Annotated in this window: 55 protein-coding genes and 1 pseudogene (1 of these 56 cut by a window edge); 25 read left to right on the top strand and 31 right to left on the bottom strand. The window is 60.3% G+C overall.

The window, feature by feature from the left end:
• Nucleotides 1-1341, top strand: the 3' portion of a protein-coding gene (locus FHL16_RS28555) for an ATP-binding protein (RefSeq protein WP_033037430.1). The gene continues 789 nt to the left of window position 1, outside the view; only the last 1341 of its 2130 coding nucleotides appear in the window; its start codon lies off the left edge, out of view; the stop codon is at nt 1339-1341.
• 204 nt (nt 1342-1545) lie between these two features.
• Here the strand turns inward: FHL16_RS28555 and FHL16_RS28550 are convergent.
• Nucleotides 1546-1926, bottom strand: a pseudogene (locus FHL16_RS28550) (DEAD/DEAH box helicase); the annotation flags it as partial.
• 109 nt (nt 1927-2035) lie between these two features.
• Here FHL16_RS28550 and FHL16_RS28545 point away from each other — a divergent pair.
• Nucleotides 2036-2455, top strand: a complete 420-nt coding sequence (locus FHL16_RS28545) for a hypothetical protein (protein ID WP_010467395.1) — start codon at nt 2036-2038, stop codon at nt 2453-2455.
• 29 nt (nt 2456-2484) lie between these two features.
• Nucleotides 2485-3390, top strand: coding sequence for a cation diffusion facilitator family transporter (locus tag FHL16_RS28540; protein WP_010467394.1), 906 nt, complete (start codon nt 2485-2487; stop codon nt 3388-3390).
• Here the strand turns inward: FHL16_RS28540 and FHL16_RS28535 are convergent.
• A complete protein-coding gene (locus tag FHL16_RS28535; RefSeq protein ID WP_077749955.1) occupies nt 3375-4391 on the bottom strand; it encodes a DUF6515 family protein in 1017 nt (338 codons plus the stop codon). The genes FHL16_RS28540 and FHL16_RS28535 overlap by 16 nt on opposite strands.
• Nucleotides 4392-4826: 435 nt before the next feature.
• Between FHL16_RS28535 and FHL16_RS28530 the strand changes: the two genes are divergently transcribed.
• Complete coding sequence (locus FHL16_RS28530; RefSeq protein ID WP_007894448.1) at nt 4827-5306, top strand: Lrp/AsnC family transcriptional regulator; 480 nt, start codon at nt 4827-4829, stop codon at nt 5304-5306.
• Nucleotides 5307-5500: 194 nt separating this feature from the next.
• A complete protein-coding gene (locus FHL16_RS28525; RefSeq protein ID WP_010467392.1) occupies nt 5501-5710 on the top strand; it encodes a DUF2788 domain-containing protein in 210 nt (69 codons plus the stop codon).
• On the opposite strand, the gene FHL16_RS28520 is transcribed toward FHL16_RS28525, so the two are convergent.
• The 4 genes from FHL16_RS28520 to FHL16_RS28505 form a co-directional block, all read right to left on the bottom strand.
• On the bottom strand, nt 5705-6346 hold the full coding sequence (locus FHL16_RS28520; RefSeq protein WP_010467391.1) for a pseudouridine synthase: 642 nt from the start codon (nt 6344-6346) through the stop codon (nt 5705-5707). The genes FHL16_RS28525 and FHL16_RS28520 overlap by 6 nt on opposite strands.
• Nucleotides 6347-6416: 70 nt before the next feature.
• On the bottom strand, nt 6417-7916 hold the full coding sequence (gene amn / locus FHL16_RS28515; protein ID WP_169858286.1) for an AMP nucleosidase: 1500 nt from the start codon (nt 7914-7916) through the stop codon (nt 6417-6419).
• A gap of 180 nt (nt 7917-8096) precedes the next feature.
• The gene (locus FHL16_RS28510) at nt 8097-9746 is read right to left on the bottom strand and encodes an acyl-CoA dehydrogenase family protein (protein ID WP_077749954.1); all 1650 of its coding nucleotides are present in this window, start codon (nt 9744-9746) and stop codon (nt 8097-8099) included.
• A gap of 73 nt (nt 9747-9819) precedes the next feature.
• Nucleotides 9820-12204: a hybrid sensor histidine kinase/response regulator gene (locus FHL16_RS28505; protein WP_077749953.1), complete on the bottom strand. Its 2385-nt coding sequence runs from the start codon at nt 12202-12204 to the stop codon at nt 9820-9822.
• Nucleotides 12205-12621: 417 nt separating this feature from the next.
• On the opposite strand from FHL16_RS28505, the gene FHL16_RS28500 reads away from it, so the two are divergent.
• The 4 genes from FHL16_RS28500 (at nt 12622) to FHL16_RS28480 (ending at nt 16155) form a co-directional block, all read left to right on the top strand.
• On the top strand, nt 12622-13419 hold the full coding sequence (locus FHL16_RS28500) for a hydroxymethylpyrimidine/phosphomethylpyrimidine kinase (RefSeq protein WP_010467387.1): 798 nt from the start codon (nt 12622-12624) through the stop codon (nt 13417-13419).
• 32 nt (nt 13420-13451) lie between these two features.
• Nucleotides 13452-14075 (top strand): thiamine phosphate synthase, encoded by a 624-nt coding sequence (thiE, locus tag FHL16_RS28495; protein ID WP_010467386.1) that lies wholly within the window; start codon nt 13452-13454, stop codon nt 14073-14075.
• A gap of 15 nt (nt 14076-14090) precedes the next feature.
• On the top strand, nt 14091-15374 hold the full coding sequence (hemL, locus tag FHL16_RS28490) for a glutamate-1-semialdehyde 2,1-aminomutase (protein ID WP_010467385.1): 1284 nt from the start codon (nt 14091-14093) through the stop codon (nt 15372-15374).
• 226 nt (nt 15375-15600) lie between these two features.
• Complete coding sequence (locus FHL16_RS28480; RefSeq protein WP_010467384.1) at nt 15601-16155, top strand: tetratricopeptide repeat protein; 555 nt, start codon at nt 15601-15603, stop codon at nt 16153-16155.
• Between the two features lie 179 nt (nt 16156-16334).
• Here FHL16_RS28480 and FHL16_RS28475 read toward each other — a convergent pair whose 3' ends face one another.
• Nucleotides 16335-16664, bottom strand: coding sequence for a DUF1820 family protein (locus FHL16_RS28475; RefSeq protein WP_007894425.1), 330 nt, complete (start codon nt 16662-16664; stop codon nt 16335-16337).
• A 134-nt stretch (nt 16665-16798) separates the two neighbouring features.
• Here FHL16_RS28475 and miaB point away from each other — a divergent pair, with 134 nt between their 5' ends.
• The 5 genes from miaB (at nt 16799) to lnt (ending at nt 22208) form a co-directional block, all read left to right on the top strand.
• Nucleotides 16799-18127 (top strand): tRNA (N6-isopentenyl adenosine(37)-C2)-methylthiotransferase MiaB, encoded by a 1329-nt coding sequence (gene miaB / locus FHL16_RS28470; protein WP_010467383.1) that lies wholly within the window; start codon nt 16799-16801, stop codon nt 18125-18127.
• A 206-nt stretch (nt 18128-18333) separates the two neighbouring features.
• Nucleotides 18334-19338: a PhoH family protein gene (locus FHL16_RS28465; protein ID WP_077749951.1), complete on the top strand. Its 1005-nt coding sequence runs from the start codon at nt 18334-18336 to the stop codon at nt 19336-19338.
• Nucleotides 19331-19825 carry an rRNA maturation RNase YbeY gene (gene ybeY / locus FHL16_RS28460; RefSeq protein ID WP_010467381.1) on the top strand — a complete coding sequence of 165 codons (495 nt, stop codon included), beginning with the start codon at nt 19331-19333 and terminating at the stop codon, nt 19823-19825. Before FHL16_RS28465 ends, ybeY begins: the two co-directional genes overlap by 8 nt.
• A gap of 5 nt (nt 19826-19830) precedes the next feature.
• Nucleotides 19831-20670, top strand: a complete 840-nt coding sequence (locus FHL16_RS28455; RefSeq protein WP_010467380.1) for an HlyC/CorC family transporter — start codon at nt 19831-19833, stop codon at nt 20668-20670.
• Nucleotides 20671-20684: 14 nt separating this feature from the next.
• A complete protein-coding gene (gene lnt / locus FHL16_RS28450; RefSeq protein WP_077749950.1) occupies nt 20685-22208 on the top strand; it encodes an apolipoprotein N-acyltransferase in 1524 nt (507 codons plus the stop codon).
• 140 nt (nt 22209-22348) lie between these two features.
• Here the strand turns inward: lnt and FHL16_RS28445 are convergent, their stop codons facing one another.
• Complete coding sequence (locus FHL16_RS28445; protein ID WP_077749949.1) at nt 22349-23107, bottom strand: YdcF family protein; 759 nt, start codon at nt 23105-23107, stop codon at nt 22349-22351.
• 104 nt (nt 23108-23211) lie between these two features.
• Nucleotides 23212-23532 (bottom strand): hypothetical protein, encoded by a 321-nt coding sequence (locus FHL16_RS28440; protein ID WP_010467377.1) that lies wholly within the window; start codon nt 23530-23532, stop codon nt 23212-23214.
• A gap of 279 nt (nt 23533-23811) precedes the next feature.
• Here FHL16_RS28440 and leuS point away from each other — a divergent pair, with 279 nt between their 5' ends.
• The 5 genes from leuS (at nt 23812) to FHL16_RS28415 (ending at nt 29945) form a co-directional block, all read left to right on the top strand.
• Nucleotides 23812-26418: a leucine--tRNA ligase gene (gene leuS / locus FHL16_RS28435; RefSeq protein WP_077749948.1), complete on the top strand. Its 2607-nt coding sequence runs from the start codon at nt 23812-23814 to the stop codon at nt 26416-26418.
• A gap of 89 nt (nt 26419-26507) precedes the next feature.
• Nucleotides 26508-27113, top strand: coding sequence for an LPS-assembly lipoprotein LptE (locus FHL16_RS28430; RefSeq protein ID WP_077749947.1), 606 nt, complete (start codon nt 26508-26510; stop codon nt 27111-27113).
• Nucleotides 27114-27152: 39 nt separating this feature from the next.
• Nucleotides 27153-28190 (top strand): DNA polymerase III subunit delta, encoded by a 1038-nt coding sequence (gene holA, locus FHL16_RS28425; protein WP_077749946.1) that lies wholly within the window; start codon nt 27153-27155, stop codon nt 28188-28190.
• Nucleotides 28191-28395: 205 nt separating this feature from the next.
• Entirely contained in the window at nt 28396-28560 is a 165-nt protein-coding gene (gene arfA / locus FHL16_RS28420; protein ID WP_003176285.1) for an alternative ribosome rescue factor ArfA, read from the top strand.
• A gap of 62 nt (nt 28561-28622) precedes the next feature.
• Nucleotides 28623-29945 carry a lytic murein transglycosylase gene (locus tag FHL16_RS28415; RefSeq protein WP_010467373.1) on the top strand — a complete coding sequence of 441 codons (1323 nt, stop codon included), beginning with the start codon at nt 28623-28625 and terminating at the stop codon, nt 29943-29945.
• A 93-nt stretch (nt 29946-30038) separates the two neighbouring features.
• Here the strand turns inward: FHL16_RS28415 and FHL16_RS28410 are convergent, their stop codons facing one another.
• The 13 genes from FHL16_RS28410 to FHL16_RS28350 form a co-directional block, all read right to left on the bottom strand.
• Entirely contained in the window at nt 30039-30989 is a 951-nt protein-coding gene (locus FHL16_RS28410; protein ID WP_077749945.1) for a S66 peptidase family protein, read from the bottom strand.
• Nucleotides 30990-31151: 162 nt separating this feature from the next.
• The gene (gene lipA / locus FHL16_RS28405; protein WP_010467371.1) at nt 31152-32177 is read right to left on the bottom strand and encodes a lipoyl synthase; all 1026 of its coding nucleotides are present in this window, start codon (nt 32175-32177) and stop codon (nt 31152-31154) included.
• Between the two features lies 1 nt (nt 32178).
• Nucleotides 32179-32826 carry a lipoyl(octanoyl) transferase LipB gene (lipB, locus tag FHL16_RS28400; RefSeq protein WP_077749944.1) on the bottom strand — a complete coding sequence of 216 codons (648 nt, stop codon included), beginning with the start codon at nt 32824-32826 and terminating at the stop codon, nt 32179-32181.
• A complete protein-coding gene (locus FHL16_RS28395; RefSeq protein ID WP_010467369.1) occupies nt 32826-33101 on the bottom strand; it encodes a DUF493 domain-containing protein in 276 nt (91 codons plus the stop codon). The genes lipB and FHL16_RS28395 overlap by 1 nt, the downstream gene beginning before the upstream one ends.
• Before the next feature lie 80 nt (nt 33102-33181).
• Nucleotides 33182-34339: a D-alanyl-D-alanine carboxypeptidase family protein gene (locus tag FHL16_RS28390; RefSeq protein ID WP_010467368.1), complete on the bottom strand. Its 1158-nt coding sequence runs from the start codon at nt 34337-34339 to the stop codon at nt 33182-33184.
• 181 nt (nt 34340-34520) lie between these two features.
• The gene (locus FHL16_RS28385) at nt 34521-35531 is read right to left on the bottom strand and encodes a septal ring lytic transglycosylase RlpA family protein (protein ID WP_077749943.1); all 1011 of its coding nucleotides are present in this window, start codon (nt 35529-35531) and stop codon (nt 34521-34523) included.
• Nucleotides 35531-36541, bottom strand: coding sequence for a lytic murein transglycosylase B (gene mltB / locus FHL16_RS28380; protein WP_010467366.1), 1011 nt, complete (start codon nt 36539-36541; stop codon nt 35531-35533). Before mltB ends, FHL16_RS28385 begins: the two co-directional genes overlap by 1 nt.
• Nucleotides 36542-36558: 17 nt before the next feature.
• A complete protein-coding gene (gene rodA / locus FHL16_RS28375; protein ID WP_049870746.1) occupies nt 36559-37662 on the bottom strand; it encodes a rod shape-determining protein RodA in 1104 nt (367 codons plus the stop codon).
• A 31-nt stretch (nt 37663-37693) separates the two neighbouring features.
• A complete protein-coding gene (mrdA, locus tag FHL16_RS28370; RefSeq protein ID WP_010467364.1) occupies nt 37694-39589 on the bottom strand; it encodes a penicillin-binding protein 2 in 1896 nt (631 codons plus the stop codon).
• Nucleotides 39590-39599: 10 nt separating this feature from the next.
• Nucleotides 39600-40067, bottom strand: a complete 468-nt coding sequence (gene rlmH / locus FHL16_RS28365; protein ID WP_007937439.1) for a 23S rRNA (pseudouridine(1915)-N(3))-methyltransferase RlmH — start codon at nt 40065-40067, stop codon at nt 39600-39602.
• 9 nt (nt 40068-40076) lie between these two features.
• Complete coding sequence (gene rsfS, locus FHL16_RS28360) at nt 40077-40571, bottom strand: ribosome silencing factor (protein WP_010467363.1); 495 nt, start codon at nt 40569-40571, stop codon at nt 40077-40079.
• A gap of 73 nt (nt 40572-40644) precedes the next feature.
• Nucleotides 40645-41334 carry a nicotinate-nucleotide adenylyltransferase gene (gene nadD / locus FHL16_RS28355; RefSeq protein WP_177346260.1) on the bottom strand — a complete coding sequence of 230 codons (690 nt, stop codon included), beginning with the start codon at nt 41332-41334 and terminating at the stop codon, nt 40645-40647.
• Nucleotide 41335: 1 nt separating this feature from the next.
• Nucleotides 41336-42607: a glutamate-5-semialdehyde dehydrogenase gene (locus FHL16_RS28350; protein ID WP_077749941.1), complete on the bottom strand. Its 1272-nt coding sequence runs from the start codon at nt 42605-42607 to the stop codon at nt 41336-41338.
• 189 nt (nt 42608-42796) lie between these two features.
• Here FHL16_RS28350 and FHL16_RS28345 point away from each other — a divergent pair, with 189 nt between their 5' ends.
• Nucleotides 42797-43495 carry a DNA-3-methyladenine glycosylase gene (locus tag FHL16_RS28345; RefSeq protein WP_077749940.1) on the top strand — a complete coding sequence of 233 codons (699 nt, stop codon included), beginning with the start codon at nt 42797-42799 and terminating at the stop codon, nt 43493-43495.
• A 176-nt stretch (nt 43496-43671) separates the two neighbouring features.
• Nucleotides 43672-44988: a bifunctional DedA family/phosphatase PAP2 family protein gene (locus FHL16_RS28340; protein ID WP_010467359.1), complete on the top strand. Its 1317-nt coding sequence runs from the start codon at nt 43672-43674 to the stop codon at nt 44986-44988.
• 53 nt (nt 44989-45041) lie between these two features.
• Here the strand turns inward: FHL16_RS28340 and FHL16_RS28335 are convergent, their stop codons facing one another.
• The 5 genes from FHL16_RS28335 to FHL16_RS28315 form a co-directional block, all read right to left on the bottom strand.
• Nucleotides 45042-45620 carry a hypothetical protein gene (locus FHL16_RS28335; RefSeq protein WP_010467358.1) on the bottom strand — a complete coding sequence of 193 codons (579 nt, stop codon included), beginning with the start codon at nt 45618-45620 and terminating at the stop codon, nt 45042-45044.
• An 87-nt stretch (nt 45621-45707) separates the two neighbouring features.
• Nucleotides 45708-45923 carry a hypothetical protein gene (locus FHL16_RS28330; RefSeq protein WP_238706204.1) on the bottom strand — a complete coding sequence of 72 codons (216 nt, stop codon included), beginning with the start codon at nt 45921-45923 and terminating at the stop codon, nt 45708-45710.
• Nucleotides 45924-46035: 112 nt separating this feature from the next.
• The gene (locus tag FHL16_RS28325) at nt 46036-46626 is read right to left on the bottom strand and encodes an LON peptidase substrate-binding domain-containing protein (RefSeq protein ID WP_010467356.1); all 591 of its coding nucleotides are present in this window, start codon (nt 46624-46626) and stop codon (nt 46036-46038) included.
• Between the two features lie 10 nt (nt 46627-46636).
• A complete protein-coding gene (locus FHL16_RS28320; protein WP_077749938.1) occupies nt 46637-47353 on the bottom strand; it encodes an LrgB family protein in 717 nt (238 codons plus the stop codon).
• Nucleotides 47350-47712, bottom strand: coding sequence for a CidA/LrgA family protein (locus FHL16_RS28315; RefSeq protein WP_010467354.1), 363 nt, complete (start codon nt 47710-47712; stop codon nt 47350-47352). Before FHL16_RS28315 ends, FHL16_RS28320 begins: the two co-directional genes overlap by 4 nt.
• 197 nt (nt 47713-47909) lie before the next feature.
• On the opposite strand from FHL16_RS28315, the gene FHL16_RS28310 reads away from it, so the two are divergent.
• From FHL16_RS28310 to FHL16_RS28300, 3 genes are all read left to right on the top strand, one after another.
• Nucleotides 47910-48365, top strand: a complete 456-nt coding sequence (locus tag FHL16_RS28310) for a MaoC family dehydratase (protein WP_010467353.1) — start codon at nt 47910-47912, stop codon at nt 48363-48365.
• 115 nt (nt 48366-48480) lie between these two features.
• Complete coding sequence (locus FHL16_RS28305) at nt 48481-50199, top strand: C13 family peptidase (RefSeq protein ID WP_077749937.1); 1719 nt, start codon at nt 48481-48483, stop codon at nt 50197-50199.
• A gap of 27 nt (nt 50200-50226) precedes the next feature.
• Nucleotides 50227-50868, top strand: a complete 642-nt coding sequence (locus FHL16_RS28300) for an oxidoreductase (protein WP_010467351.1) — start codon at nt 50227-50229, stop codon at nt 50866-50868.
• Between the two features lie 117 nt (nt 50869-50985).
• Here FHL16_RS28300 and FHL16_RS28295 read toward each other — a convergent pair whose 3' ends face one another.
• The 4 genes from FHL16_RS28295 to FHL16_RS28275 form a co-directional block, all read right to left on the bottom strand.
• Nucleotides 50986-51270 carry a YceK/YidQ family lipoprotein gene (locus tag FHL16_RS28295; protein ID WP_010467350.1) on the bottom strand — a complete coding sequence of 95 codons (285 nt, stop codon included), beginning with the start codon at nt 51268-51270 and terminating at the stop codon, nt 50986-50988.
• Complete coding sequence (gene ubiX, locus FHL16_RS28290) at nt 51263-51895, bottom strand: flavin prenyltransferase UbiX (protein ID WP_010467349.1); 633 nt, start codon at nt 51893-51895, stop codon at nt 51263-51265. The genes FHL16_RS28295 and ubiX overlap by 8 nt, the downstream gene beginning before the upstream one ends.
• The gene (gene mpl / locus FHL16_RS28285) at nt 51892-53241 is read right to left on the bottom strand and encodes a UDP-N-acetylmuramate:L-alanyl-gamma-D-glutamyl-meso-diaminopimelate ligase (protein WP_077749936.1); all 1350 of its coding nucleotides are present in this window, start codon (nt 53239-53241) and stop codon (nt 51892-51894) included. Before mpl ends, ubiX begins: the two co-directional genes overlap by 4 nt.
• 183 nt (nt 53242-53424) lie before the next feature.
• Nucleotides 53425-55338, bottom strand: coding sequence for a sigma-54-dependent Fis family transcriptional regulator (locus FHL16_RS28275; protein WP_010467347.1), 1914 nt, complete (start codon nt 55336-55338; stop codon nt 53425-53427).
• Nucleotides 55339-55654: 316 nt separating this feature from the next.
• Here FHL16_RS28275 and FHL16_RS28270 point away from each other — a divergent pair.
• Nucleotides 55655-55945 (top strand): aldehyde dehydrogenase family protein (locus FHL16_RS28270; RefSeq protein ID WP_138739088.1); only part of this gene is annotated, 291 nt, incomplete at its 3' end.

Raw genomic sequence — 55945 nt, 5'->3', positions numbered from 1 at the left:
GACTTTAAGGCCGAACTTGTTGACTTCCACAAAACGACTGAAGGCATAACTGAAAGCATATCGGAGTATCGAGCACGCAAGGTCAGCGAGCATGAAATCATCGGAATGAAATTGACCCAACAGGGTGAAGCGCCAACCCAAGAATTAACACAATCCATAGACAAACACACCAGCGAACTCGAACGCTTCACGGTCGCTTACGAGACCTGTTTAGGCAACCTTGCATTGCTGCGTGTAAACACTACCAGCAATAGGTTAAACACAAAGCAAGCCCGAGACGAGTTGACTAAAAACCAGGCCGCACAGAAGCTCATCAAGTTCGGCGCTTCGCTCAGTTTGTCCACCGCAGAAAACTCTTGCCCTGCATGCCATCAAGCAATAGGACACTCTCTTGTCGATCTGCATGAGAGCACACCTCACATGGACATCGGCACCAACATTGACTATCTGAGCGCTCAACTCAGAATGCTCGAACGCGAGCGAGGCGGTATCGATCAGTCGATCAAGGAAGCTGAGGCACTTAAAGATCAGTTGGCTAAAAACATTGCAGCCACCAAGTCTGCACTGAGAGCTTTGCGCTCAGATCTGACCTCCAACTCCTCCGTATCAAAATCAGGCATCAGACTGCAACTGCAGATCGAGATGGAGCTCGAAGAGCTGTTCAAATTCGAAGCGTACTCGGATCAGGTACTGGACGCCTTCGAACAGCTAGCAAACCGATTCCACGAGAACCAGAAAAGCCGCGCGCAGATGCCTCGCACCCATTACTCAGACTCCGACTTCGCCAAATATCGGCTGTTCGAAAAAATGTTTCGCGCCAATATTAGTGCCTTCGATTACCACAGCGCGGCGATCGAGGACATCGAGTTCAATAAGGAAAACCTGCTGCCGTACTTGGCCAAGATCGAGCTCAGAGAGATCAACGAGCGGAGTGTAACGTCGTCTGCATCTGTAGCCTCAACTACTCCAGCGGTTGCCAGAAGTGATGACGCGCCCAAAGGGAAAGGCAATATCGCTCGGGAGTCCAGTGCTAGTGACTTTGTGCGGCTCATATGGAGCTATTTGCTCTCCATCTATCAGACATCTGCTCACACAACAGTCAACGGTAATCACCTAGGAATACTGCTGCTGGACGAGCCTGGACAGCATTCGATGGCCACCAAAAGCCAACAGGCGCTGTTCCAATTGCTTTCATCGGAGACGGGGCTACAGAGCATCGTGGCAGCCTCTTTTGATGACAGCGAAGCGACTTACAAAGAGGCAACTTCCAACGTCCAGTTCAAGCTTATACAGCTCGGAGACAAGTCTATTTCTCCCGTTACTGATGGTCTGGGTATCTGAGGTTTTGGGAGGATGGGTTTGGTGGGGCGAGGTATCAACCACGCCTCCTCACTCCCCATGGGAAGGCGCAACTGTAACTGCATAGGGTGTCACAAGAAAAGGGAAGAGGGTGCCAGGAGCATTGGGCTACGGATCTGGATGATAGGGGGGGGCAGACCTCAGATTTGACAAAATTCCAGGTTATTTTGATGTAAATGGCAAAACGTGGAATTCGTCGAAAATCAGCAGGCCAACGCCGTCGAGTGCCGGGTCATCCTGCAAACGTCGGGTGAGAATGCCTTCAGTGACCACTTCAATACGGGTCTTGGGGCCGACTTTGCTGTCCAGCCGGATCCGGTAGCCAACGGTTTCACCGACCTTCTCGCCCAGCTCACTGGCCAAGCGCTCCGCCGCCGCCCGCGCCGCCAAACGGCGCGGCTCAAGCATCAGAATGGTCTGCCCGGCCAGCCACGGCTCGTTGAGCAAGGCCAGCGGAACACGGGTGGTTTTACCGGCGCCGGGCGGTGCTTCGAGCACGGCTTCGTGACGTGTAGCCAAGGCTTCACGCAGGGCGGGTAAAACTTCATCAATCGGCAAAGAAATCATGCTGGCTCCAAAACAGAGCGGCGAGTATAACGGCGAACTGCTCGGCGTTAATGACGGTCCTAATTCATACAGGCGTCCTTTCGTTTTGAAATTATCCAGGAGATTTCATATGCGTGTTCCCTTTCGCTTGATTGGCGGTGTATTGGTCGCGACGTTGCTGACCCAGGTGACCGCTTGCGGATCGATTTTCTACCCTGACCGTCGTGGTCAGATTGACGGCAAGATCGACCCGGCCATCGCCGCGCTCGATGCCGTGGGCCTGCTGTTCTACATCATCCCCGGCCTGATCGCGTTCGCCGTGGACTTCGCCACTGGCGCGATTTACTACGCGCCCGGTGAGACCGCACAGGTGGCCCCGGAAAAACTCAAGGAAGCGATCGGCGCCGACGGCAAAGTTGATAACCATAAGTTGCAGACTATTCTCGAAACCGAGTTGGGCCGCAGCTTCCCGCTGGATGACCCACGCCTGATTCAACACAAAGGCAGCACCCAGCAACTGGCCCTGTTAGGCCTGCAACCCGCCGCGTAATCCGTGCACGTAAAGGAATAGCCGCCCCTATGATTTCCAGCTCCGAACACGCCCGCCTGCTGCGGCTGGCGACTCGTGCCTCGGTGGCGGTGGCGTGTACGCTGATCGTCGCCAAAGCCATCGCCTGGTGGTTGAGCGGTTCGGTGAGCATGCTCGCCGGGTTGACCGACTCGGCGCTCGACGGCGTCACCTCCCTGCTCAATCTGCTGGCGGTGCATTACGCGTTGCGCCCGGCCGATGACGATCACCGTTACGGGCACGGCAAGGCCGAGTCGCTGGCGGGCATGGCTCAAGCGTTGTTCATTGGCGGCAGTGCGGTGCTGATTTCTTTGCAGGCGATCGAGCGGCTGAAACATCCGGAACCGGTGGGCGCGCCGTGGATCAGCATCGGCGTGATTGTGTTCTCCCTGGCGCTGACCGTGGCGTTGCTGATGTTGCAACATCGGGTGGTCAAGGCCACCGGCTCCAACGCGGTGCGCGCCGACTCCCTGCACTACCGCTCGGACTTACTGCTCAATGGCAGCATTCTGCTGGCGCTGGTGTTGGCCGGGTTTGGCTGGCATCAGGTCGACCCCTGGTTCGGCCTGGCAATCGCTGCGTACATCTTCTGGAGCGCGATTCAGATCGCCAAGGAAAGTTTTACGGTGCTGATGGATGAGGAACTGCCGCCGGAGGTGAGCCAGCACATGCTTGAGCTGGCCTGCGGCGTTCCGGGGGTGCTGGGCGCGCATGACCTGCGCACGCGGATTTCCGGCAACCAGTGGTTCGTGCAGTTGCATCTGGAATTACCGGGGGACCTGACCCTGTCAGTCGCCCATGGCATCAGCGATCAGGCCGCCGATGCGATTCACGCCGCTTACCCGCGAGCCGAAGTGCTGGTGCACGCCGACCCGCAGGAAGTGGTACTGGCGGCAAAGACTCAGAAAGAAACCTGATAGCCGCGACTGCTCAGGCAGTTACCTTGAGCCTGGCGGTAGGCTTGCACCACCGACGGGTCTGGCTGGTAGGTGGCCGTCCGCGGATTGAAGCCACTTTGCTGCACCGCGTATTGATAACACTCGTAACCGTCCTGGTTGACCTGCTCCGGCGACTGGCCGTTGGCCGGATAGGCCTCCACGTCGTAGCTGTTGCTGACCGGCTGCGGCTGCATTTGCACCGGCGGCTCGACCACCACGTAGTCCTGAGTGTTTTCCTGATAGGCGTAATACGAACCGGCCGCCAGGAACAGCAGCGCCCCACCGATCCACACCTCACGCGCGTAATCGGGCAAGTAGCTGACTCGAATCCCGCGAGGCGGTTGAACCACCACATAACGCGGGCCTTGTGGGCGATACCAATAGCCGCCGGAATAGAAATAATCCCGACCACCGTAAGGCACGCGGTAGTCACGGTCCGGGAAGCGGTCGATCACATGACCCGGGCGATATTGCGGGCCGGGGCCCCAGCCATTACCGTGCCCATCCGGACGACCCGCCCAACGACGATCATCGGGACGCGGACCGTTGTTCTGCCATTGCTGGTTGTAATTGTTGCGCTGTGGATTGTCCTGATAGTAACCACGCTGTGGCTGCTGGGTCTGGCGCACCGCGTCGGGGCGACCCTGGATCGGCAGGTCATTGGCCGGGAGCTGCGGGGGTGGTGGCGGTGAGCGAACAGGATTGTTGTAGTCGGGCTGCGGACGGTTCTGCCATTGGCCATTGTTCTGAGTCTGGCCGTTGTGCTCGAACTGGCGGCTGTTGTCGCCACGAATGATGTCGTTGTCCTGCGGGCGCGGCTGATTATTGCCGCCATGCCCCTGATTGATGCCCTGATGGCCGTCCGATCCACGTTGCCCGCCATCGGGACCACGGTTTTGCTGATCATCGGCCAGCGATTGCGCAGTGACACTCACACACAGCAAACCAACACCGGCCAAACGCCAGATGCGCGACTTCATGCTTTTCCTCACTGCGGGTTAGGGCCTGTACGTAAGACTGGGAAAGTACAGGGCGGTTCTGCAACAGGTTATCAGTCGCGCAACTTATTTATTGAGGGCCGCTCTCAAATTCCAGGCAAAAGAAAAGGGAGACCCGTCGGCCTCCCTTAGAGAACTTCGTCCGTGCTCGACGCTTATGACGTCGGCTCACCTCACGCCGTCTTCTGGACAGTGTGTAGCTCGGAGGCCGGCACATCCCCTGTGGGGGTGGCGGCCGCCGCCGGCCTGATTCGGCGAGCGGCTGTGGACTGTTTGTCCGAGCAGTGATTCTGGTGATAAGAATAGGCCGCGAGTGCCGGCAGAGGATTGCGAAGATTGCTCAATTAAACATCACTTGCGCAATTTTTAACCCTGGATAGATAATCTGCCGCAATAGTTATGACAAAGGCCTGATTGATGAGCAAACTCGACCGATACGACTTGAGCATTTTGGCGGAATTGCAGCGTGACGCGCGCATCTCCAACCAGGAGCTGGCCGAACGCATCGGCCTGTCGCCTTCGCCTTGCTCGCGCCGGGTCAAGCAACTGGAAGACGACGGCTACATCACCCGCCAGGTGGCGCTGCTGGACCGCAAGATGCTCGGCTTGAGCCTCACGGCTTACGTGCTGATCGGCATGGACCGCCATACGCCGGAGCGTTTCGAGAACTTTGAAGCCGCGATTCGAACGTTGCCCCAGGTGCTGGAATGCAGCTTGGTGACGGGGATGGATGCAGATTATCAACTCAAGGTTGTGGTGCCGGACATGGATCACTACCAGAAACTGCTGCTGGGGCATTTGACCCGGATTGAAGGGGTGACCAGCGTTCGTTCGAGTTTTGTGTTGAATCAGGTGCTCAATAGTACCGAGCTGCCGTTAACTCATCTGCGCAGCTGATGTCCCCATCGCGAGCAGGCTCACTCCTACAGTGGATCTCCCGAACACCGAAGACCCCTTGTAGGAGACTGCTCGCGATAAGGCCGGCACAGGCGACGAATGACTGCGACACACTGCCGCAGGTCAATCCTCCAGCCCGTCCCCATGCCGTATACTCCAGCGCCTTTTAGCCCCGCCCGCGCTGGAGATATTCAATGGATCCTGCCGTACTCGAAGAGTGGATGATGACCGGACTGGTCAGCGTCCTGATCATTTTCATGGGTTTCATCGTCTGGGATCTGGCGAAAAAATCCAAGGCCGGACGTTTTGGCTCGTTCATTCTGTTCTTCGTACTGGGTCTGGGCGTGGCTGCGTTCGTGATCAAAAGCGTGGTCATCGGCCTGATCGAAACCGGCACGTTATAAGCGCGCCGGCACTTCCTTCCACTGGCCCTGATCGAGTCCTTCGATTGTCCAGTCGCCGATTCTGACCCGTACCAGGCGCAACGTCGGCAAGCCGACGGCCGCTGTCATGCGCCGCACCTGACGGTTGCGCCCCTCGCGAATCACCAACTCCAGCCAACTGGTCGGCACGCTTTTGCGAAAGCGCACCGGCGGGTTGCGTGGCCACAGCTCGGGCTCCTCCAATTGCCGCGCCTCGGCCGGCAAGGTCATGCCGTCATTCAGTTCGACGCCGTCACGCAAACGCTGCAACTGCTCAGCGCTCGGCTCACCCTCCACCTGCACCCAATAGGTCTTGGCCAATTTGTGTTTCGGGTCAGCGATTCGCGCTTGCAGCTGGCCATCGTTGGTCAGCAGCAGTAATCCTTCGCTGTCGCGGTCCAGCCGTCCTGCCGGATAGATCCCCGGAATCTCGATGTAATCCTTGAGCGTCGCCCGCCCTCCTTCGTCACTGAACTGGGTCAGCACATCGAAGGGTTTGTTGAACAGGATCAGCTTCGGCTCGGCCGGCGGCGCTTTGGCGACACGGCGCGGGGCTGGGGAGGATGGCGCAGGCTTCGCGCCAGGGCGGCGAGAAACGGGACGTTGTGGACGGGACATGGGAAAGAGGAGCATCTAACGGTCAGGGCTGCCAATGCTAGTGCCCTGACCGTCAAATGACCATCACGAATCAGCGGAACGGCGGCTCGTCGAAGCTGCGCAGTTTGCGCGAGTGCAACGAGTTGAGTTCGGTGCGCAACAGATCCACCGCCTCGATGCCGATCTTCAAGTGCTGGCTGACCGCGCGCTCATAGAAGGCGTTGGCCGAACCCGGCAGCTTGATTTCGCTGTGCAGCGGTTTGTCCGACACACAGAGCAACGTGCCATAGGGCACCCGCAGGCGATAGCCTTGGGCGGCGATGGTGCCGCTTTCCATGTCCACCGCCACGGCGCGGGACAAGTTGATCAGCGGACGCTCCTGGGCCCAGCGCAATTCCCAGTTACGGTCGTCGTAGGTCAACACGGTGCCGGTGCGCAGGCGCTTTTTCAGCTCGTCGCCCTTTTCGCCGGTAATGTTGGCGGCCGCTTGCTGCAAGGCCATCTGCACTTCGGCCAGGGCCGGGATCGGAATGTTCGGCGGCACCACCCGGTCGAGAATCCCGTCACGACGCATGTAAGCGTGCGCCAGCACGTAGTCGCCAATGGTCTGCGACTGACGCAAGCCGCCGCAGTGACCGATCATCAACCAGCAATGTGGACGCAGCACCGCCAAATGGTCGGTGATGTTCTTGGCGTTGGACGGGCCGACGCCGATGTTCACCAGGGTCACGCCATGGCCATCGCTGGCAATCAGGTGATAGGCCGGCATCTGATAGCGGTGCCACACCACGCCCGCAGCAATCGCCGAGGCTTCGCCGTGGTCCATGCTCTTTTCGATGATCACGTTGCCGGGCAATACCATGCGCACGAAACGCGGGTCACTGCGCAACTGCTCCAAACCATGGACGATGAATTGGTCAACGTACCGGTGGTAGTTGGTCAGCAGAATCCACGGCTGCACATGACGCCAGTCGCTGCCGGTGTAATGCACCAGTCGACGCAGGGAAAAATCCACCCGCGCGGCATCGAACAGGGCCAGTGGCAGCGGATCGGTGTTCTCCCAGTCGTACAAGCCATCGGCAATGCCGTCGGTCGCGGCGGACAAGTCGGTGCTCGGGAACACCCGCGCCAGCACGGCAGCGGTGACGCCGGAGCCGGCCAGTTCATCGCCCTGCTCGACCACGTAAGGATAAGGAATGTTTTGCTGGCTGATGCCGACTTCGACGGTCACGGTGAAGTCGTGCATCAACGGCACGAGTTGTTCCAGCAGGTATTTACGGAACGCCGCCGGATGGGTGACGGTGACACTGTAGGTTCCAGGCAGCTGAACCTTGGCGTAAGCGCGGGTGGTCTGTGGGACTTCGCCCTGGCAGTGGTAGGTCAGACGCAGTTCGGGATAACGAAACATCGCACGCTGCTCAGCGTCCGGTTCGACTCGGTCCTTGAGATAACGCTTGAGCGCCTGGTTCAGCGCGGTGGTTGCACGATTGTGCAAGAGCGCAAGCCGGTCCACGGCTTGCTCGGCGGTTTGAACGACAATAAAAGCTTCGGTCACGATCAGCATCCTGTGTTCTGACTTGCAGAGCTTCATCTTGCCTGCATCGTCGCTTCACGGGAACAGTGGCGTGTTGGCTATATGTCACTGATAGCCCCTGTAGGAGTGAGCCTGCTCGCGATAACGGCTTGTCAGTCACATAGATGTTGGATGTGCCAACGCTATCGCGAGCAGGCTCACTCCTACAGGGGTTCTGTGTGGTTCATGCCATCGTGGTCAAAAACCCTGCGGAGTCGAGCGGGCGACGATCGCCTCAACATCCAGCCCACGCGGCAACGCGCCATACACCCGACCGGCCGAGCCGAGGCGACTGGCGATGAACGCATCGCTGACTGCCGAGTTGCCGGCTTCCAGCAACAGTTTGGCCTGAAGCCCCAGCGCAATGTCTTCAGTGAGCTGCCGCGCACGGTATTGAATGTCGCTGGTGTCCTTGAACGCCGTCTGCAACTGGCTGATGTGCGCAGCCAGGCGCTTATCACCGTGACCATCACCCAACTCGCTGAACAACACATCAAGCACACCTGGCTCCTTCGATAGCGCCCGCAGCACGTCCAGGCACTGCACGTTGCCGGAACCTTCCCACGTCGAATTGACCGGTGCCTCACGGTAGAGGCGCGGGAGGATGCTTTCCTCGACATAGCCCGCACCGCCCATGCATTCGGCGGCTTCGTTGATCATTGCCGGGGCGCGCTTGCAGATCCAGTACTTGCCCACCGCCGTTACCAACCGGGCGAATTTGGCTTCGTGGCTGTCATCCAGATGATCCAGCGCCTTGCCCATGCGCAGGCTCAAGGCCAGGGCCGCTTCGCTTTCCAGCGCCAGATCAGCGAGTACGTTTTGCATCAACGGCTGTTCGCTGAGCAACTTGCCGCCGACCATGCGATGTGCGCAGTGATGGCTGGCCTGGGTCAGCGCCTGACGCATCAGCGAGCTGGAACCGACCATGCAATCGAAGCGAGTCATCGCCACCATCTCAATGATGGTCGGAACACCGCGCCCTTCTTCACCGACCATCCACGCCAGCGCGCCACGAAACTCCACTTCGCTGGAGGCATTGGAGCAATTGCCGAGTTTGTTCTTCAGGCGCTGGATGTAGAACTGATTGCGCGTGTCGTCCGGGCGATGGCGTGGCAGCAGGAAACAGGTCAAGCCCTTGTCCGTCTGCGCCAACGTCAGGAAGGCATCGCACATCGGCGCGGAACAGAACCACTTGTGCCCCACCAACTCATAAGCCTGGCCCGGGCCACTAGCGCCGACCGGGTACGCCTTGGTGGTGTTGGCCCGCACGTCGGTGCCGCCCTGTTTCTCGGTCATCGCCATGCCGATGGTGACACCGGCCTTGTGGGCCATGCCGACATTGCGCGGGTCGTATTCGGTCGAGAGGATTTTCGGCAGCCATTGCTTGGCCAGGTCCGGTTGCAGGCGCATCGCCGGGACGCTGGCGAAGGTCATGGTCAACGGGCAACCGCTGCCGGCTTCGGCCTGGCTGTGCAGGTACGTCATCGATGCGCGAGCCACATGGGCGCCAGGTTGCGGATGTGCCCAAGGTAATGAGGTCAAGCCGTGCTCGACCGCCGTGCGCATCAACTGGTGATACGCCGGGTGAAATTCCACCAGGTCGATGCGATGCCCGTATCGGTCATGACTGACGAACACCGGTTTGTTCTGATTGGCCAGGAATCCTGCTTCCATCAGCGGCCCGCCGGCCAATGCACCATAAGCGTCGATCCGCGACTCGGCCCAACCCGCCCCGAAACGCCGAGACCATTCTTGCAAAGGCAGGTCGATGCGATAGAGGTTGGCGCCGTCCAGCGACGGGGGCTGATTGGTGACTTCGTGGGTTTCGGCGAACTGATGCAGGTTCATGACGGGGCTCCTTTGGTCAGCCAAGGGATTCAGTTAAGCACCGCCTCTTGGCCGAACAAAGTGTCATACCCGCCTAAATGTCGGCGCTTTCGCCTTGCCCCGAACAGAGTACCCGGCGATAGAGCGCCGCTTGCAGATCCTCGAATTTCACCGGTTTGCTCAGGTGATCGATCAAGGCTCCCGTCGGGCAGCGCTCCCGGTCGGCGCTCACGGCAATCACGAACACCGGCAAGTCGGCACAGCCCGGCAAGCCGCGGATCTGGCAGCAAAAGGCGGTGCCATCCAGCGTCGGCAACTGACCATCGAGCAGGACAGCATCGAAGCTTTCACGCTGCAAGAGGTCGAGCGCGGCAGCGCCGCTGTCGGTGGCGCGCACCCGGAAACCGAGCTTGAGCAACATGCCACGCATCACCAATTGATTGATGCTGTTGTCATCCACCAGCAGCACCGTGCAGTCCTGTGGCAATCGAAGACGCGGAAACTCGCGGGTCATCAAGGGCACTGCCGGCCGCTCGACCACAGGCAGTTCGAACTCGACGTCCAACTGGAAACGGCTGCCGCTGCCGGGCTCGGATCGATGGGTCAGGCGTCCGCCGAGCAATTCGACCAGTTGCCGACAGATCGCCAGGCCTACGCCCAGGCCGCCGTATTCACGGGTCATCGAGCCGTCGAGCTGGAAGAAGCGCTGATACAGCTTCGCCTCTCCCAGATCGGTAAAACCGATACCGGTGTCGATCACCGCAAACGACAGCGACACCCGGCCGTTTTCCACCGGTTTGCCCGTCACGCGCAGGGCCAGCCCGCCGACCCGGGTGAATTTGATGGCGTTATCCAGCAGGCATTCCAGGCATTGCGCCAACTTGGCGCTGTCACCGTTCAAGCGATCCGGCAGGCCCGGCATCACTTCGACTTTGAAGTCCAGAGACTTGCCTGAAGCATTGCCCTCGAATTGGGTGCGCAAGGTGTCGACCACGCCACGCAGACTGAACGTTGCCGGGATGACTTTAAGCTTGCCGGCCTGCAACTCGGTGAGGGTCAGGATGCCGTTGACCATGCGCATCATGTCCCGTGCGGAGCCGGCGGCGGTTTGCTGGTATTGCTCCAGTTCCGGGTCCATATCGACGGTTTGCATCAACTCCAGCGAACCGATCACACCGTTCATGGGCGTGCGCAATTCGTGGGTCAGGGTGGCGAGGAATTCATCCTTGAGCTTGTTACTGTGGGCCAGTTGCTGGTTCAGCACCTCGAGTTTCTGACCGGCATCGAACAGCGTCTGCGCTTGCTGCTCGCGCATGGCGTTGATGCGGTCGGCCAAGGCGAGGGACAGCAGCGCCACTTCGATGGCCGAACCGATCTGGCTGGAATACATGGTCAGGAACACGTTCGGCAGGTATCCCAACACCATGAGGGTGTTGACGATGCCGCCGAGCAGGAAGGCCGACCAGGCAATGATGAAATATCGGGCCACCCGCAAGCCACCCAGCCAGGCGCATAGCCCGGCGATGAAAATCGCCACGGTGAAAACCAACGCCAAGGCTGTTGCCAGGCGCAAGGCCAGGGCGTAGCTGGTCATCAACGACAACCCGACCACGAGCGCACTGAACGCCACCAGCGCCAACAGTAAACGGTCGAGCCAGCGACTGTGGTTGGCCGTCTGCAAGAAGCTGCGGGCGAACTGGCTGCCGAACAGTCCAGCACAACCGATGAAGAATGGCGTCGCGGCGTTGGCCCACCACGGATTGTCCGGCCAGAAATACTCCACGGCTGCGCCGTTCACTGACAGTTGATACAGGCCGAAGGAAGCGATGTAGAAGATGTAATAGAGATAGCTGGTGTCGCGCACGCTGAGGTAGATGAACAGGTTGTAGACCAGCATCCCCAACAACACGCCATAAATCAGCCCCAGCACATAAAGGCGGACCGGCTGTTCTTCGAGGTAAGCGGTGCTCGACCACAAGGTGACGGGTGCCTGGATCGACCCTTCGCTTTGCAGGCGCAAGTACACCGTTTGCGCCTGGTCAGGCAGGAAATCGAGATCGAACAGGTAGTTGTTCTGGCGGAACTCGCGACTGGCAAACGGCAACGCATCGCCTGTTTGCCGGGCCAATCGAAAGTCACCGCCAGCATCGGGCAAGTAGAGATCGAGGTGATCGAGGGGCGGATAGGCCAGTTCCAGCAGCCAGGTCCGTTGCGCCGCCGGGTTCGACGGACGGTAATGCAGATCGATTTTCAGCCAGAACACCGAACGCGAGTAACCGGCGTTGAGGGTGGCTTTATCGTGGGGCTTGAAGTTACCGGCCGCGGCTTGCGCACGGACATCGGCGATAGTCGCCTGACCGCCCGCGTCTTCGTAGACCTGCAGGGTTCGGCCCAGGGGAAGGCTCTGGGTGAATTCATCGAATTCGACGGCGCTCGCCATGAGGGGCAAGCACAACAGCAACATCAGCAAATAGCGCATTTAAGCCCCAGCGTGGCCTGTCCGGTTATCTCAGGAAGCCCCTCATTCCCTTTGAGTAGACGTAAAACCGGTATTACCTGTTATTGGTTTGGATCCACTCTAGCATAGCCGCTGATGGCCATTGAGCACCATTGAAATTTTTCCTGCAATGGCTCTAGTACGGGCGTTCCAGCGGCACACTTCAGGAAAATCTGTTTATACGGTCAGCTTATGGCTATATGCAACACCTGAGGCGAGGGAGCTTGCTCTCATGGAGGTGCGCAGCGCCCCACCCTTTGCATTCGGTCGGTAACATTGCGTCGCCAGATTCACCACGGCTTCGCAGCGGAACGGGGCCAGCCCTCTCACCACAATGTATCGGCAGACCTGGCGACCACTGCACCCGAAAATCGATGTTTGGTGGTAAGCTCGCGCACCATGAATATCTACAGCTCTCGCCCCGTTGTCCTCTGTCTCTCCGGCCACGACCCCAGTGGTGGCGCCGGCTTGCAGGCAGATATCGAAGCCCTGCTCGCCCAGGGTTGTCATGCGGCCCCGGCCGTCACCGCCCTGACCGTGCAAGACACGGTCAACGTCACTGACTTTCGCGTGCTCGACCGCGAGTGGGTGCTGGCCCAGGCCAACGCCGTGCTCAACGACTCCGAAGTCGCTGCCGTGAAACTGGGCATGCTCGGTTCCCTGGAGATGGTCGACACTGTCGTCGAACTGCTCTCGGCACACCCGCACTTGCCGGTGGTCTGCGACCCGGTGCTGCGCGCCGGTGGCGGCGGACGCCTGGGCAAGGATGAAGTCGGCTACGCCATGCGCGAACGCCTGCTGCCCCTGTCCATCATCGCCACCCCTAACCTGCCCGAAGCCCGCATCCTCGCCGAACTGCCCGAAGGCACCGCGGACGAGTGCGCTGAAAAACTCCTGCCGTTCGTCAAGCACCTGCTGATCACGGGCGGCCATGGCGACGAACACGAAATCCACAATCGCCTGTACAGCCGCGATGGTCACCGCGAAACCTTTACTTGCCAGCGCTTGCCCGGCAGTTATCACGGCTCCGGTTGCACCTTGGCCAGCGCCCTGGCCGGTCGTCTGGCCCAGGGTGAAAATCTCGTCAGTGCCGTGCAGACCGCGCTTAACTACACGTGGCGTACCCTGCGGGATGCCGAGCAGTTGGGCAAAGGCCAGTTCGTGCCGCGTCGCCTGCCGCTGGATTTCTGTTCGTAACTTTCTATTCGCACTGCGGTGAGGCTTGTCCGATGAAACTACGTGGCCTGTACGCCATTACCGACAGCCAGTTGCTGGCCGGTAAATTTCTTTCGTACGTGGAGGCGGCGCTGGAAGGCGGCGTCACCCTGCTGCAATACCGCGACAAAAGCAGCGACGAGGCCCGACGTTTGCGTGAGGCCGAAGCCCTGCGCAATCTGTGCGACCGCTACAAGACTCAGCTGATTATCAATGACGACGCCGAACTGGCCGCTCGCTTGAACGTCGGCGTACACCTGGGCCAGACCGATGGCCCGCTGTCGCCGACCCGTGCGCTGCTCGGTCGCCAGGCAATCATCGGTTCGACCTGTCACGCGCAACTCGAACTCGCCGAGCAAGCAGCCAAGGAAGGCGCCAGTTACGTCGCCTTCGGCCGCTTCTTCAATTCCAATACCAAACCCGGCGCACCAACCTGCAGCCTCGAACTGCTGGACCAGGCCCGCAGCAAACTGCACCTGCCGATCTGCGCGATCGGCGGCATCACCCTCGACAACGCCGCCCCGCTGGTGGCCCACGGGGTCGACTTGCTGGCGGTGGTGCATGGCCTGTTTGGCGCCGAGAGCACGGCTGAAGTGACACGCCGTGCCCGCGCCTTTAACGAATTACTGAAAATCTGATTTGAGAGCCCGATCATGTCTCGTTCCGAAACCCTGTTTGCCAACGCCCAGAAACACATCCCCGGTGGCGTGAACTCGCCTGTTCGCGCGTTCAAAAGTGTGGGCGGCACGCCGCTGTTCTTCAAACACGCCGAAGGCGCCTACGTCACCGACGAAGACGACAAGCGTTACGTTGACTACGTCGGTTCCTGGGGCCCGATGATTCTCGGTCACAGCCACCCGGACGTGCTGGATGCTGTGCGTAAACAACTGGAGCACGGCTTGTCCTACGGCGCCCCGACCGCGATGGAAACCGAGATGGCCGACCTGGTCTGCTCGATCGTGCCGTCGATGGAAATGGTGCGCATGGTCAGCTCCGGCACCGAAGCGACCATGAGTGCCATCCGTCTGGCCCGTGGTTTCACCGGTCGCGACAACATCATCAAGTTCGAAGGCTGCTATCACGGTCACTCCGATAGCCTGCTGGTCAAGGCCGGCTCCGGCGCGCTGACCCAAGGCGTGCCGAGCTCGGCCGGTGTGCCGGCGGATTTCGCCAAGCACACCCTGACTCTGCCGTTCAATGACATCGACGCGGTCGAAGCCATGCTCGCTGACGTCGGCCAGGACGTGGCCTGCATCATCGTTGAGCCGGTGGCCGGCAACATGAACTGCGTTCCGCCGGCGCCAGGTTTCCTCGAAGGCCTGCGGACCCTGTGCGACAAACACGGCGTAGTGCTGATTTTCGACGAAGTGATGACCGGTTTCCGAGTTGCCCTCGGCGGTGCACAAGCGCACTTCGGCGTGACGCCGGACCTGAGCACCTTTGGCAAGATCATCGGTGGCGGCATGCCGGTCGGCTGCTTCGGCGGCAAGCGCGAAATCATGTCGCACATCGCGCCACTGGGTCCGGTGTATCAGGCAGGCACCTTGTCGGGTAACCCATTGGCAATGGCTGCGGGCCTGACGACGTTGCGCCTGATCAGCCGTCCCGGTTTCCACGACGAGCTGACCGACTACACCAGCCGCTTGCTCGATGGCCTGCAACAGCGCGCCGATGCTGCTGGCATTCCGTTCGTGACCACGCAGGCTGGCGGCATGTTTGGCCTGTACTTCAGCGGTGCCGACGACATCGTGACTTTCGATGACGTGATGGCCAGCGACGCCAAGCTGTTCGGTCGTTTCTTCCACTTGATGCTCGAAGGCGGCGTGTACCTGGCCCCAAGCGCTTTCGAAGCCGGCTTCACCTCGATCGCTCATGGCGAAGCCGAGTTGAAACTGACGCTGGATGCCGCCGAGCGTGCCTTCGCCGCATTGAAATAACGCTGTGCCCGCTGACGTTGGCGATTGCCAGCGTCAGCTTTCACCTGGATTTACACCTTTATTCCTACGCTTCTGCTAATAATCCCCCGTCAATCGGGCGATATATTCCCCGTGCAGCAGAAAAACGAGTAAAGACTTTGTAAGGTTGGCCCTGCTTATTTCATAATGCGCGCTTATTGGATCCCCTCGATGGGTCCGCGCGCCCTTCAGAGGTAAGTCGATTCCCATGAACCGCACCGGCCGCGCCCTTGCACTGGGCTGCCTGTTGCTCCTTCAGCCCCTGCTCGCGCTCGCACAAGCAGGCGGCAACTCGTTGTTAATCCCAGCGATGGGTCGCTGCACCCTCAATACTCAGCCGCAAGACCTGACGCAAGCGCTCGCTGCCTGCCAGAAAGCGTCGGATGAAGGGGATGCACAAGCGCAATACGAGTTAGGTGAGTTCTACTACGACGGCAAAAACACCCCGCGCGACCTCAATAAGGCCCTGGGCTATTTTGAAAAAGCTTCGTTGCAAGGTCACGCCCAGGCGCAATTCAAACTTGGCACCATGTTCTTTCACGGCGAAGGCGTACCGGCCAATAACGTTCAGGCGTATATCGTGCTGAAAATGGCCGCGGTCAACGGTGCTGAAGAGGCACTGGATACGGCCGACGAAGTGGCCGAGAAGATGCCCCGCGAAGACCTTGAGATGGCGACTCAGGTGCTTGGGCAAATCTTCCGTAAATACCTGATGGAATTGCAGAGCGCCGATGGGCGTACGCCGTTTTCGCCGCTGCCCTGATTGACGCAGGCCCCTGTGGCGAGGGAGCTTGCTCCCGCTCGGCTGCGCAGCAGTCGTAACGTCAAACAATGCGGTGAATCAGAAAAACGGTGTTTGCAGAGTTTAGGGCCGCTTCGCGCCCCAGCGGGAGCAAGCTCCCTCGCCACAAACAACCCAGTTCATTTCAAAAGCTTTCCTGCTTACTTCTCAGGCATCGGCATCGGAAACGGCATGACATTGCCGACCGCGCCGCGGGCTTCGCTGATTTTCGGTGTACCGAGGCGTTCCACTTCGTCGATGCGCACAATCGAATGCATCGGCACAAAACTGCGCACCACGCCTTCGAACTGAGCTTTCAACTTCTCTTCGCTCGGGTCGACGACCACTTGCGTGCGCTCGCCAAAGACGAACTCTTCCACTTCCAGGAAGCCCCACAGATCACTTTGATAGATCTGCTTGGCATACATTTCGTACACCTGGCCCTGGTTGAGGAAAATCACCTTGTAGATTGGGGCTTCACGTTTGGTCATGGTGGGCGGGCAACACATAGGGGATAAAAAAGAGGGCGCGAACTATAGCATAGCCGCCGGACGCACAGCGGTAGGAACCTTGGGACATGTTCCCTATAATGCGCGGTTCTTTGAATCACGTGATGACACTGTCCATGGCCAAGAAGCTTTACATCGAAACCCACGGTTGCCAGATGAACGAGTACGACAGCTCGCGCATGGTCGATCTGCTGGGTGAACATCAGGCTCTGGAAGTGACCGCTCGCGCTGAAGACGCCGACGTGATCCTGCTCAACACCTGTTCCATTCGTGAACGCGCCCAGGACCGGGTGTACTCTCAGCTCGGCCGCTGGCGCGAACTGAAACTGGCCAACCCGGACATGGTGATCGCCGTCGGCGGCTGCGTGGCCAGCCAGGAAGGCGCGGCCATTCGCGATCGCGCGCCGTATGTGGACGTGGTGTTCGGCCCGCAAACCCTGCACCGCCTGCCGGAAATGATCGACGCCGCGCGCGCCACCAAGCTGCCGCAAGTTGACGTCTCGTTCCCGGAAATTGAAAAATTCGACCATCTGCCCGAGCCGCGCATCGATGGCCCGAGCGCTTATGTGTCGGTCATGGAAGGCTGCAGCAAATACTGCACCTTCTGCGTGGTGCCTTATACCCGCGGTGAAGAAGTCAGCCGGCCGTTTGATGACGTCATTGCCGAGATCATGCACCTGGCCGAAAACGGCGTGCGCGAAGTGACGCTGCTGGGCCAGAACGTCAACGGCTATCGCGGGACCACGCACGACGGACGTTTGGCCGATCTGGCCGAGCTGATTCGTGTGGTGGCCGCCGTCGATGGCATCGACCGGATTCGCTACACCACCTCGCACCCGCTGGAGTTCTCCGACAGCCTGATCCAGGCCCACGCCGACGTGCCGGAACTGGTAAAACACCTGCACTTGCCGGTGCAATCGGGCTCGGACCGCATTCTCTCGGCGATGAAACGCAATCACACCGCGCTGGAATACAAATCCAAACTGCGCAAGCTGCGGGCAGCTGTCCCAGGGATCTGCATCAGTTCGGACTTCATCGTCGGCTTCCCGGGCGAGACCGAGAAAGACTTCGAACAGACCATGAAGCTGATCGAAGACGTCGGTTTCGACTTCTCCTACTCGTTCGTCTACAGCCAGCGCCCTGGCACCCCGGCTGCGGATCTGGCCGACGAGACGCCGGAAGAACTGAAGAAAGAACGGTTGAACGCGCTGCAACACCGCTTGAACCAGCAAGGTTTCGAGATCAGCCGACAAATGGTCGGCTCGATCCAGCGGATTCTGGTCACGGACTATTCGAAAAAAGACCCCGGCGAACTGCAAGGCCGGACCGAGAATAACCGGATCGTCAACTTCCGCTGCGACAATCCGACCTTGATCGGCCAGTTCGCCGACGTGCACATCGACGCCGCACAGCCGCACTCGCTGCGGGGCTCGCTGATTTCGTAACACCGTAAAACCTGTAGGAACGAGGCTTGCCCGCGAAGGCGGACTGACACTCACCACATGAGTCGTCTGAAATACCGCCTTCGCGGGCAAGCTTCGCTCCTACAGGGCCGGTGTTTGGCGCTGGATTATTTAAGAGCTTTCGCACCCAGCCCACTGGCGTTATCCTTGATTTCATCTTAATTGCCCCAGGGCGGCTAAATACGACCTTGAACGCACCCATAGAACCACATCGTTTTATCCTCGAGCCCTTTGAGGCCCGTCGCTTCGCCAATCTGTGCGGGCAATTCGACGAGCATCTGCGCTTGATCGAACAGCGCCTGACCATCGAGATCCGCAACCGCGGAAACCAGTTCGAGCTGATCGGCGAGCCCAAACACACCACCTCCGCGGAAAATCTGATTCGTCGTCTGTATCGGGAAACCAAAGGTACAGAGCTGTCGCCGGACACGGTTCACCTGTTCCTGCAGGAATCGGCCGTCGAAGAGCTGGACAACGTCTCCCCGTCCGACCCCTCCGTCGCTCTGCGCACCAAAAAAGGCATGATTCGCCCTCGCGGCTTGAATCAGCTGCGCTACGTGAAGGAAATCCTCGGTAACGACATCAATTTCGGCATCGGCCCGGCCGGTACCGGCAAGACTTATCTGGCCGTTGCCTGCGCGGTAGACGCGCTGGAACGCGAGCAGATTCGCCGCATCCTGCTGGTGCGTCCGGCGGTTGAAGCGGGCGAGAAGCTTGGCTTCCTGCCCGGCGACCTGTCGCAAAAGATCGACCCATACCTGCGCCCGCTCTACGACGCACTCTACGAGATGCTCGGCTTCGAACACGTCGCCAAGCTCATCGAGCGCCAGGTGATCGAAGTTGCGCCACTGGCCTACATGCGCGGTCGCACGCTGAACAACAGTTTCATCATCCTCGACGAAAGCCAGAACACCACCGTCGAGCAGATGAAAATGTTCCTGACCCGGATCGGCTTCGGCTCCACGGCCGTCATCACCGGTGACATCACCCAGGTCGACCTGCCGAAAGGCACCAAGTCCGGGCTGCACCATGTGATTGAAGTACTCAAAGACGTGCCGGGTATCAGCTTCACCCATTTCATGCCCAAGGACGTTGTGCGCCATCCATTGGTGCAACGCATCGTCGAAGCTTACGAGCGCTTCGAGAATCGCGCGGCAGACGAAACTCCAAAGGACAGTCGCCGCGATGCTTGAGCTTGATCTGCAACTGGCTACCGAGGCGCCTGCACCCAGCGAAGCCGAGTTCCGCCAATGGTGCGAACTGGCCCTGCGCCAGCGCACTGCCGACTCTGAAATGACCATTCGCCTGGTCGATGACGAAGAGGCCCGCGAGCTGAACCACACCTGGCGGCAAAAGAATTACGCCACCAACGTCCTGTCGTTTCCGGCCGATGTGCCTGACGAGTTTCTCGACATCCCGCTGCTGGGCGATCTGGTGATCTGCGTGGCCGTGGTCGAGCGCGAAGCCGCCGAACAGGGCAAGGAACTAAAGGCCCATTGGGCGCATCTGGTGATTCATGGCTGCTTGCATCTGCTGGGTTACGACCATATAGATGATGACGAAGCCGAAGAAATGGAAGCACTGGAACGAACGTTGCTTGCCGAGTTGGGCTTTCCCGACCCCTATGCGGACGACGAAACAGACACAACCCCTATCGTTACAACAAAGGATTCAGAGTAATCGCTATGAGCGAAGATCGATCGAGCAACGGGCAAAAGTCTTGGCTGGGTAAGCTCACCCAGGCTTTTGCCCACGAGCCGAAGAACCGCCAGGAGCTGCTGGAGCTGCTGCGCGACGCACACCAGAACAAACTGTTGGACAGCGAAGCGCTGGCCATCGTCGAAGGCGCCATCCAGGTCGCTGACCTGCAAGTACGGGACATCATGGTCCCGCGCTCGCAGATGATCAGCATCAAGGCGACCCAGACACCTCGCGAGTTCCTGCCTGCCGTGGTCGACTCGGCCCACTCCCGCTACCCGGTCATCGGCGAAAGCCACGATGATGTGATGGGCGTGTTGCTGGCCAAGGACTTGCTGCCGCTGATCCTCAAGGAGAACGGTGACAGCTTCAACATCAGGGACCTGCTGCGTCCGGCGACCTTCGTGCCCGAGTCCAAGCGCCTGAATGTGCTGCTGCGCGAGTTCCGCGCCAACCACAATCACATGGCCATCGTCATTGACGAATACGGCGGTGTGGCAGGCCTGGTGACCATTGAAGATGTGCTGGAACAGATCGTCGGCGACATCGAAGACGAGCACGACGTCGAAGAAGACAGCTACATCAAGCCGCTGCCCAGCGGTGACTTCCTGATCAAGGCCCTGACGCCGATCGAGAACTTCAACGAGTTCTTCGACAGCGAATTCTCCGACGACGAATTCGACACCGTTGGCGGCCTGGTGATGAGCGCGTTCGGGCACTTGCCAAAACGCAACGAAATCACTGAAATCGGCCCTTATCGCTTCCGCATCCTGAACGCCGACAGCCGTCGGATTCACTTGCTGCGCCTGACCCCTATCGCCCGATAAATCCAAGGATTGAAATGCATCGTATGACCCGCCCCGGCTGGCCCGGTAACCTGCTGGCCGTGGCGGCCGGTGCACTCACCACCCTGGCCCTGGCGCCGTTCGATATCTGGCCGTTGGCGTTGCTGGCGGTCGGGTTCTTCTATGCCGGTTTGCGCGAACTGAGTCCCCGCCAGGCCCTGGGCCGTGGCTGGTGTTTCGGTTTTGGCTTGTTTGGCGCGGGTACCAGCTGGATCTATTACAGCATTCACCACTTCGGCGGCGCGTCAGTGCTGCTGGCCGGTTTCCTGATGCTGATCTTCACGGCCGCGATTGCCTGGTTCTTCGCCCTGCCCGCCTGGATCTGGGCGCGCTGGCTGCGTCGCAACGAAGCGCCGCTGGCCGATGCCTTGGCGTTTGCCGCGCTGTGGGTTGGCCAGGAAGCTTTTCGTGGCTGGTTTCTCACCGGTTTCCCATGGCTCTATTCCGGTTACAGCCAGCTCGACGGCCCATTGGCCGGGCTCGCACCCGTCGGCGGAATGTGGCTGATTTCCTTCACCCTGGCCCTGACGGCGGCGCTGATCTATAACGCCATGCGCCTGGTGCGCACGGGCCGTAAAGGTTTCATCGCCGCTGGCGTATTGCTGCTGGTCGGCCCCTGGGTGGCCGGCATGGCGCTGAAGGAACACGCCTGGACCAGCCCGGCGGGCCCGGCGCTGAGCGTTGCCGCCCTTCAGGGCAATATCGAACAAAGCATGAAGTGGGACCCGGCGCAGCTCAACGCGCAGCTGGCGCTGTACCGCGACATGAGTTTCAGCTCCAAACGGGTCGACCTGCTGATCTGGCCGGAAACAGCCGTCCCGGTGCTCAAGGAGTCCGCCGAGGGCTACCTGAACATGATGGGGAATTTCGCCGCCGAGCGTAAATCTGCGCTGATTACCGGCGTACCGATCCGTCAGGAAGTCCGACACGAGAAGCGCTTCTTCAACGGCATCACCGTCCTCGGTGAAGGCGACGGCACTTATCTCAAGCAGAAGCTGGTGCCGTTTGGCGAATATGTTCCGTTGCAGGAAGTACTGCGTGGGCTGATCGCGTTCTTCGACCTGCCGATGTCCGACTTTGCCCGTGGCCCGGCTGACCAGCCGATGCTGCAAGCCAAGGGTTATCAGATCGCGCCGTTCATCTGCTACGAAGTGGTCTACCCGGAATTCGCCGCCAGCCTGGCGGCCCGCAGTGAATTGCTGCTGACCATCAGCAACGACACCTGGTTCGGCACCTCCATCGGCCCGCTGCAACATTTGCAGATGGCGCAGATGCGCGCACTGGAGGCGGGCCGCTGGATGATCCGCGCCACCAACAACGGCGTCACCGGCCTGATCAACCCGTTCGGGCAGATCACGGTGCAGATCCCGCAGTTCGAACGCGGCATCCTGTACGGCGAAGTCGTGCCGATGCACAACCTGACGCCTTACCTGCAATGGCGCTCGTGGCCGCTGATCATCGTTTGTGTGTTGTTGTTTGGCTGGGCACTGGTGGCGAACCGGATGGCCAAGACCGTCTGACTGTGGCGAGGGAGCTTGCTCCCGCTCGGCTGCATAGCAGCCGCAATACCGGTTAATGCGCTTTTTCAGCCAGAAATGGATTAGCCGGACTCAGGGCTGCTTCGCAGCCCGGCGGGAGCAAGCTCCCTCGCCACAGGTCATCAGTAAAACATTGAATACCCGATCTGCCCCACCGCCTCATTCAGCAACTGCCCGCTCTGCCAGATCGACTTGAATTCCGGCATCCAGCCGCCCAGTGGCCGGGCGTTGTCCACGCCTAAAAAGCCCACCGGTGCTGGCACCACTTCAAATCCCGCCTGCTGAAAGCTCCAGACTGATCGCGGCGTGTGCCAGGCCTGCGTCACCACCACCACCCGTTTGATTCCCTGCGGCAGCAACACCTCGGCGCTGAACTGCGCGTTCTCCCACGTCGTGCGGCTGCGCCCTTCCTGCCAGCGCACGGTGACGCCAAAATCATCAAGCAATGAATCCGCCATCAACTTCGCTTCGGTCGGCGGCGTACCGTAATGCAGGCCGCCGCTGGTAAGAATGGGCAACCCGGAGGCCTTGGCCAGGCGTGCCGCATACCGTTCGCGCTCAAGACCTACGCCCGTCGGCTGATCAGCCCCCCAGGCAATATCGCCCCGCTCACGCCCCGAACCCAACACCACAATCGCATCCGCACGCTGACTCAGGGTGGCCCATTCCTCGCGTGCCAGTGGCGGCTCACTTTCCAGGGCCTTGGCGCCCCACTGCACCACCACCGGCAAACTCATTAACAGGAAGCCGCCGAACCCCAAGGCAAAGCACACACCCGCAAGCCGCGGCCTTGAGCGGCGCAACCACCACGCGAGCATCAACAGCAGCAAAAGAATGCCGGGAGGCAACAGAAGTTGTTTCACGAAATAACGAAAAGGCATCGAGCATCTCCATAAGATGCCCGAAGCCTAAGTGGGTTGACGCAATGCGACAACAAATGCGGAAGGACTATGCTTTAAAAAACATGGGTAATGGCTTGCAGCCGTTATTTGAATTGCAGAGACCGGACCTTTTCCGCGTCCCTGCCAGGTGCCTTGTCCTTGAGCCAGATGATCTTGGCCGAACGTGGTGCGTCGAGTTGCTTCACTGCTGCAGACAAGCATCCGTGCGTCTCACGTTCACTGCGATCCAGATAGGCTTTGACCAGTGCAAACTCTGCGGGGCTCAAACCACGCAGTTCCAGCTCCAGGGGACGCTCATCGCGTAGCCGGTCAGCGGTTTTTGCAGCGTCCAGGGCCATCCCCAGACGATCGATCAGTCTTTCGTACAGCTGCGGTTTCGTGACTTTTTGCTGTGACTCAACCATCCCTCACCTCATTGAAGATAAGACTCGCTCCCCATTTAGAGCTTAGCTTCCATGAACAAACCGGCTGGATGCCGCGACCAACGGCCCTCGCGGCAGTTTTCGCAAGACGCGCGGCAGTAATCAGGGTTTCCCTCGGTAGAGTGCGGTCATGTATGCTACGGCGCTTCCTGTAACTCCACTTCCAGCTCGTTCGGGCACTGAAACGTCGATTTGGCGTCGTCACCGTCCAGCGTTGTATTGAAGAGGATTAGGCCACCCCTATTCAGTTCAAAAGTAGCCATGCACGAACAATATCAGCCCCGTGAAATCGAAGCCGCCGCCCAATCGTTCTGGGACGAGCAAAAGTCCTTTGAAGTCAGTGAACAGCCAGGCAAGGAGACGTTCTACTGCCTGTCGATGTTCCCTTACCCCAGCGGCAAGCTACACATGGGGCACGTGCGCAACTACACCATCGGCGACGTGATCTCCCGCTACCAGCGCATGCAAGGCAAGAATGTCCTGCAACCCATGGGTTGGGACGCCTTCGGCATGCCGGCGGAAAACGCCGCGATGAAGAACAACGTAGCGCCCGCCAAGTGGACCTACGAAAACATCGCCTACATGAAAACCCAGCTGCGCAGCCTGGGTCTCGCGGTGGACTGGTCCCGCGAAGTGACCACCTGCAAGCCTGATTACTACCGCTGGGAACAATGGCTGTTCACTCGCCTGTTCGAAAAAGGCGTGATCTACAAGAAAAGCGGCACCGTGAACTGGGACCCGGTCGACCAGACCGTCCTGGCCAACGAACAGGTGATCGACGGTCGCGGCTGGCGTTCCGGCGCGCTGATCGAAAAGCGCGAAATCCCGATGTACTACTTCAAGATCACCGCCTACGCGGATGAGCTGCTGGAGAGCCTCGACGAACTGACGGGCTGGCCTGAACAGGTCAAGACCATGCAGCGCAACTGGATCGGCAAATCCCGCGGCATGGAAGTGCAGTTCCCGTACCAAGTCGATTCCATCGGTGAAACCGGCGCGCTGAAAGTCTTCACCACCCGTCCAGACACCCTGATGGGCGCGACTTACGTCGCCGTGGCCGCCGAACACCCGCTGGCCACCCTGGCCGCGCAGAACAACCCTGAGCTGCAAGCGTTCATCGCTGAATGCAAAGGCGGCAGCGTTGCCGAAGCCGACGTCGCCACCCAAGAGAAAAAAGGCCTGCCGACCTCGCTGTTCGTCGAGCACCCGCTGACCGGTGAGAAGCTCCCGGTGTGGGTCGCCAACTATGTGCTGATGCACTACGGCGATGGCGCGGTGATGGCGGTTCCGGCTCACGACGAACGTGATTTCGAGTTCGCCACCAAGTACAACCTGCCGATCAAGTCCGTGGTGCGCACAAGTGCAGGTGATACCAACCCGGCTCCATGGCAGGACGCCTACGGCGAGCACGGCACGCTGATCAACTCCGGCGAGTTCGACGGCCTCGACTTCGCTGGCGCGTTCGACGCCATTGAAGTGGCGCTGATCAAGAAAAACCTCGGTGCCTCGCGCACCCAGTTCCGCCTGCGCGACTGGGGCATCAGCCGTCAGCGCTACTGGGGCTGCCCGATCCCGATCATCCACTGCACCACCTGCGGTGATGTGCCGGTCCCGGAAGATCAATTGCCTGTGGTACTGCCGGAAGACGTGGTGCCGGACGGCGCGGGCTCGCCATTGGCGCGCATGCCTGAGTTCTACGAGTGCGCTTGCCCGAAATGTGGCGCACCGGCCAAGCGTGAAACCGACACCATGGACACCTTCGTCGAGTCCTCGTGGTACTACGCCCGTTACGCCTCGCCACACTATGAAGGCGGTCTGGTTGAAAAATCGGCGGCTGACCACTGGTTGCCGGTGGATCAGTACATCGGCGGTATCGAACATGCCATTCTTCACCTGCTGTACGCGCGTTTCTTCCACAAGTTGATGCGCGACGAAGGCCTGGTGAGCTCCAACGAGCCGTTCAAGAACCTGCTGACCCAGGGCATGGTGATCGCCGAGACTTACTACCGTCGTGAAGCCAACGGTGCTTACACCTGGTTCAACCCGGCGGACGTCGAACTCGAACGCGACAGCAAGGCCAAGGTCATCAGCGCCAAGCTGATTGCAGACGGTCTGCCGGTGGAAATCGGCGGCACCGAGAAGATGGCCAAGTCGAAGAACAACGGCGTCGACCCACAGTCGATGATCGACCAGTTCGGCGCCGACACCTGCCGTCTGTTCATGATGTTCGCCTCGCCCCCTGACATGAGCGCGGAATGGTCCGACTCTGGCGTCGAGGGTTCGCACCGTTTCCTCAAGCGCGTCTGGCGCTTGGCTCAAGCCCACGTCACTCAGGGTTTGCCGGGCAAACTGGACGTCGCCAGCCTGAACGACGAGCAGAAAGCCATTCGTCGTTCGATCCACCTGGCCATCAAGCAGGCCAGCCACGACGTCGGCCAGAACCACAAATTCAACACCGCCATCGCCCAGGTGATGACGCTGATGAACGTGCTGGAAAAAGCCGCGCAAGGCACCGAACAGGATCGCGCACTGGTTCACGAAGGTCTGGAAGCCGTGACGTTGCTGCTGGCTCCGATCACCCCGCACATCAGCCACGAGCTGTGGCATCAACTGGGTCACGCTGGCCCGGTGATCGACGCCGGTTGGCCGGTGGTGGACGAAACCGCGCTGGTGCAGGACAGCCTGACGTTGGTCATCCAGGTCAACGGCAAGCTGCGCGGCCAGATCGAAATGCCGGCGACCGCGACTCGCGAAGAAGTCGAAGCCGCTGCCCGGGTCAACGAGAACGTGCTGCGCTTCGTCGACGGCCTGACTATTCGTAAAGTGATTGTAGTGCCCGGGAAACTGGTCAATATCGTCGCCAGCTAAAATTGGATCAGGCGCCAGGTGAGCCTGGCGCCGAGTAAAACCTTTCGGGCCGCACGATCGGCCCACATGGTTTCAAGGGGAGCAACAAGATGATCAAACGCAATTTGCTGGTGATGGGCCTCGCGGTCCTGTTGAGCGCCTGCGGGTTCCAGCTGCGCGGCACCGGCACCAATGAAATGGCGATCAGGGAGCTCGATCTGAGCGCCCGCAACGCCTACGGCGAAACCGTGACGCAATTGCGTCAGGTATTGCAAAGCAGCGGCGTCAAGGTTTACGCCGGAGCGCCGTACAAGCTTGTGTTGACGGATGAGCAGGAAAGCCAGCGCATCCTCAGCTACGCCGGTGCCGGCCGTACTGGCGAGTATCAGGTGAGCACCGTGCTGAGCTACGACATCCGGGGTGCGCAAGGCCTGCCGCTGCTGAGCGACAAGCTCGAAGTGCAGAAGATCTTCATCCACGACGGCAACAACCTGGTGGGTTCCGACCAGGAAGCCAATACGGCTCGCACAGAAACCCGTCGCGAGTTGGTTCAACGCATGATGCTGCGCCTGTCACAACTCACGCCGACTCAGTTGGATCAGTTGCAACAGACCGCCGACGCCAAGGCAAAAGCCGAAGCCCAGGCACTGGAAGCGGCGCAGAAAGCTGAAGCGGAAACCCCGCGTCAGTCGCCTATCGAAATCCCGCAGCAATAAGACTTACGGGGCGCCCAGGCGCCCCGTTCGCCCTTTCTTATGAAACTCGCCCCCGCCCAACTCGCCAAACACCTGCAAGGTGCCCTCGCGCCGGTCTACGTCATCAGCGGCGATGACCCGCTGCTGTGCCAGGAAGCCGCCGACGCCATTCGTGCCGCTGCTCGCCAACAGGGTTTTGACGAACGCCAGGTCTTCGCCGCCGACGCCAGTTTCGACTGGGGGACGTTGCTGCAAGCCGGTGCAAGCATGTCGCTGTTCGCTGAAAAGCGCCTGCTGGAGCTGCGCTTACCCTCCGGCAAACCCGGTGACAAAGGCGCCGCGGCCTTCATCGAGTACTGCTCGCGCCCGGCCGAAGACACGGTGCTGCTGATCAGCCTGCCCAAGCTCGATGGCAGTGCGCAGAAAACCAAGTGGGGCAAGGCACTGGTCGAAGGGCAGCAGACGCAGTTCGTGCAGATCTGGCCGGTGGATGCCAACCAGTTGCCCAGCTGGATTCGTCAACGGTTGTCCCAGGCCGGGCTTTCTGCCAGCCAGGACGCCGTGGAACTGATTGCCGCGAGGGTCGAGGGCAACCTGTTGGCCGCCGCCCAGGAAATCGAAAAACTCAAGCTGATGGCCGAAGGTGGCCAGATCACCGTCGAAACCGTGCAAGCAGCAGTGGCCGACAGTGCGCGCTTCGATGTGTTTGGCCTGACCGACGCGATTCTCAACGGCGAAGCCGCCCATGCCCTGCGCATCCTTGAAGGGTTGCGGGGTGAAGGCGTCGAGCCACCGGTGATTCTCTGGGCGCTGGCCCGGGAGCTGCGTCTGCTGGCCAACCTTTCCCTGCAATACAGCCAGGGTGTGCCGCTGGACAAAGCCTTCAGCCAGGCTCGACCGCCGGTCTGGGACAAGCGCAAACCGCTGATGAGCAAAGCCCTGCAACGCTATCCGGCGCAACGCTGGGCGCAGTTGTTGCTGGAAGCGCAGCGGATTGATGCGCAGATCAAGGGTCAGGCTGCCGGGTCGCCTTGGATGAGTTTGAGTCGGTTGTCGTTGCTGATGGCGGGCCAACGGCTGACGTTGCCTGCGGAGTAAGGTTTTTTGTGGCGAGGGAGCTTGCTCCCGCTGGGTTGCGAAGCGACCCCGCTTATCCCTGAAAGCAGGGGACCGCTGCGCAGTCCAACGGGAGCAAGCTCCCTCGCCACAGATATCATTGCCTACGCAATACGGGGACTAGACAGAACCCCAACTTCAGCAGATTATTTCCCCCGCAAAACCCACTCAATCGAGAGATCTGATCATGAGCAAAAAGCCATCCAAGCATGGCCCCAACAAGGCCAAATCCATCATCGCCCAGCCACTGTTCCGCAGCCGTCAGGAACGAGCCGGCAAGGGCAAAGGCAGCTACCGCCGCGAAGCCTTCCAGTCTAATAGCTGGGAGGCTTCTTACTTTCTGGCGGCCTGAAAGGCAAGCCATCGCTCAACATGTTAAGGTCTGCACCTGATTCGTATTCCCTGGACCTGTGCATGCCCCTTTGTATTTCCCGTCGTTGGCCCCTGCGCCAACTGATCGCTGCCTCCAGCCTCATTTTGCTTGTCGCCTGCGCGGAAAAACCGACCGCCGCCGACGCCCAGCCGCTTCAGACCCTTCCCGTATCGACAGCCCCTGCGGTCATTCCGCCCGTGGTGCCGACCGGTGAAAACCTCGACCTCCAGCCCACCCAGACCTTCGCCGAATGGCAGGCGGGTTTCCGCAAAGACGCGCTAACCGCCGGCATCCGCGCCGATCTGTTCGACCGCGCCTTCGCCAATGTCAGCCTCGACACCAGCGTGATCCGTGCCGATCGCAGCCAACCCGAGTTCTCCCGCCCGGTGTGGGAATACCTCGATGGCGCCCTGTCGCCGCTGCGGGTACGCAAAGGTCAGGCGCTGGTCGGCCAATACGCTGACATTCTGCAAAGCATCGAGCAGCGCTACGGCGTCGATCGCCAGGCCTTGGTGTCGGTGTGGGGCATGGAGAGTAATTTCGGGCAGTTCCAGGGCAACAAGTCAGTGATCAACTCCCTGGCGACCCTGGCCTACGAAGGCCGGCGTCCGGGCTTTGCTCATGCGCAACTGATCGCCGCCCTGCAAATCCTGCAACAAGGCGATATCGAACCGGAGAAAATGCTCGGTTCCTGGGCCGGCGCCATGGGTCAGACCCAGTTCATCCCGACCACCTACAACACCCACGCCGTGGATTTCGACGGTGACGGCCGCCGCGACATCTGGGGCAGCCCGGCCGATGCGCTGGCCTCGACGGCGCACTATCTGCAAAGCTCCGGCTGGCAGAAAGGCCAACCGTGGGGCTTTGAAGTGCAGCTACCAGGCAGTTTCAACTACGTCCTGGCCGACGGCACGATTCGCAAGAGCGTCGCCGAATGGCAACAGTTGGGGGTCTCGCTGCCTAATGGCGCCCAGGTTCCGGCAGGTTCCGAACACCTGTCCGCCGCCCTGCTGCTGCCGGCCGGTTATCGTGGCCCGGCGTTCCTGGTGCTCGACAACTTCCGCGCAATCCTCAAGTACAACAACTCGTCGTCTTATGCATTGGCGGTGAGCCTGTTGTCCGAGCGTTTCAGTGGCGGCGGCCTGATCAATGGCACGTGGCCAAAAGATGACTTGCCGTTAAGCCGCACCGAGCGAATCGAACTGCAAAGCCTGCTGAGTGCGCAGAATTACGATGCGGGCACGGCTGACGGGATCATCGGCGCGAACACTCGCAAAGCGATCCGCAGTGCCCAGCAGTCGTTTGGTTGGCCGGCGGATGGGTATCCGACGCACAAGTTGCTTGAAGGCCTGCGTAACCGCTAAAAAGCTTCGCGGGCAAGCCTCGCTCCTACGGGATCACACCATCCTGCAGGAGAGAGGTTTGCCCGCGAAGACTTACTGACAGGCGCTATCGCACTACCGCTTGACGACCACATCCTGTTCCAACACCAATTCCTTCTTCCCCGCATCCAGCCGAACCAGCGCGCCCATCGGCAACGTCAGGTTCGGATCGCAGTGCCCGCTGCGCCACCCGGCCAACACCGGTATCCGCAACGGCTCGAACGTCTGCTTGAGCAACCGCTCCAGCGCAACCGTATCAACCCCCGCCACATCGCCCACCAGCACCCCACGCAACTTGCCCAGCGTGCCGGCCAGGCGCAGATGAGTCAGCAAGCGGTCGATGCGATACAGCGGTTCGTTGATGTCCTCAATGAAAAGAATGACGCCTTCAGCCTCCATCTCAAATGGCGTGCCCATGGTTGCGGCAATCATCGACAGATTGCCCCCCAGCAACCGGCCGTGAGCGATGCCGGGCTCGATCGTGGTCAGCGGCCAGGCCACCGGGTGCGAAAGCACACTGCCCGCCTTCACCTGCCCTCTGAGCATGTTGAAAAACGAAGACTCGGTCGGTTTTTGCTTCTCGCCCAGCAAATCGGCATTAAGCAGAGGACCATGAAAGGTCACAAAACCGGCGTAACGGCTGATCGCCACGTGCAGCGCAGTGATGTCGCTGTAGCCGATAAACGGCTTGGCGTTGTTTTGCAGCAATTCGAAATCGATACGATCGAGCAAACGCGGCGTACCATAACCGCCCCGCAGGCAAATGATCGCGTCGACTTCCGTGTCGGCGAACGCGGCGTGCAAGTCATTGAGCCGCACGTCGTCGCTGCCGGCCAGGTAGCCATCCTGTTCGTACACCCCGGGAAATATCCGCAGCGCATAACCGCGAGCGCGCATCCAGGCAACGGCTTTATCGGTGTCCAGCCCGGCAGGCCCGGCGGGCGCAATCACGCCGATCAGCCCTTCCGAGGGCAAGGCCGGAACGGCTGAGTGAGGAAACAGCGTGTGGGTCGGTCGAACAGTCATCCATGAATCTCCCTGCGTGAAAAGCTTCAGCACACAGTAGTCAGGAACGGGGACAAACAGAAGAGGATCAATCGCCCCGCAGGTTGCAGGAAAAGACGGTTGCGGCCGTAGGCACGGCCAACAAAAACGCCCGCAAGGCTGAAAAGCCTTACGGGCGCTTTATTACAGAGACGACATCAATTCAGCTTTGACCAGCTTCGCCTGTTCGTCGGCGTGGTACGAGGAACGCACCAACGGGCCGGAAGCGACGTTTTTGAAGCCCATTTTGTAGCCTTCCTCGGCGAACCAGGCGAAGGTATCCGGATGCACAAAACGCTCCACCGGCAAGTGACTGCGCGACGGTTGCAGGTACTGGCCGAGGGTCAGCATGTCGATGTCATGTTCGCGCATACGCTTCATGACTTCGATGACTTCTTCGTCGGTTTCGCCCAGGCCCAGCATCAGGCCGGACTTGGTCGGAATGTGCGGCATCATCTGCTTGAAGCGTTGCAGCAGGGTCAGCGACCACTGGTAATCCGAACCCGGACGCGCAGCCTTGTACAGGCGCGGCACGGTTTCCAGGTTGTGGTTGAACACATCCGGTGGCTCGGCGGCGGTGATTTCCAGCGCAACGTCCATGCGGCCACGGTAGTCCGGGACCAGAGTTTCGAGCTGCACGTTCGGCGACAGTTTACGGATCTCGCGGATGCAGTCGGCAAAATGCTGGGCACCGCCGTCACGCAGGTCGTCGCGGTCGACCGAGGTGATCACCACGTACTTGAGTTTCAGGTCGGCGATGGCGATGGCCAGGCTTTCCGGCTCATTGACGTCCAGAGGCTTCGGACGGCCGTGGCCAACGTCGCAGAACGGGCAGCGACGGGTGCAGATGTCGCCCATGATCATGAAGGTCGCGGTGCCGCCGGAGAAGCACTCGCCGAGGTTCGGGCAGGACGCCTCTTCGCACACGCTGTGCAGCTTGTGTTTGCGCAGCAGGGCCTTGATGCGGTCGACTTCCGGCGAAACCGGGATGCGCACGCGGATCCAGTCAGGTTTTTTCGGCAGTTCGGTGGTCGGAATGATCTTTACCGGGATACGTGCAACCTTCTCGGCGCCGCGCAGCTTGACGCCGGCTTCAACCTTGGCACGCGGGGCCGGACGCTCGGTAACATCCAGCGTCGGGATCATGGTTTGCACTGCATCAGTAGTCATATCAGTCGATTCCGCCCGTTAGGGTCGTCTGCTCAGCATAGTCGAGGTGTTTGACGAGCTGCGCGCGCAGCCGGGCACTTACCTCGGCAAATTCAATCGATCCTGCGTGATCGCTCAGCTGGGTCATCGCCAGCCCGGCGTAGCCGCAGGGATTAATCCGTCGAAACGGTTCCAGGTTCATGTCCACGTTCAGGGCCAGGCCATGAAAGGAACAACCGTGGCGGATCCGCAGACCCAGGGAGGCGATTTTCGCCCCATTGACATAGACACCCGGCGCATCAGGCTTGGCCGCTGCGGTCACGCCATAGCTGTCCAGCAGCTCGATCAGGCAGTGTTCCATGCGGGTGACCAGGTCACGCACGCCGAAACCCAGTTTGCGCACGTCGAGCAACAGGTAGGCCACCAACTGGCCGGGACCGTGGTAAGTCACCTGACCACCGCGATCGACCTGCACCACCGGGATATCCCCCGGCAGCAGCAAGTGCTCGGCCTTGCCGGCCTGGCCCTGGGTGAACACCGGCGGGTGTTCGACCAGCCAGATCTCGTCCGCGGCATTGCTGCCGCGTTCGTTGGTGAAGCGTTGCATGGCATGCCAGACCGGCTCGTAAGCCATCTGGCCGAGCTCGCGAAAGCCCAGCGTGCCAGACATCACAGCACCATGTGCACGAAACCGGTAGCCCGCAGTTCGCTGTTGATGTCGTACAGCTGGTCTTGACCGGTGGCGATGATGTGCAACTGGATGGTGGTGTACTTGCCGTTGCTGCTCTGGCGCTCGTCCACCCTTTCATCGTTGATCGTTGCGTGCTTCTTAACGATATCGATGATCTTTTGCTTGATGTCCACAATGGTGTCGCCGATCACTTTGATCGGGTAATCATTGGAAGGAAATTCGATCTTTGGCGCCTTTACTTCGGTATCTGTCATGGCGTAACGGCCTCGTAAGCCGTGGCAACGGACATGGCCCCGCTCCGGATTGGAACGGGGCCATGCAAGTCCACACTAATTCAGTTGAACAAGCCGTAGAAGAATAGACGGATGCTATCCCACATGCGGCGGAAGATACCACCCTCCTCGACAGCGTCCAGGGCGATCAGGTCGGCGCTATGCACCACTTTGTCGTCCAGTTTCACTTCGACTTTACCGATTACGTCGCCCTTGGCGATAGGCGCAACCAGTTGCGGGTTCATGGTCATGCTGGCGGCGAGCTTTTTCAGCTGGCCTTTTGGCAGGGTCATGGTCAGGTCTTCAGCCAGGCCGGCCTTGACTTGATTGGTGCTGCCTTTCCAGACAGGGGCCTGAGCCAGCTCGGCGCCTTTCTGATAGAAGGTCTGGGTTTCGAAGAAGCGGAAACCGTAGGTCAGCAGCTTCTGGGTTTCAGAAGCACGGGCCACTTCGCTGTTGGTGCCGAACACCACGGCGATCAGGCGCATGCCATCACGTACAGCCGAAGACACCATGCAGTAGCCGGCTTCGTCGGTGTGACCGGTTTTCAGACCGTCGACAGTCTTGTCACGCCACAGCAGCAGGTTGCGGTTAGGCTGCTTGATGCCGTTCCAGAAGAACTCTTTCTGCGAGTAGATCGCATAGTGAGCCGGGTCTTCGTGGATGATCGCGCGAGCCAGCACCGCCATGTCGTGAGCCGACGAGTAGTGCTCAGGGTTCGGCAGACCGGTCGGGTTCATGAAGTGGCTGTTGGTCATGCCCAGATCGGCCACGGTTTTGTTCATCATGTCGGCGAATGCGTCTTCGCTGCCGGCGATGTGCTCGGCGAGCGCAACACTGGCGTCGTTACCCGACTGGATGATGATGCCGTGCAGCAGGTCGCTGACAGTGACTTGCGAACCCACCTTGATGAACATCCGCGAACCGCCGGTACGCCAGGCGTTTTCGCTGACGGTCACCGGATCGTTTTCACCGATCTGGCCACGACGGATTTCCAGGGTCGCGATGTACGCGGTCATCAGCTTGGTCAGGCTGGCCGGTGGCAGACGCTGGTCACCGTTGTTCTCGACCAGCACGTTGCCGCTGCTGGCGTCCATGAGTACGTAGGATTTAGCGGCCAGTTGTGGTGGCGACGGCATCATCTCGACCGCGAACGCGGCAGGCGAGAGGAGCAGCGGGACTAGCAGACACAGGCGTTTGGCAAAGGTGGTGATGTTCATCCGTCTCTCGAAATCGCTAATGGAAACTGCCCGAAGGCAAAACTAATCAGATGGCCTTCTAACGGGCCATCGCGTGTTCAGTTGCTCACTCAGAACCCTTGCCGGGCTTTTGTTCTTCAACGAGCCAACAACCAGGTCCACCCCCCAAACCGCAAGCGAACCGTCAATCAAGTACTACGTATTATTCGGCGGTGACCACGCTCGGCGAACCGAGATTGGCCAGGCGCACACTGTTCTGCACTTGCTGGATTTCACCCGGCGAACCGATCGGCCCCAGGCGCACCCGATGCAGCGTCTGTTGATTACGCACGATCGAGCTGATGAACACCGGAGCGCTCACCATCCCGCTGAGCTTCGATCTCAGGAGTTCGGCAGCGTCCGGGTTGGCGAACGCGCCCACCTGCAGATACTGGCCAGAGGCTGGTACAGAAGCGTTTTTTTTTGCATCAATCTGCACGGGCACCACGGCTGCCGCGTGTTGCTGCGGCGGTGGCGTCCATTGCTCGACGGTGCCCGCCGAAGCGGTAATCGTCGGCGCGGCATTTTGCGCTACCTGCGGTTCGTTGAGCATCAAAGGCGCCGGACGGCCCTTTTGTGCCCACCACTGTTGCGGATCGATACCCTCGACCTTCACCCGTGCGGTGCCGGTTTCGGCGTAACCGAGTTTTTTCGCGGCGGCGTAGGACAAGTCGATGATGCGGTCCGAGTAGAACGGCCCGCGGTCGTTGACCCGCAGGATCACGCTCTTGTGGTTGTCCAGGTTGGTCACCCGGACGTAACTCGGCAGTGGCAATGTCTTGTGGGCGGCACTCATGCCGTACAGGTCGTACACCTCGCCATTGGCGGTGTTCTGACCGTGGAATTTGGTGCCGTACCAGGATGCCGTGCCCGAGGCGACGTAGGTCTTGGATTCTTGCAGCGGAAAGTAAGTCTTGCCCAGCACGGTGTAAGGATTGGCTTTGTAAGGACCGGAGTGCAGGGTCGGCGTGGCATCCGGGATGCGCGATACGTCGACGTCCCACCATGGCGCGCCGTCTTTGTGCGCACGGTTGATGTCCAGGCCAGGCGTTGCGCGCACGGCCGTTGAAGGCTTTTGCGTCGGCGCGCGGCTGGTCGAACAACTGGCGACCAGCACCGCCAAGGCGGCGAATGCCATCAGCTTCAGGGGTTTATTCATAGGCAATGCCCGCATTACTTGACGCCCCGTGCTTGGACCAGCTGTTCAGACAGTTGATGTACCGCCATGGCGTACATCACGCTGCGGTTATATCGCGTGATTGCGTAAAAATTCTTCAGGCCCATCCAGTACTCCGGGCCATTGTCACCTTCCAGGCGGAAAGCCGTGACCGGCATATCATCGCGCAGCGCATCATGACTCGACCAGCCCAAGGCTCGCAACTCCCCGACCGTTTTAGTCGGCTCGATGCCTGTCGTCAAACCTTCATCCACTTGCTCGCCACGCACATCGGCGCGACTGACCACCGGCTCGCCGGCGACCCAGCCGTGACGCTTGAAATAACTGGCGACGCTGCCGATGGCATCGTCCGGGTTGGTCCAGATATTAATGTGGCCGTCACCGTCGAAGTCCACCGCATAGGCGCGAAAGCTGCTCGGCATGAACTGCGGCAAACCCATGGCGCCGGCGTAAGAGCCTTTGAGAGTCAGCGGGTCGACCTGCTCCTCACGGGCCAGCAACAGGAACTCACGCAATTCCTTGCGGAAGAATTCTGCACGGGGAGGATAGTCGAAACCCAGGGTCGACAAAGCGTCGATCACCCGGAAATTGCCGGTATTGCGGCCGAAAAAGGTCTCAACCCCGATGATCGAGACGATAACCTGAGCCGGCACGCCATATTCCTGCTCGGCACGGGCCAGTACCGCTTCGTGCTGACGCCAGAAGTCCACACCACGGGCGATGCGCGCGTCGGTGATGAACATCGGGCGATATTCGTTCCACTGCTTGACCCGCTCGGCGGGTTTCGAGATCGCGTCCAGAATCGACTGCTTGCGCTCGGCTTCGCGGAACACGCCCATCAGCTGTTCACCGGCAAAACCGTAGTCGCGGGTCATTTCACCGACGAATTCGGCCACCTGGGGTGAACCTTCGTAATCGCCGGCCAACGCGTCCTGCGTTGTGCCAAGGATGCTTACCAGGCCGACCCATGGCGCGTATCGAGTCGCCCAGCCGCGCATTACTTGCATTGACATCTTCACCTTATTCAAACCTGTGCGATCCACTTACGATGGGTATGGATCGACATCAAAACCCCAAACGCTGACAGCAGCGTCACCAGCGAAGTTCCTCCGTAGCTAATGAACGGCAACGGCACCCCCACGACCGGCAACAGGCCACTGACCATACCGATGTTGACGAAAACGTAAACAAAAAACGTCATGGTCAGGCTGCCCGCGAGCAATTTGCCGAACAATGTCTGGGCCTGGGCGGTTATCACCAGCCCACGACCGATCAACAACAGGTAAATCAACAGCAGTGCGCAGATGCCCACCAGGCCGAATTCTTCGCCCATCACCGCAATAATGAAGTCGGTGTGGCTTTCCGGCAGGAAGTCCAAGTGCGACTGAGTGCCGAGCAGCCAGCCTTTGCCGAACACGCCGCCGGAACCGATGGCGGCTTTCGACTGAATGATGTTCCAGCCCGTGCCGAGCGGATCGCTCTCGGGATCAAGGAACGTCAGGACGCGCTGCTTCTGGTAGTCGTGCATCACGAAGTACCACATGGCCACAGACACCGGCACGGCGGCAGCAATCACGCTGAGAATCCAGCGCCAGCGCAACCCGCCCATGAACAAGACGAAGGCGCCACCGGCGAGAATCAGCAGCGAAGTGCCGAGGTCCGGCTGACGCACGATCAGGATGAAGGGCAAGCCGATCAGGAACAGACTGACCCCCACATGCTTGAGCTGCGGCGGCAACGTGCGCTTGGACAAGTACCAGGCGATGGTCGCCGGCATCAGGATCTTCATGAACTCCGAAGGCTGGAAACGGATCACCCCCGGGATGTTGATCCAGCGCGTGGCGCCCATGGCGTTGTGGCCCATGACGTCCACCACCACCAACAACAACACGCCAATCACGTAACCGACCGGCACCCAACGCGCCATGAATCGCGGCTCGAACTGGGCGATGACGATCATCGACACCAGGCCGATGCCGAACGAAGTGGCTTGCTTGGCCAGCAGGTCCCAGCTCTTGCCACTGGCCGAATACAGCACGAACAGACTGCCGGCGGCGAGGGTCAGCAACAGGATCAGCAACGGGCCGTCGATGTGCATGCGTTGCAACAGCGTCGCACGGCGACGCATCACATCCTCACTGGAGAGAATGCGATCGAAATTACTCTTCACGGGCCGTAGCCTCCGCACTGATAGGGCTGGCGTATTCGGCCTTCAACCGACCGTCCTGGTCCAGAAGCCAGGCGTCCATGATCTGACGCACCACAGGCGCTGCGACGCCGGAACCGGACTCGCCGTTCTCGACCATCACCGACACCACGATTTGCGGGTTGTCAGCCGGTGCGAAGCCGACGAACAAGGCGTGGTCACGATGGCGCTCCTGAACCTTGGAGCGGTCGTACTTCTCACCCTGCTTGATCGCGACCACCTGGGCCGTACCACTTTTGCCCGCGATGCGGTATTGCGCACCGATCGCCGCTTTGCGCGCCGTACCCCGGGCACCGTGCATCACCTGCTGCATGCCATGGTTGACCTTGGTCCAGTCGGACGGGTCGCGCAGGATGATGTCCGGCATCGGGTTGTCATCCTTCGGCCGCTCGCCTTCGACGGTCTTGGCCAGGTGCGGACGGTTCCAGACACCCTTGCTCGCGACCAGCGCTGTGGCTTGGGCCAATTGCAAGGGCGTTGATTGCATGTAGCCCTGACCAATCCCGAGAATCAGCGTTTCGCCCGGGAACCAGGCCTGACGCCGGGTTGCACGCTTCCACTCACGTGTTGGCATCAGCCCCGGCGACTCCTCGAACATGTCCAGCGAAACCTTCTGGCCGATACCGAACTTGCTCATATACGCCGACAGCCGATCGATCCCCAGTTTGTGAGCCAGATCGTAGAAATAGGTGTCGTTGGACCGCATGATCGCCGTGTCGAGGTCCACGTAGCCGTCACCGGTACGGTTCCAGTTACGGTATTTGTGGTCATAGTTGGGCAGCTGGTAGTAGCCGGGGTCGTACACCCGACTTGATGCAGTCACGACACCGGCATCCAGGCCGGCAATCGCCACCGCCGGCTTGATGGTCGAACCCGGCGGGTACAAACCGCGCAGCACGCGGTTGAACAGCGGCCGGTCGATGGAGTCGCGCAGCTCGGCATAGGCCTTGAAGCTGATGCCGGTGACGAACAGGTTCGGATCGAAACTCGGCGCACTGACCATCGCCAGCACTTCGCCGGTTTTCGGATCGAGCGCCACCACGGCGCCACGACGACCGCCAAGTGCGGCTTCGGCGGCTTCTTGCAATTTGATGTCCAGGCTCAGGACGATGTCCTTGCCGGGAATCGGATCGGTACGCTTGAGTACGCGCAATACGCGGCCGCGAGCGTTGGTTTCGACTTCTTCGTAGCCCACCTGACCGTGCAGCTCCGGCTCGTAGAAACGCTCGATGCCGGTTTTGCCGATGTGGTGCGTGCCGCTGTAATTGACCGGATCGAGAGACTTCAGCTCTTTCTCGTTGATCCGCCCCATGTAACCCACCGAGTGCGCAAAGTGCGGGCCCTGCGGGTAGTGACGCACCAACTGCGCGACCACTTCCACGCCCGGCAGACGGAACTGATTCACCGCGATACGGGCGATCTGTTCCTCAGACAGCTCGAACAGGATCGGCACCGGCTCGAACGGACGACGCCCCTGACGCATGCGCTTCTCGAAGATCACCCGGTCCTCGGGCGTCAGCTCCAGCACTTCGACGATCACGTCGAGTACTTGCTGCCAGTCACCGGACCGTTCGCGGGTCATGCTCAGGCTGAAGCTGGGCCGGTTATCGGCCACCACCACGCCATTGCGGTCGAAGATCAACCCGCGAGTCGGCGGAATCGGCTGTACGTGGACGCGGTTGTTTTCCGACAGGGTGGAGTGGTACTCGTACTGAATCACCTGGAGGAAATACAGCCGCGCGATCAGCACGCAGATCAGCAACACCACCGCAATAGCCCCGAACACGACGCGGCCACGCACCAGACGGGCGTCTTTTTCGTGGTCCTTGATGCGGATCGGCTGGGGCATGAGAGCAGAACTACTTGTGGTAAGGGTGGCCGGACAGAACTGTCCAGGCACGATACAGCTGTTCACCGATCAGAATCCGCACCAGCGGGTGCGGCAACGTCAACGGCGACAACGACCAGCGCTGATCGGCCCGCGCACAGACTTCCGGCGCCAGCCCTTCGGGGCCGCCGACCATGAAGTTCACCGTGCGCGAGTCCAGCCGCCAGCGATCGAGCTCGACCGCCAACTGCTCGGTGCTCCAGGGCTTGCCGTGGACTTCCAGGGTCACAACACGCTCATTCGGCCCGACCTTGGCCAGCATGGCTTCGCCTTCCTGACGGATGAAGCGCGCCACGTCGGCGTTCTTGCCACGGGTGTTGAGCGGTATTTCCACCAGTTCCAGCGCCAGCTCGGACGGAAGACGCTTGGCATATTCATGCCAGCCTTCTTCCACCCACTTGGGCATGCGGGAGCCGACGGCGATCAGTCGCAGTCGCACAGCGGTCCCTTATTGCTGGTCTTTGTTGAGCTTGACGAAGTGCTCATGGGTGTTTTCCGGGCTGTGGTGAGCCGCGTTCAGAGCACGGCTCTGCTCTGCACCGGACCACAGACGCTCGAGGTCGTAAAACTGACGAGCCGAGGCAGTCATCATGTGCACGATGACATCATCCATATCCAGCAGCACCCAGTCGCTGTCGCCCTTGCCTTCTTCACCCAGTGGCTTGACGCCCAGGGCTTTGACGGCTTCGCGAACCTTGTCCAGCATCGCGCCGATCTGGCGGTTGGAGGTACCGGTCGCGATGATCATGTAGTCAGTGATGCTCTGCTTTTCACGAACGTCGATGACCTGGATGTCCTGGCCCTTCACGTCTTCCAGGGCGGCTACGGCCACCTTGACCAGCTCGTCACCTTTCAAAGGTTCAGTGGTGAGAACCGGCTCAGGCAGCGGGGCGCTTTTGAACGTGCCTTTGCGCTTTACTTTAGTTACGTCTTTGTTCGTCATATAAAACTCGTTTTGCTCGTATGTTCGGGCGCTTCAATACACGTCATTACGTGCCTGGAAGCGTGCCCTCTTTTCAGTTCGACGCACGGTAGAGACCGTGCGCATCGATGTAGGCCAGGACCGCGTCGGGCACCAGGAAACGTACCGACTTACCGCTGGCCAGCAGTTGACGGATCTGGGTGGCGGATACCGCGAGCGGCGTCTGCCAGACGAATGCAATCTGTCCGCTCGGCCCTTTGAGGGCCAGCGGGTCGCTCACCGAGCGTGCCGCCAACAGATTGCGCAAGGCATCCGGCGGCTCGCTGTCGGCATCCGGGCGTTGCAGCACCAGGATGTGGCAATGCTGGAGCAACTCTTCCCAGCGGTGCCAAGTGGGCAGGCCGCAAAATGCGTCCCAGCCCAAAAGTAGAAAAACCTGGTCAGAGGCGGCCAGTTCGGCGCGCATCAGTTCCAGGGTGTCGATGGTGTAGGACGGTTTGTCCCGCTGCAATTCGCGGGCGTCCACCACCAACGGCGCCACACCGGCCACCGCGCACTCGACCATCGCCAGACGGTCCTTTGCCGACACCTGCGGCGTACCGCGATGCGGCGGCCTGGCACTGGGTGTCAGGCGTAACTCATCGAGCGCCAGCGACTCAGCGACTTCCAGCGCACCGCGCAAATGGCCGATGTGCACCGGGTCGAACGTCCCGCCCAGCACGCCAATGCGTCTTGGCGCAGGCTCGCTGGCGGTTTGCGGTGCTGACGGTTTGAGGTCGCCCAAGTCAGACCGACGCCTGGCCGCGCAACTGGCCATCACCGACCACGATGTACTTCTCGCAGGTCAGACCTTCGAGACCCACCGGGCCGCGGGCGTGCAGCTTATCAGTAGAAATGCCAATCTCGGCACCCAATCCGTATTCAAAGCCATCGGCGAAGCAGGTCGGCGTGTTGATCATCACCGATGACGAATCGACCTCCGCCACAAAACGCCGGGTGTCGGCGAGGTTTTCGCTGACGATCGAGTCGGTGTGATGCGAACCGTACTGATTGATGTGTTCGATCGCCTGGTCCAGCCCGTCAACGACGCGGATCGAAAGAATCGGCGCCAGGTATTCGGTGCCCCAGTCTTCTTCGCTGGCCGCCACGGCATCGATGATCACCCGGGTACGTTCGCAACCGCGCAGTTCGACGCCTTTTTCGCGGAACTGTGCAGCCATCGACGGCAGGAAATCCTTGGCAACGGCTTGATCCACCAGCAGCGTTTCCATCGCACCGCAGATGCCGTAACGGTAAGTCTTGGCATTGAAGGCGATGCGCTGGGCTTTCGGCAGATCGGCGTGGGCGCTGACGTAGACGTGGCAGATGCCGTCCAGGTGTTTGATCACCGGCACGCGGGCATCGCGGCTGACGCGTTCGATCAGACCACGGCCACCACGGGGCACGATGACGTCGACGTATTCCGGCATGGTGATCAACGCGCCAACGGCCGCACGATCAGTGGTTTCGACCACTTGCACCACGGCAGCCGGCAGCTCGGCTTCGGCGAGGCCGCGCTGGATGCAGGCGGCAATGGCGCGATTGGAATTGATTGCCTCGGAACCGCCACGCAGGATCGTCGCGTTGCCCGACTTCAGGCAAAGGCTCGCGGCATCGATGGTTACGTTCGGCCGGGATTCGTAGATGATCCCGATCACGCCCAACGGCACGCGCATCTTGCCGACCTGGATGCCCGACGGCCGATAGCTCATGTCGCGAATCGCGCCGACCGGGTCCGGCAGTGCCGCCACCTGACGCAAACCGACGATCATGCCGTCGATGCGCTCCGGGGTCAGCGCCAGACGCTCAAGCAATGCCAGCTCAAGACCATTGGCGCGGCCTGCGGCCAAATCCAGTTCATTGGCAGCCGTCAGCTCGGCGCGTGCAGCGTCCAGCGCATTGGCAGCCGCCTGCAACGCGCGGTTCTTCTGCGCAGTGCTGGCACGGCCAATGACGCGAGAAGCCTCGCGGGCGGCGCGACCCAGGCGGGTCATATAGTCAAGAACGGACTCAGTCATGGTCTGTGGGGGTCTTTGCTAAGGTCTTGGTAAAGAGTAAAGCGGCAGATTATAGCTGTCGCGTCCCGGGACTAACAGCGGTGACGGGCGGATGGTCGAAATGGAGGGCAATTTGCCGACGTTCAGCCGGGATTAAGCTGCACATTGTTATCATCACGACTCAATCAGCCTTGATAAACACCGTTCATCATGTCCAACCTGACTGTTCGAGCGTCCGCTGTACGCCTCCCCATGGGGCTCCCGGACGCATTTTTTGACCGCGATGCGCAAACCCTGGCCCGGGATTTACTGGGCAAGGTCATCCGTCACAGGGTCGGCGACCTGTGGCTGAGCGCCCGGATTATCGAAACCGAAGCCTATTACTGCGACGAAAAAGGCAGCCACGCGTCCCTCGGCTACACAGAAAAGCGTAAGGCTTTGTTTCTGGATGGCGGGCACATCTATATGTATTACGCCCGCGGCGGTGATTCCCTGAACTTCAGCGCCCAGGGGCCGGGCAACGCGGTGCTGATCAAATCTGCCTATCCGTGGGTCGACGAGCTAAGCGGGCCAGCGAGCCTGGCGCAGATGCTGTTGAACAATCCCGACGCCCAGGGTCGTCCTCGCCCGACGCAAAAGCTCTGCGCCGGGCAGACATTGTTGTGCAAGTCGCTGGGGTTGAAGGTGCCCGTCTGGGATGCCAAGCGTTTTGACCATGATGTGTTGCTGGTCGAAGACGTCGGCCCGGCGCCTGCTCAGATCATCCAGACCACGCGCCTGGGCATTCCCCACGGACGCGACGAACATTTGATGTATCGCTTCGTCGATGCGGCTTACGCGCCACATTGCACGCGGAACCCGCTACGACGGGGGCAGGTCGAAGGTCGCGATTATTTTTTGCTGACTTGAAGATGGAAAATCCCTGTGGGAGCGAGCCTGATCGCGATAGCAAGTATCAGGCGACATCGGTTTCGAATGTCAGTCCGCTATCGCGAGCAGGCTCGCTCCTACAGGGGACTTGTGGTGCCTGGAAGGTTGCGTGCGCGCCTTTCGAGCCCAATTGAACATCAGAGGGAGTTGTTTTTATGGGCCCATGGCTCGATAGCGTGACCGGTTGGCTGGCGGCTAACCCGCAATGGCTGGCCGCGGCGGTGTTCATCGTGGCATTCGTGGAGTGCCTGGCGATTGCCGGGCTGATTGTGCCCGGCACAGTGTTGCTGTTCGCCGTGGCGGTACTGGCCGGCAGCGGGGCGCTGTCATTGAGCGAAACGCTATTGCTGGGGTTTACCGCTGGCGTGCTGGGCGACATCGTTTCGTACTTCATCGGTCGACATTTTCACCAGAATATCCGGCGCCTGCCGGGGTTGCGCCACCATCCGGAATGGATCGCCGGCGCCGAGGCGTATTTCCAGCGATACGGTATTGCCAGCCTGTTGGTCGGACGTTTTATCGGCCCGCTACGCCCGATGCTGCCGATGGTTGCCGGGATGTTCGACATGCCGTTCCCGCGTTTCGCCGCTGTCAGTTTGTTGGCCGCCGCGGGCTGGAGCGTCGCTTACTTGCTGCCTGGCTGGGCCACGGGCGCAGCGATTCGCTTGCCATTGCCCGACGGGTTCTGGCCTGAGGCAGGAATCGTCGCCGGCAGCATTGCGGTAATGATCGGCTTGAGCGTAACCAGCAGCCTGCGCCGCCATCGCCACGCCACCGCCTATATAGCCGGCCTCGGCCTGTTAATTCTGGCAGGGCTGTTTATCGGCTACCCGCACCTCACCGCGCTCGACCAAGGCGTGATGACCCTGGTGCAGGAACATCGCAGCCCGATGCTCGATGAACTGGCCGTCACCTTCACGCTGATCGGCGAATTCCGCAACATGCTGGTGTTCAGCGCCCTGCTGACCGGCTTGCTGTTGCTCACCCGGCAGTGGCGCCAGGCGATTTTCGCCGGCGGCACCCTGCTCTTCACCGCGCTCGGCAACACGTTCACCAAACAATTTTTCGCCCGCGTGCGCCCGGAAGTACTGAGCGATCCGCTGACCAGCTACAGCATGCCCAGCGGCCATGCATCGGGCGCCTTCGCGTTGTTCCTGACCCTCGCCGTGCTGGCCGGTCGCGGTCAGCCGCCGCGGATGCGCCTGACCTGGTTGCTGCTGGGTTGTTTGCCGGCCCTGACAATCGCCCTGTCCCGGGTGTACCTGGGCGCACATTGGCCAACGGATATATTGGCCGGCGCGATGCTGGCGGCGTGCGTGTGTGCCGCCAGCTTGTGGCTGAGCCAGCGCCAGACACCGCTCAATGCCATGCCACCCAAGATCTGGTGGCTGGTATTGCCGGCGATGGTGGCGTTGTTCGGGTTCTTTGCATTGCGACATTTGCCGAATGCAATGTTGAGATATGCGTATTAGGCTGTTGCCTGATGAGGTACACGCCATCAGCTTGCAAAACTGATGGCGTTTTTTTATTTGCGCTCCTCACCCGGCTTATCAACAATCTTGATCACGAAGTTGACGGGATCATTGTTGAACGCATCATGCTTGGAGGTATTAGGATCAACATCTTTAAAATGCACTTTTCCCTTGTCGTTTGCCAGATAGAGCGGCCGACCATTAAGCTCACTCACAAGCTGCACATACCCTGGACCGGCAGCAAAATCATCGAAACTCGCTTGGTCCACCCCATGCTTGCGTATTGAAAACCTGGCACCTTCCGAACCGCTATTCATATATAGATGACGGGTTCCGACATTAACCGTCAAATGACCACCTTCATAGGCGCCTCGAATAACGGCCAGCACTTCATACTTGCCAGCCTTGGGCACAAACTTCAACAATAGAGGCTTGTCATCCTCATGATCGGCGAGCGTCAGAATACTTGTGCTGTCGTCACTCGCCAATGCCACCTCCACGTCCAGGCGTTCGCGCCGGGTGATTCGCGGGTCACGCAGCCTAAGCTTCAGGCGCTGCTGGTTGAGCACCACCGGCGTGCCGTTGACGTAAAGATTAGCGGTAAATGCACTGCTTTGATTTTCCAGGGACATCAATCACCTCAAGATGCTGTTCACTCAATTTTTTTCAGCAAGACGCGCAAAACCCAGTCCGTTGCCGAATAGTTTATAAGTCGTGTACTAAAGAGCCGTCGGAGCGCTTGAAGTCTCGACAGCAGTACCGGAGACTGGAAGTTTTACGCGCTTGCGCTTACGTCGAGCGACAACCATTGAGTCGGCATAGTAAGCAGCGGCATCAATAATATTAGCCGTATTCGGATCGTTGCTCGCGTGCTTTAAAATATAGCGCCCGGCAATATCATCCCAGAACATCCATTCATCTTCATATAGCGTCATAACCACATCCATATAGTTAACCGTTATCCGCTCCATGCGAATAACTGCAAACTACTGACTGAGCTTTACGAAGACAATAGTGGCGAACCGGAGAACTTAATACAAAGTACAACTAGGCAAACAACTCACCTTGCAACTCGTCCAACAGCGCCTGGATCGCATCCAGCCGCTGCTGGGGATCATCGAGTTGCAGCAGGTCGATCTTGTCCACTTCGGCAAACGGCAGCAGATAGGCCAGCTGATTGGCCAGCGACTGTTGCCCGGTCGCTTCGGTGCCCATGTTCAAGGCTTCGACCATCGGGTGTTCTGCCAATGCCTTGAGCAGGGCGACCAGGTCCGCATCCTCATCCTGCAGCGGCTGTTCAGGTTCGTCTTCCAGCCACTCGACCTCAGCGACGGTCAATTGATCGCGCTGTACCTCGGTGCGCAACACATGAAAACGCCGCCCGCCCTGCACGCGAATGCCCAGCAGGCCATTGTCCTGTTGTTTGAAATCAGTGATCAACGCTTCACAGCCGACCAGCGCATAGCCCGCAGGTGCGATGCCCACTTCTTCGCCGTCGAGAATGCACACAACGCCGAAGCCGACGCCCTTTTTCATGCAACTGCCGATCATGTCCAGGTAGCGCGCCTCGAAGATCTGCAAGTCGAGGATGCAGCCAGGAAACAGCACAGTGTTCAGCGGAAAAAGCGGCAAGCTCATAGACATATCCTTAAACCACCATCGACACCGCCAACGGCAGGAACACCGCCGTGGCCACGCCCATCAGACTCATCGCCAGCGCCGCGAAAGCGCCGCATTCTTCACTTTCCTGCAAGGCCACCGAGGTGCCGACCGCATGGGCGGTCATGCCCAGCGCCATGCCCCGGGCTTCAGGGCTGTGCACGCCCAGCCGGGTCAGCATACCCGGACCGAAGATCGCACCGATCACGCCGGTGATCAACACGAACACCGCGGCCAACGCCGCGACACCACCGATCTGCTCAGCCACCAACATGGCAATCGGCGACGTCACTGACTTCGGCGCCATCGTCATCAGGATCATGTGTTCGGCGCCAAACCACCAACCCAGCAACACGCCCATGCCCGTGGCAACCACGCCGCCTATCACCAGCGTAGTAAAAATCGGCCAGAACAACTGCCGAATGCGTCGCAGATTGAGATACAGCGGCACTGCCAGCGCAACGGTCGCAGGTCCGAGCAAGATGCTGAGGATCTCAGTGCTCTTGCGGTACTCGACAAACGTGATCCCACAGACCGTCAGCACACCGATCACCAACAGCATGGAGACCAGCACCGGTTGCAGAAAGATCCAGCGGGTTTTTTCAAAGGCTGCCAGCACCAGTTGATAAGCGCCCAACGTAATGCCGAGGCCGAACAACGGGTGATGAATCACCGAGTCCAGCGCACCCTGCCAATCGAGGATCATGAGCGATCTCCGCGATGGGCATGACGCTTGACCATGCGCTGCATCAGCACCCCGACAAACGCCATGGACAGCACCAGCGACAACACCAGCGCGCCGGCAATGGCCCAGAAGTCTGCGGCGATGTCCTTGGCGTAAACCATCACGCCCACGGCCGGCGGCACCAACAGCAAAGGCAAATAGCGCAGCAGGCTGCTGGCGGCCAGGTTCAACGGCTCGCCGACTTGCCCGCGCGAAATCAGGTACACCAGCAACAGCAGCAGGCCGACAATCGGCCCGGGCAGTACCGGTAAAAACAAATGGTTGATGGCTGTGCCCAGCAATTGGAACAGCACCAGCCAGGTCAGGCCACGTAACAACATCCAGCATCTCCCGCACGCGCGCCCCACCAAAAAGGGGCCGGGCATTATAAGCACGTCAACGCTATGGATCGGCATTCGCCAAAAGCATGGTCAGTTGACCGGAGCAATTTGCCATGTTGATCTAAAGTGGTTCACAGGGAGGCCAAATCCCCCCACTCGAAAAACTATAAATCCGATGAAACCCAAGGAGAGTCTCAATGCCCTATGTTCCCGTTGCAGAGCTCAAAGATTATGTCGGCAAGGAACTCGGACGTTCCGAATGGCTCACCATCGATCAGGAGCGCATCAACCTGTTCGCAGAAGCCACAGGCGATTATCAGTTTATTCACGTCGACCCGGTCAAAGCCGCGCAAACGCCATTTGGCAGCACCATTGCACACGGATTCCTGTCACTGTCGCTGATCCCGAAACTGATGGAAGACATCCTGATCCTCCCTCAAGGGGCGAAGATGGTGGTCAACTATGGCCTGGACAGCGTGCGCTTCATCCAGCCAGTAAAGGTCAACTCCAGGGTTCGGCTCAAGGTCGACATGAACGAAGTCATCGAGAAAAAACCCGGCCAATGGCTGCTCAAAGCCACCGCCACGCTTGAAATCGAAGGCTCGGACAAACCGGCGTATATCGCCGAGCCGCTGTCCCTCTGTTTCGTCTGACACAGGTCTGATTGCGAAACAGCTCACGCTGTTTCGCGCCGTGTCTCTGCCGTGTCTCTATAAATGCGACACATAGCTGCGGCATACTCCGTCGCATAATTGCCCGGATCCCGCTATGCGCTCACTTGCACTCCTCGCCCTGACCCTGTTGCTCACCGCTTGCGGCGACGGCGAATCGCTGCTGCCCCCGGATGCCCGCTTGCCGGACGGCGGGCGCTATCGCGGTGATCTGGTCAACGGCTTGTTGCAAGGCCAGGGCCGCATCGACTACCCCAACGGCAGCTGGTACGCCGGCGAGTTCGACAAGGGGCAATGGCATGGCCAGGGCGAATGGCATGGCAGCAACGGCGAAGTCTATCGGGGCCAATTCAATCAAGGCCTGTTTGACGGCAAGGGCACACTGACCACCAGCGGCAGCAGCTACACCGGCGGATTCAAACTCGGCCGCCGTGACGGTGAAGGCACGCTAAAAGAAAACGCGATGACCTATCGCGGTGAATTCAAGGCCGATCAATATTCAGGGCTCGGGCGTCTCGAACTCGACGACGGCAGTTCCTACCAGGGCCAGTTCGCCAACGGCAAACCCAACGGTGAAGGGCAGCGCGGCGACGCCAGCGGCAATCAGTTCACCGGGCACTTCAAGGACGGTCAGCTGGAAGGCAACGGGACCTTCAACAGCGCCGACGGCGACATCTATGTCGGCGGCTTCAAGAACAATCAACTGCACGGCAAGGGCCGCTACGAAAACGCCGACGGCGATGTCTGGCTGGGCCAGTTCAAGGAAGGCTCGCTGAACGGCAAGGGCGAGTTGATCGGCGCTGACGGCAGTCATTACATCGGCCAGTTCAGCGACTGGCGCTTTACCGGCCAGGGTCGATTGAACCTGCCCGACGGCAGCTTCTACATCGGCCAGTTCGACAATGACAGCTACTCGGGGCGCGGCACCCTGGTGCTCACCGACGGCACGGTGCAAAGCGGAACGTGGGTCAATGGCCAGCGTGTTCGCGATGCCGACGGCAAGTTGCTGCCCGACACCCTGGAGCTCGGCTTGCTGGCCCAGGGTCGGTTACTCGATGACGCTCTGTCCAACGTGCCAGCCTCGACCCCGATGGTCGAGCTGTACACCTTGACCCTGGGCGGCGACGGCAAGCAGAGCGTGTTCCTGCGCGAGTCCGATTATGTCAGCAACATGCTCAGCAGCCGCTTCGGCGCCTTCGGCCAGATCCGCCTGGTGAACCATCGCGATCACCTCGTCGACCGGCCGATGGCCACCCGGGAAAACCTGCGCCGCGCCGCAATGACCCTGGCCGAACGCAGTGGCCCGGAAGACTTGATCTTCATCTACCTGACCAGCCATGGCAGCAGCGAACATGAACTGGTGCTCGACCAGCCGCGCATGGAGCTGGCCGACCTGCCGGCCGACGAACTCGCCGCCGTGCTCGCGCCCTTGAAGAACCGCGACAAGATCGTGGTGATTTCGTCCTGCTATTCCGGCGGCTTCATCCCCGCGCTCAAGGATGAACGCACGCTGATCATGACCGCCTCGCGCGCTGATCGGGTGTCCTTCGGTTGCTCGGAAGAAGCCAATTTCACCTACTTCGGCGACGCGCTGTTCGCCCAGGCGCTGAACCAGACCGACGACCTGGAGCATGCCTTCAAGCTGGCCAAGGCCACGGTGGCAGAGCGTGAACTCGCTGACGGCTTCGAGGCCTCTGAACCGCAGCTCTGGGCGCCGAAAACGGTCCTCTCGCACTGGCAACTCTTGCGCAAACAGCAGGCACGAAAAGCGCTACAAAGTGTCTCTATCAGCAGCAAGGATGCAAAGAGCAACTAAGCTGAACAGTATCAAGGGGGAAACACTATGTACTTGACGCCTCAGCATGTACTGCTTGCCGGAGCTACCGGGTTGACCGGCGAACATCTGCTTGATCGCCTGCTCAATGAGCCAACGATTTCAAGGGTACTGGCCCCCTCACGCCGGCCACTGGCCGAGCATCCCCATCTGGAAAACCCGGTCGGCGACGCGGCGGCGTTTCTGCCGCAACTGAACGGTCGCGTCGACATCGCCTACTGCTGCCTCGGCACCACAATCAAGCAGGCTGGCTCCGAACAAGCCTTTCGTGCGGTCGACCTGGACATGGTGGTGGCGTTCGCCAAACGTGCACGGGAAATGGGTGCCCGGCACCTGATCGTGATCAGTGCCCTGGGGGCCGATCGCAGATCCTCGATTTTCTACAACCGGGTCAAAGGCGAGATGGAGTACGCATTGCGCGCGCAGGACTGGCCGCAGCTGACCATTTGCCGACCTTCGTTGTTGCTGGGCGATCGACTGGAACCGCGCACGGCCGAGCAACTCGTCGGGCCGTTGTCGCGCTTGATCCCTGGCAAGTACCGCGGCATCGAAGCCTGCCAACTGGCTCGCGCCATGTGGAGACTGGCGCTGGAAGAGCAGGATGGGGTACGGATTGTCGAATCGGATGAACTGCGCAAGCTAGGCAAATAATCCTTTGGTGTCTGAGAGGGCGCCTTCGCGGGCAAACCTCGCTCCTACACAGGCAACGGAGAACCCGTAGGAGCGAGGCTTGCCCGCGAAGGGCGCACACCGATTCAAAGCCGAACGCTACAACCCGCCCGTCGCCTGGAAACTCACCCCGATCACCGTCAGCAATGACAACGGCAATAACAGCGTGTCGAGCAACGCGCTGGCCGGCAGGTCGACGCCGGGGTAGCTCGGCGCTTCGGCGCCAAACCGGTCCATGGCGCAGCAACCGCCATTCAGGGCATACAAATCCAGGCGCGTCCCCGCGTACACCACTGGCGCCCCAGGCTTGGCCGCGTCCAGCGTGCGCGCCGTGGCGCAGCCCCCCAATTGCAGGGCCAACAGAACAATCAGCAGCTTATTCATCGCTGCTCAAATGGTGTTCGCCCCAGCGCGGCAGCATGTCTTGCGGGATGTTCAGCAGATTGAGAATCCGCGCCACGACAAAGTCGATCAAGTCATCGATCGTCTGCGGCTGATGATAAAAGCCCGGTGACGCCGGCAATATCGTCACGCCCATGTTCGACAGCTTGAGCATGTGCTCCAGATGAATGCTCGAATACGGCGCTTCACGCGGCACCAGAATCAGCTGGCGACGCTCTTTCAACGTCACGTCGGCAGCCCGCTCGATCAGGTTGTTGCAGGCACCGGTCGCGATCGCGGACAAGGTTCCGGTGGAACACGGCACCACCACCATCGCCGCGGGCGCACCAGACCCCGAGGCCACTGGCGACATCCAGTCTTCCTTGCCGTACACCTTGATCTGCCCGGCGGCCGCACCGGTGTACTCAGTGAGGAAGGCCTGCATCGTCTGCGGTTTGGCCGGCAGCGTGACGTCAGTCTCGGTGGCCATCACCAGTTGCGCCGCCTTGGAGATCAGGAAATGCACCTCGCGGTCTTCGCGGATCAGGCAGTCGAGCAGACGTAAACCGTACTGGGCGCCCGAAGCGCCCGTCATCGCGAGGGTGATGCGTTCCGGGCCGTTGTTCATTGCAGCGCCTCGGCGAGTTTGCCGTGCAGGCCGCCGAAGCCGCCGTTGCTCATGATCACCACGTGGGTGCCGGGCTGGGCCTGGCTCTTCACGCGCTCGATGATGCCTTCCAGGGAGTCGCTGACGATCGACGGCACCGTGCACAACGCGGCGGTCGCGCCCAGGTCCCAACCGAGGTTGGCGGGGGCATACCAGATCACTTGATCGGCATCGACCACGCTTTCCGGCAAGCCGTCGCGGTGAGCGCCGAGCTTCATGGAGTTGGAGCGCGGCTCGATGATCGCAATCAACGGCGCATCACCGATGCGTTTGCGCAGGCCGTCGAGGGTCGTCGCAATGGCCGTCGGGTGGTGAGCGAAGTCGTCGTAGATGGTAATGCCGCGAACCTCGGCGACTTTCTCCATCCGGCGTTTCACGCTTTTGAAGGCGCTCAATGCAGCGATGCCTATCGACGGTACAACGCCGACGTGGCGAGCAGCCGCCAGGGTGGCCAGGGCGTTGGCGACGTTGTGCTGGCCGGTCATGTCCCAATCGACGACGCCTTGGGCGACGCCTTCGAACATCACTTCGAACCTGGAGCCGTCTTCGCTCAGCAGCTTGACCTGCCACTGACCGCCGGCACCGGTGGTTTGCACCGGGGTCCAGCAGCCCATCTCGATGACGCGCTGCAACGCTGGCTCGGTGGTCGGGTGAATCACCAGGCCTTCGCTCGGAATGGTTCGCACCAAGTGGTGGAACTGCCGCTCAATGGCGGGCAAATCCGGGAAGATGTCGGCGTGATCGTATTCCAGGTTGTTCAGAATGGCCGTGCGCGGGCGGTAGTGAACGAACTTGGAGCGCTTGTCGAAGAACGCGCTGTCGTACTCGTCGGCTTCGATGACGAAGAACGGTGTGTCACCCAGACGCGCCGACACCGAGAAGTTCTGCGGCACGCCGCCGATCAGGAAGCCCGGGCTCATGCCCGCATGCTCCAAGACCCAGGCAAGCATGCTGCTGGTGGTGGTTTTACCATGGGTGCCGGCGACGGCCAGGACCCAGCGACCTTGCAGCACGTGGTCGGCCAGCCATTGCGGGCCGGAGACGTAGGGCAGGCCTTTGTTCAACACGTATTCGACGGCCGGGTTGCCGCGCGACATGGCGTTGCCGATCACCACCAGATCCGGCGCCGGATCGAGTTGGGCGGGGTCGTAGCCTTGGGTCAACTCAATGCCCTGCGCTTCAAGCTGAGTGCTCATCGGCGGATAGACGTTGGCATCGGAGCCCGTCACGTGATGGCCCAGCTCTTTGGCCAGAACCGCCATCGAACCCATGAAAGTGCCGCAGATACCAAGAATATGAATATGCATAGTCGACCTCGTAAAACATGGCCGCAGGTTAGCGTAGGGAGGGGAAATTCGCACCTTTGTTTCGGGTCAACGCAAAACCCGCAGCAGCGAGGCTTGCCCGCGAAGGCCATAACACGATTCCGCCAGTACACCGCGTAATCGTTCTTCGCGGGCAAGCCTCGCTCCTACAGTGTGACGGCGTGCCTAGCGGGCGATGCCGTGTTTGCGCAGTTTTCGATAGAGGGTGTTACGGCTGACGCCGAGCTGCTCGGCGGTATGGGTCATGTGCCAACGGGTCTGCTCCAGCGCATTGAGCAACGCCAGCCGCTCGGCATCGTCCAGCGGATGTTCGGAAGTCTCTTCAACGGCCACAACCGGCACCGGTCGAACCTGACGAATCATCACCGGCAAATCCTCCAGCCCGATCCGTCCGTCGTCACACAACGCCGCCAAGGTGCGCAGCACATTGCGCAACTGCCGCACGTTCCCCGGCCAGGCGAAACCCAGCAAGGCTTGCCGGGCCGGCTCATCGATCAGCACCGTCTCAGCGCCCGCTTCCTCGGCCAGCAGAAAATCAAGCAACTGCGATTTATCACTTCGCTCACGCAACGCCGGCAATGCGATCTCCAGCCCATTGAGCCGGTAATACAAATCCTCGCGGAAGCTGCCGTCCTGCACCCGCTCCAGTAAATGGCGGTGAGTGGCGCTGATGATCCGCACATTGACCGACTCCGGCTCGCCGCCAATCGGCACCACCTGACGATCTTCCAGCACCCTTAATAGCCGGGTTTGCAACGCCAACGGCATGTCGCCGATTTCATCGAGGAACAGTGTGCCGCCGTCCGCCTGCTGCAACTTGCCGCGCATGCCTTCCTTGCGCGCGCCGGTAAAGCTGCCGCCGCGATAACCAAACAGTTCGCTCTCGATCAGGCTTTCAGGGATCGCCGCGCAGTTCAGGGCGACGAACGCCTTGTCGGCCCGCTGGCTGGCCTGATGCACGGCTTTGGCAAAGGCTTCTTTGCCGGAACCGGTTTCGCCATTGATCAACAGCGGCACGTCTCGCTCGAAAACTCTCAAGGATTTGCGGAAATCTTCCTGCAACGCGGCATCGCCCAGGCAGATGCCCGACAGGCGCGGACGCTCGGCAATTGTCGGACCTGGCACCACCGGCACCGGAATGCTGCGCGGCTGCCCGCGCAACACGGCAAACAGACTCCGCCCATCACGGGTGCGCAACGGCCAACTGGCGCTGGCGTTGACACTGGCGCGGCCGAGCAAGTCATCCAGCGAGCAATCGAAAAACGCCTCCACCGGCTTGCCCAGCAATCCACCGCGAATATGCCCCAGCAAGTTCAGCGCACTCTGGTTGACCGCGCTGATCCGCCCTTCCCCGTCGAACGCCAGCAAGCCTTCGCTGAACAGCCCGACGGATTCGGCTTGCAGGTGAAAGCGCAGCAACCATTGATTGTCGAAGTAGCGCAGGAAATAGCAGCTCTCGATCATCTTCGCCGAGAGATTGACCAGGGCCATGGTGTGGAACTGGCTTTGACGTGAGACTTCGTGACGCGCCGAGGACACATCGAGAACCGCCAGCAGCTCGCCGTGAGGGTCGAACACCGGGCTCGCCGAGCACGTCAGGCCGGTGTGGCGGCCGCGAAAGTGTTCATCCTGGTGAATGGTCAGCGACTGGCGCTCCACCAGGCAGGTGCCGATGCCGTTGGTGCCTTCGCAGGCTTCGCTCCAGTCGGCGCCAAGCCACAGGCCGGCGCGCTCGAAGATTTTCCGTTCGGCCGGTGCGGTGACGCAGTTGAGGATCACCCCACGGGCGTCGGTGAGCAGCACGGCGTGGCCGGCGCCGGAAAGTTGCTGATGCAGACTGGTCATTTCGCTGCCGGCGATGTGCAGCACTTGCTGCAAGCGTTCGCGGCTTTCCAGCACCCGGCCGTGTTCCAGCACCGTCGGCGCCATCGTCAGGGCCGGGTCGAGGTGATAATCCTCAAGGCAGCGCAGCCATGAACGGGCGATGGACGGGTCGCTGCCAGGACCGTGCAGGTGGGATTTGCCCTGGGTGACGGTCAAGACTTGTTGGGCATGGCGACTCAAATGGTTGTCGTGCATTTCTTATTGTTCTCTCCGAGAGCTGTGCTGAACCCCATCAAGGGCTGACACACATCTTGTGGCCCAGCATCCTCCAGCCATCGGCGCATTGCAATGCTGGCAAGACCGCCCGGTCACAAGCTGTGCCACAAGCGGTACAAAGTGTCACGAGGGCTGTACCGGAATCGTCACAGGCGCCGCCCGCCCGTCCGACAAAAAACGCGCAAGACCTTGATTTGCCTGACCTGCAGGGCAGTGGCCCGACCTTTGCTCTACGCTTATAGCAAGCGCACATGCGCTCTCCCTTATAAGCACAAAAAGCCAAGGAGAAATCACCATGCGTTACGCTCACCCCGGTACTGAAGGCGCTATCGTTTCGTTCAAGAGCAAATACGGTAACTACATCGGCGGCGAGTTCGTCGCGCCTGTCAAAGGTCAGTACTTCACCAATACCTCGCCCGTGAATGGCCAACCGATTGCCGAATTCCCGCGCTCCACGGCCGAAGACATCGACAAAGCCCTGGACGCCGCCCACGCCGCTGCCGATGCCTGGGGCGCCACGTCCGCCCAGGCGCGCTCGCTGGTGCTGCTGAAAATCGCCGACCGCATTGAACAGAACCTGGAAATC

Origin of the sequence: Pseudomonas sp. FSL W5-0299 (genome assembly GCF_005930655.1) — a bacterium.
In the GTDB taxonomy this organism is placed as follows: Bacteria; Pseudomonadota; Gammaproteobacteria; order Pseudomonadales; family Pseudomonadaceae; genus Aquipseudomonas; species Aquipseudomonas mandelii.
Note: the sequence above shows the minus strand (reverse complement) of the source record. Positions and strands in the feature narration are given on the sequence as shown.

Excerpts from the sequence above, each read along its gene's own strand:
- FHL16_RS28505 (WP_077749953.1), bottom strand. The coding sequence starts at position 12,204 with ATGCGCTATTTGCTGATGTTGCTGTTGTGCTTGCCCCTCATGGCGAGC.
- thiE (WP_010467386.1), top strand. The coding sequence starts at position 13,452 with ATGAAACTACGTGGCCTGTACGCCATTACCGACAGCCAGTTGCTGGCC.
- hemL (WP_010467385.1), top strand. The coding sequence starts at position 14,091 with ATGTCTCGTTCCGAAACCCTGTTTGCCAACGCCCAGAAACACATCCCC.
- miaB (WP_010467383.1), top strand. The coding sequence starts at position 16,799 with ATGGCCAAGAAGCTTTACATCGAAACCCACGGTTGCCAGATGAACGAG.
- FHL16_RS28480 (WP_010467384.1), top strand. The coding sequence starts at position 15,601 with ATGAACCGCACCGGCCGCGCCCTTGCACTGGGCTGCCTGTTGCTCCTT.
- FHL16_RS28540 (WP_010467394.1), top strand. The coding sequence starts at position 2,485 with ATGATTTCCAGCTCCGAACACGCCCGCCTGCTGCGGCTGGCGACTCGT.
- FHL16_RS28545 (WP_010467395.1), top strand. The coding sequence starts at position 2,036 with ATGCGTGTTCCCTTTCGCTTGATTGGCGGTGTATTGGTCGCGACGTTG.
- FHL16_RS28525 (WP_010467392.1), top strand. The coding sequence starts at position 5,501 with ATGGATCCTGCCGTACTCGAAGAGTGGATGATGACCGGACTGGTCAGC.
- arfA (WP_003176285.1), top strand. The coding sequence starts at position 28,396 with ATGAGCAAAAAGCCATCCAAGCATGGCCCCAACAAGGCCAAATCCATC.
- ybeY (WP_010467381.1), top strand. The coding sequence starts at position 19,331 with ATGCTTGAGCTTGATCTGCAACTGGCTACCGAGGCGCCTGCACCCAGC.
- rodA (WP_049870746.1), bottom strand. The coding sequence starts at position 37,662 with ATGCGTCGCCGTGCGACGCTGTTGCAACGCATGCACATCGACGGCCCG.
- FHL16_RS28350 (WP_077749941.1), bottom strand. The coding sequence starts at position 42,607 with ATGACTGAGTCCGTTCTTGACTATATGACCCGCCTGGGTCGCGCCGCC.
- FHL16_RS28390 (WP_010467368.1), bottom strand. The coding sequence starts at position 34,339 with ATGAACATCACCACCTTTGCCAAACGCCTGTGTCTGCTAGTCCCGCTG.
- FHL16_RS28520 (WP_010467391.1), bottom strand. The coding sequence starts at position 6,346 with ATGTCCCGTCCACAACGTCCCGTTTCTCGCCGCCCTGGCGCGAAGCCT.
- ubiX (WP_010467349.1), bottom strand. The coding sequence starts at position 51,895 with ATGAACAACGGCCCGGAACGCATCACCCTCGCGATGACGGGCGCTTCG.
- FHL16_RS28440 (WP_010467377.1), bottom strand. The coding sequence starts at position 23,532 with ATGGTTGAGTCACAGCAAAAAGTCACGAAACCGCAGCTGTACGAAAGA.
- FHL16_RS28475 (WP_007894425.1), bottom strand. The coding sequence starts at position 16,664 with ATGACCAAACGTGAAGCCCCAATCTACAAGGTGATTTTCCTCAACCAG.
- FHL16_RS28275 (WP_010467347.1), bottom strand. The coding sequence starts at position 55,338 with ATGCACGACAACCATTTGAGTCGCCATGCCCAACAAGTCTTGACCGTC.
- FHL16_RS28455 (WP_010467380.1), top strand. The coding sequence starts at position 19,831 with ATGAGCGAAGATCGATCGAGCAACGGGCAAAAGTCTTGGCTGGGTAAG.
- mltB (WP_010467366.1), bottom strand. The coding sequence starts at position 36,541 with ATGCAAGTAATGCGCGGCTGGGCGACTCGATACGCGCCATGGGTCGGC.
- mpl (WP_077749936.1), bottom strand. The coding sequence starts at position 53,241 with ATGCATATTCATATTCTTGGTATCTGCGGCACTTTCATGGGTTCGATG.
- FHL16_RS28345 (WP_077749940.1), top strand. The coding sequence starts at position 42,797 with ATGTCCAACCTGACTGTTCGAGCGTCCGCTGTACGCCTCCCCATGGGG.
- FHL16_RS28295 (WP_010467350.1), bottom strand. The coding sequence starts at position 51,270 with ATGAATAAGCTGCTGATTGTTCTGTTGGCCCTGCAATTGGGGGGCTGC.
- FHL16_RS28445 (WP_077749949.1), bottom strand. The coding sequence starts at position 23,107 with ATGCCTTTTCGTTATTTCGTGAAACAACTTCTGTTGCCTCCCGGCATT.
- FHL16_RS28535 (WP_077749955.1), bottom strand. The coding sequence starts at position 4,391 with ATGAAGTCGCGCATCTGGCGTTTGGCCGGTGTTGGTTTGCTGTGTGTG.
- mrdA (WP_010467364.1), bottom strand. The coding sequence starts at position 39,589 with ATGCCCCAGCCGATCCGCATCAAGGACCACGAAAAAGACGCCCGTCTG.
- FHL16_RS28395 (WP_010467369.1), bottom strand. The coding sequence starts at position 33,101 with ATGACAGATACCGAAGTAAAGGCGCCAAAGATCGAATTTCCTTCCAAT.
- FHL16_RS28305 (WP_077749937.1), top strand. The coding sequence starts at position 48,481 with ATGCGCTCACTTGCACTCCTCGCCCTGACCCTGTTGCTCACCGCTTGC.
- lipB (WP_077749944.1), bottom strand. The coding sequence starts at position 32,826 with ATGTCTGGCACGCTGGGCTTTCGCGAGCTCGGCCAGATGGCTTACGAG.
- FHL16_RS28410 (WP_077749945.1), bottom strand. The coding sequence starts at position 30,989 with ATGACTGTTCGACCGACCCACACGCTGTTTCCTCACTCAGCCGTTCCG.
- lnt (WP_077749950.1), top strand. The coding sequence starts at position 20,685 with ATGCATCGTATGACCCGCCCCGGCTGGCCCGGTAACCTGCTGGCCGTG.
- FHL16_RS28325 (WP_010467356.1), bottom strand. The coding sequence starts at position 46,626 with ATGAGCTTGCCGCTTTTTCCGCTGAACACTGTGCTGTTTCCTGGCTGC.
- FHL16_RS28310 (WP_010467353.1), top strand. The coding sequence starts at position 47,910 with ATGCCCTATGTTCCCGTTGCAGAGCTCAAAGATTATGTCGGCAAGGAA.
- FHL16_RS28415 (WP_010467373.1), top strand. The coding sequence starts at position 28,623 with ATGCCCCTTTGTATTTCCCGTCGTTGGCCCCTGCGCCAACTGATCGCT.
- FHL16_RS28335 (WP_010467358.1), bottom strand. The coding sequence starts at position 45,620 with ATGTCCCTGGAAAATCAAAGCAGTGCATTTACCGCTAATCTTTACGTC.
- FHL16_RS28320 (WP_077749938.1), bottom strand. The coding sequence starts at position 47,353 with ATGATCCTCGATTGGCAGGGTGCGCTGGACTCGGTGATTCATCACCCG.
- FHL16_RS28430 (WP_077749947.1), top strand. The coding sequence starts at position 26,508 with ATGATCAAACGCAATTTGCTGGTGATGGGCCTCGCGGTCCTGTTGAGC.
- FHL16_RS28300 (WP_010467351.1), top strand. The coding sequence starts at position 50,227 with ATGTACTTGACGCCTCAGCATGTACTGCTTGCCGGAGCTACCGGGTTG.
- FHL16_RS28510 (WP_077749954.1), bottom strand. The coding sequence starts at position 9,746 with ATGAACCTGCATCAGTTCGCCGAAACCCACGAAGTCACCAATCAGCCC.
- rsfS (WP_010467363.1), bottom strand. The coding sequence starts at position 40,571 with ATGACGAACAAAGACGTAACTAAAGTAAAGCGCAAAGGCACGTTCAAA.
- holA (WP_077749946.1), top strand. The coding sequence starts at position 27,153 with ATGAAACTCGCCCCCGCCCAACTCGCCAAACACCTGCAAGGTGCCCTC.
- FHL16_RS28315 (WP_010467354.1), bottom strand. The coding sequence starts at position 47,712 with ATGTTGTTACGTGGCCTGACCTGGCTGGTGCTGTTCCAATTGCTGGGC.
- lipA (WP_010467371.1), bottom strand. The coding sequence starts at position 32,177 with ATGACTACTGATGCAGTGCAAACCATGATCCCGACGCTGGATGTTACC.
- FHL16_RS28530 (WP_007894448.1), top strand. The coding sequence starts at position 4,827 with ATGAGCAAACTCGACCGATACGACTTGAGCATTTTGGCGGAATTGCAG.
- FHL16_RS28385 (WP_077749943.1), bottom strand. The coding sequence starts at position 35,531 with ATGCGGGCATTGCCTATGAATAAACCCCTGAAGCTGATGGCATTCGCC.
- FHL16_RS28330 (WP_238706204.1), bottom strand. The coding sequence starts at position 45,923 with ATGACGCTATATGAAGATGAATGGATGTTCTGGGATGATATTGCCGGG.
- FHL16_RS28500 (WP_010467387.1), top strand. The coding sequence starts at position 12,622 with ATGAATATCTACAGCTCTCGCCCCGTTGTCCTCTGTCTCTCCGGCCAC.
- leuS (WP_077749948.1), top strand. The coding sequence starts at position 23,812 with ATGCACGAACAATATCAGCCCCGTGAAATCGAAGCCGCCGCCCAATCG.
- FHL16_RS28340 (WP_010467359.1), top strand. The coding sequence starts at position 43,672 with ATGGGCCCATGGCTCGATAGCGTGACCGGTTGGCTGGCGGCTAACCCG.
- amn (WP_169858286.1), bottom strand. The coding sequence starts at position 7,916 with ATGAAGCTCTGCAAGTCAGAACACAGGATGCTGATCGTGACCGAAGCT.